The sequence below is a fragment of the Streptomyces sp. NPDC020807 genome (assembly GCF_040641575.1).
Taxonomy (GTDB): domain Bacteria; phylum Actinomycetota; class Actinomycetes; order Streptomycetales; family Streptomycetaceae; genus Streptomyces.
Genome location: NZ_JBFADU010000018.1, coordinates 57,672 through 114,279, shown reverse-complemented (window position 1 = coordinate 114,279; position 56,608 = coordinate 57,672). Strand labels below are relative to the sequence as shown.

The following is a 56,608-nucleotide window of genomic DNA, read 5'->3' as shown; positions in this document are numbered from 1 at the left end:
GGCCGCCACCAGAACGTCAAGGGCTCGGGCCTCGGCCTCTCCATCACGCGCGTGCTGCTCACGGCGGGCGGCGGCGGCATCTCCTTCGCCCCGAACGAGCCGCACGGGCTGCGGGTGACGGTGACGGTCCCCCGTCAGGCGCCGAAGCGGTGGAACGGCCAGGGGTACGCCTGAGGGTCGCGGAGGCGGCCGGGGAAGTCGCCGCCGGACGCGTCGCGGGAGCCCGTACGGCTCAGGGCTTCACCGAGCGGTAGTACCGCCGCGCGCCCTCGTGGAGCGGCAGGGGGTCGGTGTAGACGGCGGTCCGCAGGTCCACGAGCTGGGCGGGGTGGACCTTGGCGCCGATGACGTCACGGCTCCCGATCACCGTACGGGTGAAGCCCTCCACGAGGTCGGGATCGGCCTCGACGGTCGTGACGAGGAGGTTGGCGACGGCGAGCGTCTCGACCTGGTCGCCGTTCCGCACCTCCGTGTACGCGTCCCGGGGAATCGTCGCCGACCGGTAGTGGCGGGTCGAGTCGCCGACGTCGTGCAGCCGGCCGACCAGGGCCTTGTCCAGCGGGATCAGCCGGATCTCGAAGCGCGCGGAGAGCTTCTGCACCGCCTCGGTGGGCAGGCCGCCCGACCAGAAGAAGGCGTCGAGATCACCGTTCTCCATCCGCGTCGGCATCGTGTCGATGCCCGCCGAGACCGGTTCCACGTCCCGTACGGGAGTGAGGCCCGCCGCCGCGAGGACCCGGTCCGCGATGAGCCGCACACCGGAACCCGGCTGTCCGACGCCGACCCGCAGTCCCCGCAGGTCCTGCGGCTTCCGCACCGGCGAGCCCGTGGGCACCACGAGCTGCACGTAGTCGTCGTACAGCCGCACGCAGCCCCGCAGCCGCTCGAAGCCGGGCCGGCGCTCGCGCACGTACTGGGCGACCGCGTCGGCCGTCGCGACGGTGAAGTCCGCCTGGCCCGTGGCCACCCGCGCCAGGTTCTCCTGGGAGCCCTCGCTGGTCTTGAGCGTTATCGAGACCTCGGGCAGATCCTCGGCGAGCGCGCCCTTCAGCAGCTCCCCGTACTTCTGGTAGACGCCGCTGTTGACGCCCGTGCTGAAGGTGACCGGGCCGCTCGGGACGGGGGAGCCGAAGGGCGCGATCCACCACACGACCACCCCGCACAGCGCGAGCAGCGCGGCCGACAGCGCCAGGAGGCGGCGGCGGGCGGCACGGGAGAGCGAGGCGAGCATGGGGCGATCCTGCCAGCTCACCTCGGCGGCTGGCCAGGGACGACGGGGGAGGACCGGTGTGACGTGAGACGGCGCCCTCCGCCCCTCCGGAGTCCGGGACGACGCCGAGCCCGGCCCCCTCCGGAGTCCGGGACGACGCCGAGCCCGGCCCCCTCCGGCTCCGCCGAAGCGGTGAGCGGCCCCGGAAGCGCGTACCGCGGCGTGTGTCCTGCGGGAGCGTCCCGGCCCCTCCGGCTAGCGTCGGAGCGCGCTCGGCGATCTTGAGGACCGTCCCCGGTCCGCCCCTGGCACCGCGACCGGGCGCACCCACGCCCCCGTCCGCTCCGCCCGACCCCGCCCCGGCACTCCCGGGACCGCCTGTCCTGGTCACCATGACCAGCAGCAGCGACCGGAGTCCCGCAGTGAGCGTTGAAGGATCCAAGCTGCCCCTGTGAACGTCAGGCGTCGCCGGCGGTGTGGGCGACGAGGTTGCTTCCCCGCGGCATGGACCGGCTGCCCCGTCCTTCGGGGGGCCGGAGGACGATCTTGCCGGTGGTGCGGCGTTCCCGCAGGTCGATGTGGGCCTGGCGGGCGTCGGCGAGCGCGTACTCGGTTCCTGTCACGGGGCGCAGCCGTCCTTGGCGTGTGAGGTCGAGTAGCTGCTTCAGCGGGCCGCTCAGTGCCTCGGGGCGTGCGAGCGTCGGACGCAGCCAGAAGCCGACGACGGAGGCGTTGAGGCGGCTGAGACGGGCGGGATCGAGCGGGGGGTGGGGGATGCGGGAGGCGTTGCCGTAGGTGACGAGTCGACCGAAGTCGGCGAGGGACTCCAGGGCCTGTTGGAACAGGGTGCCGCCGGCCGCGTCGAGGATGATGTCGGCCCGCTGGGGCAAGGGATAGCGCGCTGTGCCGTCGGCGCCCAGGTCGAGGGCGAGCCGCTCCTTGTCGGGGTTCGAGGCCTGCGCGAGGACGAGGCCTGCCCCGAACTCCTTGGCCAACTGGACCGCGAGGCTTCCCACGCCGCCCGCGGCCGAGTGGACGACCACGCTCTCCCCGGGCTGCAGGCGCGCGGCGGACCGCAGCAGGTGCCAGGCGGTGAGGCCCTGTGTCAGCAGGGCGAGCGCCTGTGGGGCCGTAATGTCGTCAGGGATCGGGATGAGGGCGGACTCCGTGCAGAGGACCTGCTCGGCGTATCCGTGGGTGACTTTGGCGAGAACCCGACGGCCGTCCTCGGTGCGGCCGACGACCTCGCCGCCGGGGATGTGGGGCAGTTGGGAGGCGTCCAGGTACGAGCCGTCGGTCTGGAAGGTGTCGGCGAGGTTGACGCCGGCGGCTTCCACGGTGATGACGGTCTCGCCGGGCCCCGGTACGGGGGCGGGGACATCGACGGGTGTGAGGACTTCGGGGCCGCCGAAGCGGTCGAACCGTATGGCGAGCATCAGCAGGCACGCTATCTGTCGGCCCGGTCTCCGGGGCGCGGTCGTTCGGATCACGGCGGTGAGCTGCCGGAGGGGACGGGCGGGGCGTCGGGGCCCGCGGCGCGGCGTCGCCCGTGCGGGCGACGGCGCTCTACGCGAGGTCATGCCGAGCGAGGCGTCGTGGTGACGGCCGTGGTGACCGTCGGTATGCCGTCCTGGGAGGCGTGCACCAGCACCTGCCTCCGTCCTGTGCCGTCCGCGACGCCGGGCTCGGCGGTCACCAGGCAGGGGCGGTCGAACTCCACGTACCGGAAGAACTCCGTGTCGCACGCGGTCGCGTCGACGGGCTCGGGCAGCGCGGCCTGCGCGGCCTGGACCGCGGCTTCGAGCAGCACCATGCCCGGTACGTGATCGTGCGGGTGGTCGAAGAGCACCGGGTGGCCGGTGTCGGTTCTCAGTTGCCAGGTCAGCGGCGTGCCGGTGGGCGACAGGACCACGTCCTGTCCGTCGCCGCGGCCGACCAGGTGCGCGGCCACCGGGGGAGCCGGCGGCAGGGCCTTCGAGAAGGCCTCGGCCGCGTTGGCGTAGGGGCCGCGCAGCCGGTCGTACAGGAGGGGCGGGTGGGCCGAGTACTGCACCTCGGCGTGGCCGATCCGTTCACCGAGTCGGAAGGCCTCGATGTGCGAGGTGAGATGGAACGAGCCCATCCGGCGGCGTCTGACGGAAGGGTGGCTCACCAGGAGCGTCACCGACTCGGATCCGGGGCCGCGGTCGATGGTCAGGGCGGCCGGGTCGACGCGGAAACGTAACTGCTCCCAGCCGAGCCGGTGGCCCAGGGGCACCTCGTGCACCTCGTGGGTGAGCAGGGCGAGGGCCTGCCGAAGGCTCTCGGTGAGGAGGAGCGGGCTGTACCGGTGGCCCTCGGCGTAGAAGGCGTGGTCCCGGGGCCAGTGGACGGTGATCTGCTGCGTGGTCTCGCAGAGCCTCGTCCACGCGGTGATCAGGACTTCCTGCGCGCTGGCCTTGCGCACGAGAGTGCCGATGTCGATCGCGGTAGCCGGCAAGGTCGTGACAGCTGTGTTGCTCGACGTCATGGTTCGTCTCCTCGCTTGCGGGCAGGGGGAGTTGAGGCATGGAAGCGTGTGGTTCGCTGATGCCTCGCATAAAATAAAGAAGATTCTTCTTTTGGAGAAGGATCGAGATCGCGGATTGAGACAGGAGCGTGGACACGTGGCGGGTCGGGTCATGAAGCAGGAGAGGGCCGAGCGGACGAGGGCGGCAGTCGTCCGGGCCGCGGCGGAGGTCTTCGCGGAGAGCGGATTCGCGGGCGCAAGCGTCACGAAGATCGCCGACCGTGCCGACGTGACGCTGGGCGCGATCTACTTCCACTTCCGCAACAAGGAGGACCTGGCCAGGGACATCGTCACCGCACAGCCTGAGTTCGTCGTTCCGCCCAACCCCTCGCAGGGGTTGCAGCACGCCGTCGACGTGACGCTGACCTGGGCGTACCGGCTTCTGGAGAGTCCCATTCTGCAGGCCGGTGCCCGACTGGTCTGGGAGCAGGAGCACTTCACCGCGCCGGAGGAGAACTCGCACCAGCAGTGGACCGAGCTCATCGAGCGGGACCTGCGCGCGGCGCAGGCCAGGCGCGAACTGAAGGCGGGGACCGACGTCGGAGCCCTGGCCCGCCTGATCGTCAACGCCTGTACCGGCGCGCAGATGCACTCGCACATCGAGACCGGTCACGCGGACCTGCCCCAGCGCGTGGAGGACGTCTGGCGATGTCTCCTGCAGGCGGTCGCGGTGCCCAGCGCCGCGAAGCGGATCGAGCTGGGGCGGGCGCGGGGGATGGGCGACGAGGCCGCGGACGCGCCCCGGTCCGCCTCCTGACGATTGGCCGGATCGGAACGGTTCGACGGAACCCGGCGCGTGGGAGCGTGCCGTTCACCAGAATGAAGGGGGAGTGGCATGGCACAGGGCAGAGGCTTACTCGACGGCAGGAGCGTCATGATCACGGGCGCGTCCAGCGGTATCGGCGCCGCCGCGGCGAGGCACTTCGCGGCGGAGGGGGCGGCCGTGATGCTGATGGCCCGCCGCAAGGACCTGCTGGAGGAGCTCGCCGCGGAGATACGGGACGCGGGCGGGCGGGCCGAGACCGCGCCGGGCGACGTGACGGACAGCCGGGCGGTGGAGGATGCCGTCGCCAGGACGGTGGAGGCCTTCGGGGGGCTGGACGGCGCGTTCAACAACGCGGGCTGGGGCGCCATGGGACCGCTCCTGCACGAGACCGACGACGCGGTGTTCGATCGCGTCATGGACGTCAACGTGCGCGGCGTGTGGAACTGCCTCAAGCACCAGCTGCCCGCGATGGCCGCCCGGCCCTCCGGAGGTTCGGTGGTCAACACCTCAAGTACGGCCGGCCGGTTCGCCACCGGTGCGATCGCTCCGTACGTGGCGGCCAAGCACGCTGTCGTGGGCCTGTCCAGGGCCGCTGCCGCGGAGTACGGAAGCCACGGCATCAGGGTCAACGCCCTGCTCGTCGGGGCCACACGCACCGAACTCATGGAATCCGCCATCCGTGACGTCCCCGGCCTCGCGGAGGCCGCTGTGGCCCGCGCCGTCCAGCGCCGCCTCGCCGAACCGGTGGAGGTGGCACGGGCCGCGGCATGGCTGCTGAGCGATCAGGCCTCGTTCGTCACCGGCGGAGCGGTGCCGGTGGACGGAGGTGTCGGCGCCGTGTGACCTGTCTCGTCCGTGAGGCAGTGCATGACTAAATCCCAGATGCGCGCCACCCGCTGAGCGGGTCGTCCTGCCGGTATGTCCGGACAGGAGGCCCGCCGGCGGATGTCGTGCTCCGCCCCCACCACCAGGTACGTGGCCAGGCACTCCAGCGCGGCGCCCTCTGCGGGCGTTCGGGCCCCCGCGGGCGAGCCCAGCCGGTCGTGGATCACCGGCATCCAGACCGACGTCCACTCCGAACAGTATTCGGTGGACTCGCGGCTGAGGCGGGCCGCTGCCCGTACCGTCACGTCCTCTTCGAGGAGCGCCGTCAGCGCCACGCTGAGGGAAGCGACCGCCCGTACGGGAGGCTCCCGCCGCGCCGCCACCCGTCGCACCGCCGTCTCGGTGGCCTCGCGTCCCTCCGCGCGCACCGCGGCCGCCAGTTCCTCCTTGTTGGGGAAGTGGAAGGTGAGGGCTCCGACGGAGATGCCGGCGGCTCTCGCGATGCGGGACAACGAAGAGCCCTTGTAGCCCCCGGTGTCGAATTCGCTTGCGGCAGCACGCATCACGACCTGTCGTGTCCGGGCGGCTCGGTCCTGCATCGCACCATCCTTCACTGACGTCTCGACCTCACAGCCGATGGTGGCTGTCGGGTCACATTAGACGGCGTACTCGCCACAGCAAAAAAAAGAGAACTATTATTTGTTCTGACCTGACGGGCGTGCGCCAGGGTTGTACGCCCTTACGTTGACGGGCACTTGAGGGGGAGCGGTGACGCAGACGGCGATCCACGTGCTGGTTGTCGAGGACGATGCCATCGAGGCCGAGGCGAGGATGAACGACCTGCGCAGGCAGGGGTACTCCGTGAGCAGCGTGGACACCGGTGCCAAGGCGCTGAGGATGCACCAGAACTCCGACCTGGTCCTGCTGGACCTCGATCTGCCCGACATCGACGGCATCGAGGTGTGCCGGACCATCCGGGCGTCCGGTGACAAGCCGATCATCTCCGTGTCGCCGGGCGACGCCGAGATGGACCGGGTCCTGGCGCTCAAGGCCGGTGCCGACGACTGCGTCGACCTCTCGTGCGGTTCCCGCGAGATGGCCGCGCGCATCGAGGCGGTGATGCGCCGGAGTTCGCCGCGTCAGACCCCGGCCCGCACGATCGTGCTGGACACGCTGCGCATCGACGTGCCGGCCCGTGAGGTGCGGCTCAGAGGGGAGTTAATCGGCCTGACGGGCAAGGAGTTCGACCTGCTCCACGTGCTGGCCGCCAACGCCGACGAGGCGGTCTCCCGCAAACAGCTGATGGCCAGGGTCTGGGAGACCAGCTGGGCCGACTCCAGTCGAACCATCGACACCCACGTCCGCAGTCTGCGCGTCAAGCTCCGCGCGAGTTCCTGGATCGTCACCGTGCGCGGCGTGGGATACCGCATGGGGCGGGGGTGAGCGGGGCGCGTGGCGGTCCCCCGCGATCTGCCGCGCGCCCTTCCCGAAAGCCCGGGGGCAAGACGGCGCGGCCCCCGGGCGACGGGGTGCGCGAGGCACCGGGTCGCTCAGAGGCCGCATCCGTACGTGTCCCGCGGTGGCTCAGGTCGCGCTCGGGCGCTTGGCGGGGAAGCCGTGCCGCCGGGAGGCGACGACGACCAGGAGCACGGGCACCAGGAGGAGCAGTACGCTCCACGGGAAGGACGTGGGGCCCATGGAGTCGAGCAGGATGCCGCCGACCGCGCCACCGCCGGCCATGAACGAGTTCCAGGTGGTCACCAGCAGGGCCTGGCCCCGGTCGCCGCCCGCGTCCGTGACGGCGGTCTGCAGCAGGGTGGCCACCCCGCCCCAGCCGAGACCCCACAGGACCATCGCCGTGTACACCACGTAGTCGCTCTCCGCGAGCAGTGCCAGCATCACCGAGGCGACGATGAACAGCGCCGTGGAGGCCACCGTCAGCTGCCGCAGCTTGCGGTCGACCATGGCACCGGTGACGAAGATGCTCACCATGGACGCGATGCCGAACACCAGCAGCACGATGTCGCGCCGTCCGCCCATCTCGTACTCGTCGAGGAACGTGGCGATGTAGGTGTAGAGGATGTTGTGGGCCAGGACGTAGGCGGCCACCACGAACAGCACGGCCACGACGCCGGGCAGCTTGAGGGCCTTCAGGATCGGCTCCCGCTGCCCCGCCTTCTGTCCCGGGGCGTCGGGCACCGATACGCTGATCCAGGCGAGCAGCAGGGCGGAGATCAGGGCCACCAGGCCGAAGGTCAGGCGCCAGCCGAACAGGCCGCCGAGGAAGGTGCCGACCGGGATGCCCAGGGAAAGGGCCAGCGGGATGCCGGCCATGGTGATCGCGATCGCCCGTCCCTGCAGGTGAGGCGGTGCGAGCCGGCGCGCGTACCCGACCAGCTCGGCCCAGACGGCCGCGGCCGCCACACCGGCGAGCAGGCGGAACGCCATGGTCAGCGGGTAGCTGGAGGACACGGCGGTGACGACGTTGGCGACGGCGAAGACCACCACGGCCAGCAGCAGCAGCCGCTTGCGCCGCCATGCCGACGTGGCCACGGACAGGGGGATCGCCGCGACGCCGGTCGCGATGGCGTAGATGGTCAGCGACTGACCCGCCGCCGACTCGCTGACGGACAGGTCCCGGGCCATCTCGGGCAGGACGCCGGCGGGGAGGGCCTCGGTGAGGATGCCCATGAAGGCGGCCGTGCCCAGGGCCAGGAGGGGGGACCAGGGAAGTCCCTGGCCCGTGTCTTCGTTGGAGGTTGCGGAGGCCGGTGACTCGGTCTGGGAAGTGGTCATGACTGTATGCTCAAACCCTTACATTGATGTGAAGGTCAAGGTGATGGAAGGTGATGTGGGTCACATGTTGATCGGAGAGCTCGCAGAACGCACCGGAACCTCTCGCCGCTTGCTGCGCTACTACGAGGAGCAGGGACTGCTCCGCTCCGGTCGGTCTCCCAACGGGTACCGGGACTACGCCGAGTCCTGCGTCGACCGGGTGCTCCAGGTGCGCGGTCTGCTCGACGCGGGGCTGCCGACCCGGATCATCAAGCAGATCCTGCCGTGCATGGACACTCCGCGCGCCACCCGCATCTCGAGCGCCACCGACGAGACCATCGCGACCCTGGAGCGGGAACGCGACCGGATGACCGACCGCATCCGCTGCCTGGAGCGCAACCGTGACGCCATCGCCGACTACGTGGAAGCGGTCCGCAAGGCTCAGGACGAGGCCCGGTCCCAGGCGGTGAAGCCCGCGGAGGCCGCCGTACTCGTCTGAGGGGCGTAGGCGACCTCGTTCGACAGCACCACGCCGTGGCTCGCGATGTCGAAGGTGACCCGGTCGCCGTCCGCGATGCGGAACCCGGCGTGGAAGCTGGCCTTGTCCGAGCCCAGCAGCAGGTAGTTCACCAGCTCCGGCCGGCGCATGCCGGGGTAGGAGAACAGGTTGTCCACCATGTCCGGCACCCGCTGGAAGATCGCGTCCGCACCGCAGGTGAAGTCGCCCTTCCACGCGACGGCGCCCTCGCGCTCGATGATGATCTGCCCCGTCACCGACTCCGGCGGCGCACCCAGGAACAGCCACGGGGTCATGGACGTGTCGCAGAGCTTGGCGTACGGGGTCCATCCCCACGGGTTCTTCAGGTGCAGGCCGATGTCGTTGAGGTCGTTGGCGAAGGTGTACCCGGCGTAGTGCGGATCACCCTGCTCGTCGTTGACGAAGACGAGACCGACCTCCGGCTCCTCCAGGAGCGCCACCGCGGACGCCGGCACCGTGAGCGGCGCGCTGTTCGTCTCCAGCCACGCACCGAACCCCTTGATCAGCCAGTTCGGGGCGATGAACTCCTCGTCGGGCGCCGGCGGCTGGGGGAACTTCGAGCGGTGGGTCCCCATGAACCCGGTGATCAGGGAGTTCCCGGAGTCCTTGGGAAGCAGCGGCGGGAGGTAGCGCACCTCCGGGTCGCCGTAGGCGACCGTGACCGGGGCGCCACCCGAGACCACCGAGGCCAGCAGCGCCTCGGTGCCACCGCCGGCCAGGACGGCTCGGCGTAGTTGCCCGTCGGACACCGGGTACAGGGTGAGCGGCTCGGCGGGCACCGGAAGCCCCAGGCCCGCGTAACGCTGTCCGCGGTACTCGCATTCGAAGAGAACGGACATCACAGAGCGACCTCCTCAAGGTCGTCGGAAGGGAATCCGCCGCCCGGCCGGAGCGCTGGCGCGGCGATGATGGCAATCCGGCTCAGGGCCGGTCGTCGAAGGCCGCGGTCAGATCCGTCAGGACCTCCGAGACCCGGTCGAGTGACGCCCTGATCCAGGGCAGTGACAAGGGGTCGGGCGCGGACAGTGCCGCCCACCGCTCGGCGTCGGTGTCTCCGTACAGTCGGCTGGTCGCGACCCGGATCCGCAGGGATCGGTCGGCTTCACCGAACGCGGTGCCCGACAACACGCCGACCCCGTAACGGTCGGTGAGCAGGGCGGCGAGATCGTCGCCCCCGGCGACCCCGTGGACCCGGCCGAGCGCCTCCCGCAAGGGCTCGAAGTCGGGATACAGATAGCAGGTGGCCCGCACGGGGGCGAGCCGCGCGCCCGTGGCCGTGAACGAAGCCGCCACCTTCCGGACCACCCGTTCGTGCAGACGCCGGGCGGCGGCGACGTGCGCGACCACCTCCGGCGGCTCGCCGAGGGCGTAGGCGGCGGCCGCTTGCATGGGCGCCGCCGTACTCGACCAGACCTGGCTGGCGACACCCACGAGCCGCCCGCGCAGGCCGTCGCCCAGGGGGCCGGACGGCAGGCGGGCGATGCCGATCCGCCAGCCTCCCAGCGCCAGGTTCTTCGTCAGCCCGGTCGTCACCACGGTGCGCTCCGGTGCGAACACGGCGGGGGAGACCGCCGGACGCTCGGGATCGAACACCAGGTCGCAGTAGATTTCGTCGGAGACCACGACCAGGTCCAGCTCCCTCGCCACCGTCGCCAGCCGGCGCACCGTCTCCGGTGACGCGATCGTGCCCGTCGGGTTGTCGGGCACGGTCACGACCACGCACCGCGGATCACGGCCGGCGGCGCGGGCCGACAGAACGGCCTCGCGCAGCGCGTCGGGATCGGGCACACCGCCCTCACCGGGCCGGACGGGAACCGGCAGCGGGCGGGCTCCAGCCAGCCGGGCCTGGGCGCCGTAACTGACCCAGCTCGGTACCGGAACGACCACGTCCGTGCCGCCCACCGCGAGCAGCAGTGCGAACAGCAGGGGTTTGCTGCCCGGTCCGCAGACCACATCGGCCGGACCGGTCTCCAGTCCGCGCCGGGTCCAGTACCCGGCCGCCGCGGCCCGCAACTCCGCCGACCCGGTCACCGGCCCGTAGGCATTGCGGTCCGCCGCCTCCGTCAGCCGCTCCCGAAGCGCCGGAAGCACGGGGAGGCCGATCTCGCCACTGGCGAGGAACAGCACCCGTTCACCCGCCTGCCGACGGTGCTCCAGCTCCTGGTCGGCGGCCAGGGTCGCCGACATGGTCACCGGCACGGACGAGGACATGGCGCAGGCCTCCTGAGAGGGGGAGAAGAGTCTGGGAGAGAAGGAAGTGAGGGGAGAGGGAAGTGGGGGAGGAGGAGCGGGGGAAGTGGGGAAGTGGAGGGGGGAAGTGGGGGAGGAGGAGTGGGGGAAGTGGGGAAGTGGAGTGGGGGAAAGCCGGGGGGTGGCTGGGGGAAGGACACCCCCCGGCAGCTTTCGGCTGAGGGCGCGTCACCCTCCCGCGTACCGCGCCCGGAGCTCGACCTTGCGGACCTTGCCGGTCAGCGTCTTGGGCAGCGCGTCGACGACCTCCAGCCGCTCCGGGTAGAACCGGGGGTCCTGCCCGTTCCGGCGCAGGTGCTCCCGGATGTCCCGCAGGGTGGGACGGGCACCGCCCCGGGGCACGGCGACCACCAGGATCGGATCGTCCACCTGGCCGTTCGGCCCCAGCAGCGTCACCTCCGCCACCTTCGGGTGCCGGGAGAGGATCGCCTCCAGCTCCGCCATCGGCACGACGATCCCGTCACGCAGGATCGTGTCCTTCGCGCGCCCCAGGATCCGGATGCCGCCGCGCCCGTCCTCCCGCGCCACGTCCCCGGTGTCGAACCAGCCGTCGGCGGTCAACTCCGCGTCGAAGGCCTCCTGCTGCTTGAAGTAGCCGAGCGCCTGCGACGCGCCACGCGCCCGCAGCCGGCCAACGACGGCCCGCTTCGACGGGTCGTGGCACAGGTCGATCCGGATCTCCATGGAGTCGATCGGCCGACCGTGACTGTGCGCGGCCCAGTCCTGGTTGTAGTCCAGCCGGCTGATGGTGACCGGGCCGAACTCCGACATGCCCCACACCGAGTACGTGCGGGCCCCGAACGTCTCCCGCAACTCGTCCACCAGCGGCTGGAGAACAGGCGCCGCACCCGTGACCGTGTGCCGCAGGCTCGACACGTCGTGCGGGTCGATCTGCTGTGCCTGTGCCACGCCGGACAGCGTCGGCGGCGGCCCGTACAGCAGCGTCGCACCGTAGCGTTCCACCAGATCCAGCAGACCCGCGTGGTCCGGGCCGTCCTGGAACGCGATCGTCCCGCCCAGCATCACCCCGGCGAGCACGCCCTGGCCGAAGCCCGAGTAGTGGACCAGCGGGGTGGTGACCGCGGCCACCAGGTCGTCACGGAGCAGGAAGGTGTCGACGTAGCCGCGCACACCGGAGTGGACGGTGTTCTGGCTGTGCACGACACCCTTGGAGAAACCGGTCGTGCCCGAGGTGAACAGGACCACGAACGGCTCGTCGGGCCGGAGCTGCCGCCCCTCCAGATCAGCCGCGCGCTCGTGCTCCCAGTGCACCTGGACGAAGTGGTCGTGGAAGTCGACCGCGTCGTCGGGCGCGTGCCCCCCGACCACCACCACGTGCTCCAGCGGAAGCTCCTGCCGCAGCGCGTTGACGGTGTCCGCCAGCGGATAGCCCTCCCACTCGGGAACCGTCACGATCACCCGGGCCTCCGTGAGGGCCAGCCGGTGGCGCAGCTCCTCCTCCTGGCACACCGGCGCAATGGGGCATATCACGGCACCGACCGCCATGCAGGCGAACATCAGCGGCACCATCTCCCACCGGTTCGGCAGCTGTACGGCCACCACGTCACCGCGCTGAACGCCCAGTTCCAGCAGCGCCCCGGCGAAGCGGTCGGTCAGCCGGGACAGCTCCGCGTAGTCCAGGGTGTCCGTACGTGCCTCGTCCAGGCGGCGTCCCGCGACGGCCAGCTTGCGCGGCCGCTCCCGGGCCTGCCGGCGCAGGTCGTCGAGGAAGGTCTCGTCCCGCCACCAGCCCCGGCGCCGGTACTCCGCCATCCGGTCCGCGGCCTCCGCGCCGTGACGGGAGGGGGCGGCCACGACCGTGGCCGTCATCGGCGTTCCGCTCGCCGCGTCGCGAGGAGCTCGGGCAGAGGGTCGCCCGCCGTTGCCGCGGCGATCTCCAGAAGCGCACGGGTGTTGAGCTGGACCCGGTCGCCCACCCAGTCGAACACCCACGCCTTGCGGGCCTCGGCCCCCAGGTCGAAGGGGACCACCCGGGTGACGGCCAGTGCCGCCGACGCGGCCCCGCCGATGTTGGCGATGACGCCCGGCACCAGAGTGCCACCGGAGGCCCGGACCTTCTCCTTGGCCTCGTCGCTGGAGCTGAGGTTGCCGCCCTCGACGACCAGCGGTGCCCGCAGCCGGTGCGCGTTCTCGGCGTTGATCGCGTACTTCTGCGCGGCGAGGATCAGCAGGTCGGCGTCGACCTCGAGCCAGGCGTCGGCACCGTCCGACACGTTGACCCCGGCAGGGAGCCTGGAGCGGTCGATCCGTCCGAACTCGTCGGTGACGGCGATCAGGTCGTCCACCGGAAGCCGGTCCGCGCTGATCGTGCCGTCGATGTCGGCGACACCGACGATCACGTGTCCGCGTTCCTCCAGGAACCGGGCCACCGCGCGACCCACCGCGCCGAACCCCTGTACGACGACGCGCGCCGCCTCCGACCGCCCGGAGGCCTCCAGGGCGGTCACCGCGGCCACCCCGACTCCGTGCCCGGTGCAGTCGATCAGGGGCTCGTAGTACGTACGCCAGTCGATCGGCATGTCCGGGGCGCCCAGCCGGAACCGCGGGTCGTAGCCGGCCTCGTCGAAGAAGACCGCCCGGTCGGCCGGGGTCACCCCCATGTCGATGCCCAGGTGAATGCCGCCGTGCAGCAGCGGCTTGATCGTCCGGCCGAAGGTCCGGAACGTCTGCTCACGGTCCGCGCCGTTCGCGACGATGCCGGCCTTCGCGCCTCCGATCGGCAGTCCGGCCAGGGTGAACTTGTGGGTCATGTCGCGTGCCAGGCCCGCGACTTCCGCCTCGGTCACCCCGGGGGTCATCCGGGTGCCGCCCATGGCCAGGCCGTCGTAGAGGGAGTCGACGACGACCCAGCCCTTGATGTCGCCGCCGCTACCGTTCAGATGGACCGTGAAGGCCGGGTCCTGCGTCTCTTCCAGATCACTCATTGCCAAGTCCTTAAGAGGGGAAGTGGTGGGGGAGTCGGGTGCGCGGTCACTGGTAGAGCTCGGCGAAGCCCCGCAGGATCTCCCGCCCGTCGCTGCGGAACTCCAGGTGCGCCTGGGCGCCGTGGATCCGGCCGTCGTCCGAGCGCAGGAACTCCACGGGAGCGTGCTCGGAGCGGCCGATGGAGCGGAAGCCCGCGGGAGCCTCCTGCAGATAGAGGGTGTGCCGGTGGAAGACCGTCACCGTGGGCTTCACATGGGTGAACAACGGCTCCTCCTTGTCCACCTCCACGTCGTAACCGCCGACGCGCTGCGGGCCCTCGGCCAGCCGCCCGCCCTGCGAGACGGCGATGATCTGCATGCCGCCACAGATCCCGAACACCGGGACCTCCGAGGTCATGACCAGATCGATCAGCGGCTTGTAGAACTCCGTGTCGTACGCCCGTACCTTCGTGCCGCTCAGCACGATGGCCTGATGGCGGCCGTCCAGCCGGGCCGGCACCGAGGCGGCGTCGACCACGTCGGTGGCCGATCCCAGCTCCTCGAACCGGTGGCGCAGCTGCTTCAGGGACAGCGTTCCGTTGTTGACCACTAGCACGCGGGATTGAGCCACGTTCAGCGCTCCTCAGGTTCGTGTGATGACGGTGCCGGTGCGGCCGGCCAGCAGAGCGGTGACGGGCGCGCTGCCGATGACGACCCGCTCCACCCCCCGCTCCAGGCCCTCGCCCGCAGCCCGCAGCTTCTTGCGCATGCCGCCGGTGGCGCCCTTGTCGCGGAAGGCCGCGGCGGCTTCGGCACTGATACGGGAGACCGGCTCGCCGTCGATCAGCAGATGCGTCACGTCGGTGACCAGCACCAGGTCACTCGCGCCGATCTCGCCGGCGACGGCCGCGGCCGCCCGGTCGGCATCGGTGTTGACCTCCTTGCCGGCCTCGTTCCGCGCCAGTGGCGTGACCAGGTAGGCGTGGCCCGACTGCAGGTTCTTCAGCGCCTCGGGATCGACCCCGGTGATCGGACCCACCAGGTTCTCCAGTTCCACCAGCTGCTTGCCCTGCCACCACCAGCGCTCGCCCTCGCCGGCCCGTACGAGGCCGTCGCTGCCCAGCACTCGCTCGGCGACGATTCCGCGCGACTCCAGTCGGCCCAGCACGTCCTCGGCCATCACGGCACTGACCGTCTTGATGTCCGCGATCACCTCGGGCGTGGTCCACCGGCTCTGGTTGCCGTACCGGTCGCGCAGGATCGCCGAGGGCTCGCTGTAGCGAGGGCTGAATCGCTTCAGCGGTTTGGACCAGCCGTGCACCAGAACGAGCGGATGGCTTCGCCCGAGCTCGGCCAGGTCGTCCCACCACGGTTCGGCCAGATCGTCCAGGCAACTTCCGCCCAGCTTGACCACGACGGGGGCCGCGCCGGCGTTCCCCGCCACACTCTGAGTCACGTTTCCGTCTCCGCTCATGCCGGCATCACCGGTTGCATCGTCAGCCCCGTCTCCTCGGGGAGCGCGAACCGCAGGTTCGCGGCCTGGACGGCCTGACCCGCGGCGCCCTTGACCAGGTTGTCCAGGGCGGCGAGCGCGACGACGCGGCCGCCCTCCTCGTCGTGCAGCACCGTCACGTCGCAGAAGTTGGAGCCGAGCACCGCCTGCGGGTCGGGCACCGGGATCAGCGTCTCGTTGTGCCGGCGCACCCGGACGAACTGCTTGCCCTTGTAGAAGCGCGTGTAGGCGCGCTGCAGCTCCCGCAGGTCGACCTTCTCGTCCGTGAACACGTAGCTGCTCGTCATCAGTCCGCGCACGTGGGAGACGCCGTACGCCGACATCGACAGCGACGCGACCGAGCCCGGCCTGCCGCGTTCGAGGAAGTCACTCACCTCACCGGCGTGCCGGTGACCTGTCGGCGAGTACGGGGCGATCGCACCGTTGCGCAGCGGATGCAGGTCCGTGGTGCGCAGTGACAGGCCGCCGCCGCTGGAGCCGCTCTTGCCGTCCACCACCACGGTCTTCAGCGCCAGCCCGAGCCCCAGCGTCAGCGGGGCCAGGGACAGCGTCATCGCCGTGGCGTAGCAGCCCGGCAGCGATATCAGCGCGGCGTCCGCGAGCTGCTCGCCGACCAGCTCGGGCACGCCGTAGACGAACCGGTCCACGAGGTCGGTGCGCCGTTTCACCTTCGGGTACCAGCGGTCGTGGAGCTCCGGGGTGCGGATCCGGAACGCGCCGCTGAGGTCGATGACCGCCGGTATGCGGTCGGCCAGCAACGCGGCCAGCTCCGCGGAGACCGGCGCCGGCGTCGCCAGGAACAGCACGTCGACGAGATCGGCCACGTCCTCGGTGACCGGCTGCACCGTCAGGCCCATGTCGAAGCGCAGCCCGGGGTGCAGCTCTGCCGGTCGCCGACCGATGTTCGAGGAGCCGCCCAGGAAGGTCAGCTCCATCTCGGGGTGCTGGGAGATCAGTCTGATGAGGTCGCCGCCTGCCAGCCCGGAGGCGCCGACCACTCCTGCGCGGATCATGCGAGCAGCTCCTGAAGGTGTCCGCCGATGGCGGCGGGGACATCAGCCCCGGTCGTCTGGGCGACGGCCCTGAAACCGGGTGCGTGGTTGACCTCGTTGACGACGAAGCCCTCGGCCGTGCGGAACAGGTCGACCCCGTAGATCCCGGAGCCGAGGACGTCCAGCACACCGTTGACGATCTTCACCACGTCGGGGTCGCGGGCGATGGCGCGGCTGCTGTTGCCGAGCGCGGCGTTGTTCCGCCAGTCGGTGCCTCCGCTGGCGAACTCCGCGGCCCCGACGAGCTCGTCGCCCACCACCAGGCAGCGCACCGAAGTGCCTCCGGCGAGGAAGGGCTCGACCAGGCAGGCTTGCTCGAACGCGTGCCCGAGATCCTCGACGTAGTCGTACACCGACTGCGCGACATCGGCGTCGCGGATCAGGGTGACCCGCTTGCCCATGCCGCCGTACACCGGCTTCAGCACCAGCGGCAGCTCGAACTCCTCCAGCGCCGCGGCGAAGTCGGACCGCGAGAGCACCAGCCGGAACTCCGGGACCGGTACTCCTGCCGAGCGGAGCATGGTCCGCAGCACGGCCTTGTTCTCGCAGGCGTTGATCGCCCGCGCGGAGTTGATCACCGGAAGCCCGGCCTCCTCGGCCAGGGTGGCGATCAGGCCGCCGCGCGTGTAGCTGCGACTGCGCAGCAGCAGGGCGTCGTAGCCGTCCAGGCGCGAGGAGTCGGGACGGCCCAGGCACAGGGACTCGTCGTTCACCCACTCGATCGCCAAGCCCAGCGCCGGCGCCGCCTGGATCAGCTGCCTTTCCTCCCAGGCGATGCGGTCCGCGATGATCGCGACGGACTTGGTCATCTCACTGACCCCAGTCGCGCAGCTGCACCTCGACCATCGACAGCTTCAGCGTGCCGTCCTCGATGCCCTCGACGCGGAGCGTGAGCATGCACTCCGGGCACGAGAACGTCTCACCCTCGACGACCGGCGGCACGGTGAGGTCGGTCTCGCACTCGGGGCAGACGCCGAGCATGGTGGCGGTGGACATCAGATGACTCTCCTCAATCACATGTGACAGAACAGAAAGGGAAGGGAGCAGAAGGGACGGAATGTGACGCGGGTGACGCGGGTGACGCGGGTGAAGCGGGGGGCGACCGGTCAGGCGGCCTGGAAGTCGACGGCGGCCTTGCGGATCGCGTCGCGGTCGAGCAGCTGTCGACCCGTGGCCTCCTGCCGGTCGACCAGCCACGCGGTGAACGGCTCCACGTCCACGGACACCCCGCTGTCCGTCAGCGCCCACCGCACGAGGGCGGGGGTCAGCCGGGTACGGACGAGCAGCTCCCGGGTGTTGCCGACCAGTTCCGCGGGCAACGTCTCGTATGCCTCCGGGTGGGTCAGCTGACCCGGCAGTTCGTAGGCGAACGCGTGCGGCGACGTCGGGCCCGACTGGAACGCCTCCCCCAGGCCGGCGCCGCGCAGCGCGACCCGCGACAGCTCGGTCAGATGCGTCAGGTCGAACCGGGTGTCTCCGTGCACCACGCGCAGGGCGGTCAGCAGCTCGGCCAGGGGCGCGTTGCCGCCTCGTTCTCCGATGCCGCCCACCGTGGCCGAGATCCACTGCGCGCCCGCGCGGACCGCGGCCAGGGAGTTGGCCACCGCCATTCCCAGCATGTTGTGCGAGTGGATCTCGATCTCGGAACCGTCGATCGCGGTCAGATCGCCGATGACTTCTTCCATCTGCCAGGGCGACAGATAGGCGACCGTCTCCGCGAGCCGGAACCGGTCGGCCCCGGCCGCGAAACCCGAGGTCACATAGGGAACCAGTCGTTCCTTGGGCGTACGGGCGCCGTCCTCGCCACTGAAGGTGACATGGAAGCCGCGTTCCTTGGCCTGGGTGATCGCCGAGCGGGCCAACGCCTCCAGGAACTTGGCGCTGGGTGATCCGAGCTTGAGTGCGGCGTGCTGCTCGGACGTGGGGATCGAGTACATGATGTGTCGCACGCCGAGCCGTTCCGCCTCGTCGAGGGCCGTGGCGACCTGCTGTCGGTCGCGGACCACCACGAGCGTCATGCTGCGCTCGGGTCCGATGGCCTCGTGCGTGGCGAGGATCAGATCGGCGTCCTTGGAGCCGGAGCCCGAGACCATGCCCACCTCGACGAGGTCGACACCGGTCTTCACCAGCAGGTCCGCGATGATCGCCGCGTCCTGGGGGCCGAATTCCACGCCGGCCATGTGCGCTGAGTCTCGCAGGGTCGCGTCGGACAGTGACGGCAGAATTTTCGGAATTCCGGTCTCGAGGTCTTCGCTTTCCATTGCACTACCTCCGTGTGAGGGTCCCGAATTACGTTTCCGGGCCAGCGCTATCCGCTGAGTTCGAATCGAAAGCCGGGCGGTTGGCGAGCCGATGAACATCCTGGGGGAGGCGGCACGGCCGGGGCAACAGCTCCCAAGTGAGGTTCTTGTCAAGGGATGTGTGGTCATGTCATGGCGCGTGACGTCCGCTGAAATCTCGCGCCGCACTGTCAGGAAATCAAGGGGCGTTCGGTTCTCCGGATATGTTTTCGAAGTCCGCTTCTTGTGCGGGTTGTCGCCCCTGGCTTCGACCCTCTTCGGAAAAGGGGAAAAGGAATCCATGGTGTCTCCGCAAGACCATGCCGCCCTAGACGACGCCTCATCAACGGCCGATCGGGCCCGAGAGCTGGCCGATCGGACCCGTGAGCTCGTCGACCGCCTCGTCCGCCCCAGCACCGCGGACCGCGACCGCCGTCGGCACTGGGACAAGACCCTCTTCACGGCACTCTCCGCCTCCACCGGCCCCGCACTCGCCGGCCTCCTCGTCCCCGAGGCCTACGGCGGTCCCGGGCTGACGGCCACCCAGACCTGCGCCGTCCTCGACGCACTGGGCGAAGGCTCCCGCGACCCCGGACTCTCCCTCGCCGTCACTGTCCACGCCGTCCTGGCGACGGTGCCCCTGCGGGCTTTCGGCAGCCCCGCCCAGCGCGAGCGCTACCTGCCCCGCATGGCCACGGGAGAGTGGCTCGGCGCCGTGTCCCTGCGGCAGACGCAGAGCACCGCGTTCGCCCCCACGATCACCGCCCGGCCCGCCACGGACGGGCCGGGCGGTTGGATTCTCGGCGGCGAGGTCGACATGGTCGCCCTCGGCCCCCAGGCGCACCACTTCCTCGTCATCGCCGAACACGAGGACGGATCGCGCACCGCCTTCGTCCTCGACCGCGACACCCCTCGACTGCGTGTCGACAGCACCGACTCCGTCGCGATGCACACCTGCCCCTGGGGGCGTCTCGTTCTCGATGGCTGCTCCGTGCCCTCCGAGACCGTCCTCGGCACCGTCGGTTCCGCGGCCACCGAGATCGAGCCCCTGCTCGCCACCCTCGACTGGGTCTTCTCCGGCGCGTCCTGGCTCGGCATCATGCGGTCCCTCACCAGCGACGCCCTGGCCGCCGCCGTCACCCGCAAACTGTTCGGCGCACCCCTCGCCCACGCCCAGTCCGCCCGCTTCGTGCTGGCCGACATCGCCACCCGTGGGGAGCTGGCCGCGGGCCTGCTGCATCGAGCCGCCGCCCAGTTCGACGCAGGTGGCCGGCCCTCCCGGCAGGACGCGGCAGCCGCCCGCCTGTTCGTCGCCGCCTCGGCCCGTACCGTGACCGAAGGCGCCGCCCGACTCGCCGGTCCCCTCGCGGCCACCGGCGACCAGTTCGTCGAACGCGCCTACCGCGACGCCTTGTTCTTCGCCTCGGCCGGCGGCGGCGACGACGTGCTGCGTCCCGTCATCGCGGCTTCCCTGCTCGGACTCGGCTGACCATGAGGACCATCACAGACATGAGCACTCACCCCGACGCCTTTCCCGGCATCGCCGCCCGCGCTGCCCAGACCGATGCCACCGGCTCCATCCCGCCCGAGAACTGGCGGGAACTCGTCGACAGCGGCTACCTGCGCCTCTTCCACCCCGAACACCTCGGGGGCACCGGCGCCGACGCCACCACCCAGGTCCTGGCCATGGAGGCCCTTGCCCGGGCCTGCTCCGGCACCTACTGGACCGCCACCGTCTCCGCCCTGCTGTGCGGCAAGCTCATCGCCACGTACGGCGACGAGCGCCACCACCCGCTGATCCGCCGGCTGATCAGCGGGGAGAGCCTCGCCGCCTTCGCGATCGTCGAGCCGGCCGCGGGCAGCGACGCCGGAACCTACCGCACCACCGTCCGCCGCGTCGGCGACGGCTACACGATCAACGGTGAGAAGTCCCGCATCACCAACGCTCCCAACGCCGACCTTGCCGTCACCCTCGCCCGTCGGGACAAGCCCGCCGACGACGACGGCCCCGACTGGTGCCTTGCTTTCGTCGACCTCAACCAGCCTGGCGTCCGCCGCTACGACATCCCGCACATGGGTCTGCGCGGTATGCCGTGGGGGGGCATCGTCTACACCGACGCCCACATCGACGAGGCCGACGTCATCCCCGTTCCCTTCACCGAACTCGCCGAAGGGATGACCTGGGGCTGGCTGCTCGTCTCCGTTGCCGCCGTCGCCACTGCCGAATCCGCTCTCACCGCCTCCATCCACCACGCTCAGCAACGCGTCTCCTTCGGGCGCCCACTCGCTCACATGGAGGGCGTTCACGCTCAGCTCGCGGACTCACGGTCCCAGATCGACGCGGCCCGCCTGCTCGCGCACCGTGGCGCCGCCGAACGCGTCGCAGGCAACTCCGCCCGCCATTTGATCGGCATGCTCAAGATCTACGCCACCGAGATGTCGGTCGAGGTCGCCGCCCGCGCGGTCCAGATACACGGCGCGGCGGGCGTCACCCAGGGCCATGAGGTGGAACGTCACTACCGGGACGCTCAGATGAACGTCATCGGAGCGTTCGCCACCAACCGCCTGCGCGAGCAGATCGCCGAAGGCCTCGGCCTCGGCCCCGCCGTGTACCGCCCCTTCGACTGGCTCACCTCCACGGGCCTCACCCATGACCCGGTCAGCCTCGATGGCCTTGCGACCTGTGCCCCGACTCCTTGAGATCCCGGGCGGCGGCCGCCGGCCGCCGCCCGGCTCGGCCCTCCCGGGGAAGGCCGGAAGTCGTCGCTCGGGTACCTCGCCGTACGCGTGAGGAACCCTCTCCACCCACCCGAGGACCTGCTTCTCGGAAGTGTTCACCGTCCGGGGCGAGGACCAGCCAGGCGCTCGCCCCGGGGTCCGTACGCCGAACCTGACATCTTCGGGGAGCGCCTACTCTTGAATCATGACCAACAGCAGCGACCGGAGCCCGGCAGTGGACGTTCAGAGAACCAAGAGCTACGAGATCCGCACCTACGGGTGCCAGATGAACGTGCACGACTCCGAGCGGCTCTCCGGTCTGCTGGAAGAGGCGGGCTACGTCCGGGCCCCCAAGGGCGCCGACGGCGACGCCGACGTCGTGGTCTTCAACACCTGCGCGGTCCGCGAGAACGCGGACAACAAGCTGTACGGCAACCTCGGCCGACTCGCGCCCATGAAGACCGCCCGCCCGGGCATGCAGATCGCCGTGGGCGGCTGCCTCGCCCAGAAGGACCGCGACACCATCGTCAAGAAGGCCCCCTGGGTCGACGTGGTCTTCGGCACGCACAACATCGGCAAGCTGCCGGTCCTCCTGGAGCGCGCCCGCATCCAGGAGGAGGCGCAGATCGAGATCGCCGAGTCCCTCGAGGCCTTCCCGTCGACGCTGCCGACCCGCCGCGAGTCCGCGTACGCCGCCTGGGTCTCGATCTCCGTCGGCTGCAACAACACCTGCACCTTCTGCATCGTCCCGGCGCTGCGCGGCAAGGAGGAGGACCGCCGTCCCGGCGACATCCTCGCCGAGATCGAGGCGCTGGTCGCCGAGGGCGTCTCCGAGATCACCCTCCTCGGCCAGAACGTCAACGCGTACGGCTCCGACCTGGGCGACCGCGAGGCCTTCTCGAAGCTGCTGCGCGCCTGCGGCCAGATCGAGGGCCTGGAGCGGGTCCGCTTCACCTCCCCGCACCCGCGCGACTTCACCGACGACGTGATCGCGGCGATGGCCGAGACGCCGAACGTCATGCCGCAGCTGCACATGCCGCTCCAGTCCGGCTCGGACTCGATCCTGCGCGCGATGCGCCGCTCGTACCGGCAGGAGCGTTTCCTCGGGATCATCGAGAAGGTCCGCGCGGCCATCCCGCACGCCGCCATCTCCACCGACATCATCGTGGGCTTCCCCGGCGAGACCGAGGAGGACTTCGAGCAGACCATGCACACCGTCCGCGAGGCCCGCTTCGCGAACGCGTTCACCTTCCAGTACTCCAAGCGCCCCGGGACCCCGGCCGCCGACATGGAGGACCAGATCCCCAAGGAGGTCGTGCAGGAGCGCTACATGCGCCTGGTCGCCCTCCAGGAGGAGATCTCCTGGGAGGAGAACAAGAAGCAGGTCGGCCGCGTCCTGGAGGTCATGGTCGCCGAGGGCGAGGGCCGCAAGGACGGCGCCACGCTCCGCCTCTCGGGCCGCGCCCCCGACAACCGACTCGTCCACTTCACCAAGCCGGAGCAGGACGTCCGCCCCGGCGACGTCGTGACCGTCGAGATCACGTACGCCGCTCCGCACCACCTGCTCGCCGAGGGTCCGACGACGTCGGTACGCCGCACGCGTGCGGGTGACGCCTGGGAGAAGCGCACGGCCGCCGCGGCCGCGAAGCCCGCGGGCGTGCTCCTCGGGCTGCCGGGGATCGGCGTCCCGGAGCCGCTCCCGGCGATGGACGCACCGGCCTGCGGCAGCCACTGACACAGGCGACTGACACAGGCGACTGACAAGGGCCACCGCCACAGGCCACTGACAGGGGCCACCGCCACAGGCCGCCGACAGCCACCGACCAGAACCGTCACACCCAGGGGGGACCCGATGGGGAAGTGGGCCGTCTTCGCGCAGTACGGCTCCGGTGAGTCGTACCGGACCGAGTTCGTCGCGCGGGTGACCGGCACCAGGGAGGACGCCCGCGCGGCCATGCGGGACGCCACCCTGACGTGCCGGGCGCCCATGCGGGAGAAGTGGCGCGAGGTGTACCGCCTCCCCGGGGGCGACAGCTACCTCGTGATCGTCAAGGGGGCCGCGAGCCTGAACGAGGTCACCCTCACCATCGCCGAGATGGTGTACGACTCCGCCGACCCGGCCGTCGCGGCGGCCGCGGATCCGGACTTCCCGGCGCACGCGGACGCCGAGGACACCGGCTCCGTCTGAGACCCCGGAGGACCGGCCCCGGGGGCAGTAGGGTGCGGATCATGCTTGTCGCCGCAGCCGTCTGCCCCTGCCCGCCGCTCCTCGTGCCCGAGGTCGCGACCGGCGCCGCCCCCGAACTGGACGCCGCGCGGGCCGCCTGCGCCGACGCCCTCGGACTGCTCGCCGCCGCGCGCCCCGACCGGCTGTACGTGGTCGGGGCGGGCGGCGGTGGCGTCTTCCCGGCCGGTTCGACCGGCTCCTTCGACGGCTTCGGCGTCGACCTCTCCGTACGCCTCGGCGAGGCCCCCGCGGAGGGGGCCCCGGAAGGGGAGGCCGCCGCGGAACGTCCGCTGCCCGCCGGCCTCGCCGTCGGCGCCTGGCTCCTCGGCCGCGCCGACTGGGCCGACGCGCCCGTCGAGGGGCTCGCCGTGGACGAGCGGGCGGCGGTCGGCGAGCTCGCCGCGGCCGGCCGCGGACTGGCCGCATCCGCCGAGCGCGTCGCGCTCCTGGTCATGGGGGACGGCAGCGCCTGCCGGACCGTGAAGGCACCCGGCTACCTGGACGAGCGGGCGGCCGGTTTCGACGCCGAGGCGGCGCGTGCGCTCGGCACCGCCGACGTGCCCGCGCTGCTCGCGCTCGACGCGGAGCTCGCGTACGAGCTGAAGGCGGCCGGCCGCGCGCCCTGGCAGGTCCTCGCGGGCGCCGCCGAGGACGCGGGCCTCGAAGGCCGGCTCCTGCACGAGGACGCCCCGTACGGGGTGGAGTACATCGTGGCGGCCTGGTCCTGAACCGGCCGTGAAAACGGCGGACGGCCGCGGAGCGCGATGCTCCGCGGCCGTCCGCCGTGCGGAGGGACGGTCGGGGCGGGTACGAGCGGCCGATGCCGTCGGGCGGTGTCAGGCGGCAGGCGGCGGAGTCGTGCCGCCGGGGTTCCCGGGCGTGCCGTTCCCCGGCGTGCCGTCGTGCCCCGGTGCGCCGCTCCCCGGCGTGCCGTCGTCCTTGTGGCCGATCCGGTCCAGCGCTTCCTTGGCCTTGCCGGTACCGGACTGGATCTTGTCGCTGTACTTGCCCTTGGTCTTCTCGTCGACAAGTTTCGCGGCCTTGTCGAGGCCGTGGTCGATCTTGTCCCCGTGCTGCTGCGCGAGGTCGGCCACCTTGCCCTTGGCCGGGGCGATCTTGGCCTTCAGCGAATCCAGGAGACCCATGGGGCACCTTCCCTCCGCCGGACCCCCGGGGGAGTCCGTGTTCCGTTGTCCTGCCTACCTACGGGCGCCTTCGTCCGCTTCGTTGTCCGCCGCGGCCTCGACCGACTGCTGCTTCGGGATCTCGACCACGTCGACGGGTGCCGACGCCGCCTCGGCGACGTCCTCACCCTCCGTGGCCTCGGTGCCCTCGGCGACCGCCGCCCCCGCCGCGACGTCCGTCCCGGCCTCCGCCGCGACCTCGGCCTCGGCCCCCGCGGAGGCGTCCGCCTCCGTCGCGGCCCCTGCCTCGACCGCGGCCTCGGTGGTCACCTCGGCGTCCGGCGCGGCCGGCGCCGCGTCCGGCGAGACCTCGGCCACATCCTTCTTCTTACGGCGAAAGACTGCAAAAACGCCCATATTCACTCCATAGCGTACTCGGATGAGAGGGCCTCGGCGGTGATCGACGGCCGGAACCTCGCAACAGGCAACGAAGGCGACAAGGGGTCGTCACGTAGCTCGTTCGGGGACGGGCCCCGAGGTTTGCGAGACTGGTGCGGTGAGAAGTGCAGCTCCCGCCCCGCGGGTCATCGCCGTCGTCGGTCCCACCGCGGCCGGAAAGTCCGATCTGGGCGTATTCCTGGCCCAGCAGCTGGGTGGCGAGGTCGTCAACGCCGACTCGATGCAGCTCTACCGCGGGATGGACATCGGAACCGCGAAACTGACGCTGGACGAGCGAGGCGGTGTCCCGCACCACCTTCTCGACATCTGGGACGTGACCGAGGCCGCGAGCGTCGCCGAGTACCAGCGCCTGGCCCGCGCCGAGATCGACCGTCTGCTCGCCGCCGGCCGCACCCCGGTCCTCGTCGGAGGCTCCGGCCTGTACGTCCGCGGGGCCGTCGACGCCCTGGAGTTCCCCGGGACCGACCCGGCCGTCAGGGCCCGGCTCGAAGCGGAGCTGGAGGAGCGCGGCTCCGGCGTCCTGCACGCCCGGCTCGCCGAGGCCGACCCCGAGGCGGCCCGCGCGATCCTGCCGAGCAACGGACGCCGGATCGTCCGGGCCCTCGAGGTCATCGAGATCACCGGCAAGCCCTTCACCGCCAACCTCCCCGGCCCCGACTCCGTCTACGACACCGTCCAGATCGGCGTCGACGTGGCCCGGCCCGAGCTGGACGAGCGGATCAGCACGCGCGTGGACCGCATGTGGGAGGCCGGACTCGTCGACGAGGTCCGCGCCCTGGAGGCCCAGGGGCTGCGCGAGGGCCGCACGGCCGCCCGCGCCCTGGGGTACCAGCAGGTACTCGCGGCGCTCGCGGGGGAGTGCACCGAGGAGGAGGCGCGGGCGGAGACCGTGCGCGCCACGAAGCGCTTCGCCCGCCGCCAGGACTCGTGGTTCCGCCGCGACCCGCGCGTGCACTGGCTCAGCGGAGCCGCCGACCACCGCGGGGAACTCCCGCGGGAGGCGCTGTCGTTGGTCGAACGAGCGGTTACAGCCTGATCACGTGATGGCATCGGGACGCCCCGGTCGTCATTCCGGCGGCCGGGAGCGTGCCATCATCGAGCATCGATCGACCAAGTGGAGTCCGAGTGGGGAGGGCGCGTGGCGATGGAGGCCGGCCCTCGCGACACGGAACAGCAGGACGACGTCCTCGGCGGCACGCCCGGTGATGCCCGCATCGGGGCCCCGGGCGCCCCGGGCCTGACCCCGGACGGTCCTGACGACGCGGAAGGCACCGCCGTCCAGGTGGACGCGGGCCAGGTCGAGGTCGAGCTCAGGCCGCAGCGGCGCCTGCGGATCTGGCAGATCGCTCCGATCGTCGCCCTCGCCGCCATCGGCTCCCTGATGTTCGCGTTCCCGCTCGCCTTCGGATCGGGCGACGGCGGAGCCGTCCTCGCCATGCTCGGACTGCTCATCAGCTCCTGCGCGGCAGGCTGGGGCGTGATGGCCGCCCGCCGGGTCGGCTACACGTGGCCGGGCCTTCCGCAGCGCGGCTCGGGCGAGCGCCCCGACTGGCGCGTCCTCGGGCTGTACGTGGCGACGATCGGCGCTCTGGTCGCGCTGGCCGTCTGGCGCGTCGCCCGCCTCCGCTGAGCGGCGCCCTTCCTCGTACAGTCCTCGCGCTCCCCGTACAGCCCTCGCGCTCCCCGTGCGGCCCCTGCCTTCCCCTGTGCAGCCCTCGCGTTCCCCGCGCAGCCCCCGCACCGCCGCCACGGGACACCGGCCGACGGCCCGCCCTGTGGACAACCCGGCCCGCCGTCGGCCCGGCCCCGTACAGTTGATCGCGTGACCAGCACGCAGACCTCGCCCTCGTCCCCGCCGTCGTCCTCGTCCGCGCCGCTCCGGTTCCTCAAGGGCCACGGCACCGAGAACGACTTCGTGATCGTCCCCGACGCCGACAACGCCGTCGAGCTGAGCCCGGCCGTCGTCGCCCGGCTCTGCGACCGCCGGGCCGGGATCGGCGGCGACGGCGTGCTGCACGTCGTGCGCACCGCCGCCCACCCCGAGGTGCGGCACCTCGCCGACGAGGCGGAGTGGTTCATGGACTACCGGAACGCCGACGGCTCGGTCGCCGAGATGTGCGGCAACGGCGTCCGGGTCTTCGCCCGCTACCTGGAGCACGCCGGGCACGTCACCGCCGGCGAGGTCGCCGTCGCCACCCGCGGCGGCGTCAAGCGCGTCCACCTCGACAAGGACGGCTCCGTCACCGTCGCCATGGGCCGCGCGGCCCTGCCCGAGGCCGGTGTCACCGTCACCGTCGACGGCCGCAGCTGGCCCGCCCGGAACGTGAACATGGGCAACCCGCACGCGGTCGCCTTCGTCGAGGACCTCGGCCACGCCGGCAACCTCTACGACGAGCCGCCCTACGAGCCCGCCGCCGTCTACCCGGACGGGGTGAACATCGAGTTCGTCGCCGACCGCGGCCCCCGCCACGTCGCCATGCGGGTCCACGAGCGCGGCGCCTCCGAGACCCGCTCCTGCGGCACGGGCGCGTGCGCCGTCGCCGTCGCCACCGCCCGCCGGGACGGCGCCGACCCCGCCGTGAGCGGCACCCCCGTCACGTACACCGTGGACGTCCTCGGCGGGACCCTCGTCATCACCGAGCATCCCGACGGCGAGATCGACATGACCGGCCCCGCCGTCATCGTCGCCGAGGGCACCATCGACCCCGCATGGCTGGCGACCCCTGCCGGGAACCGGTGAATCGAAACAGTCAACGACTGATTTGTCGCTCGAATGGGTGATCCGTTTCACGCTGAGCGAGAGCGTGACTGCGCCACGTGGTGGGGTCGGTAGCATCAAGCACCGGCCCCCCGGGCACGCCTGGCCCGCCCACCGCCGGTCGACGTTGCCGGAGGTGCCCCATGAGCGCAGAGGCCACCAACCCTGTGAGCGCGGCGGAAGCCGCCGTCACCGACCCGACCGCCCGCAGACGCGGGCGCTCCCGTATCGACCTGCGCCGCCTCGGCCGCGCCGCCCTCCTCGGCGCCACCGCCGGACCGGCCCCCCGTGACCGGCTGCCCGACGCCATCAGCCACGTCGCCGAGGCGCACCGGGCCCACCACCCCGAGGCCGACCTCGCGGTGCTCCGCCGGGCGTACGTCCTCGCCGAGTCCTCGCACCGCGGCCAGTTCCGCAAGAGCGGCGAGCCGTACATCACGCACCCGCTCGCCGTCACCCTGATCCTCGCCGAACTCGGCGCGGAGACCACCACGCTGACGGCCTCTCTGCTCCACGACACGGTCGAGGACACCGAGGTGACGCTCGATCAGGTGCGCCGGGAGTTCGGCGACGAGGTCGCGTTCATCGTCGACGGGGTCACCAAGGTCGAGAAGATCGACTACGGCGCCGCCGCCGAGCCCGAGACCTTCCGCAAGATGCTCGTCGCCACCGGAAACGACGTCCGGGTGATGTCGATCAAGCTCGCCGACCGGCTCCACAACATGCGCACCCTCGGCGTGATGCGCCCCGAGAAACAGGCGCGGATCGCCAAGGTCACCCGCGACTTCCTCATCCCGCTCGCCGAACGGCTCGGCGTCCAGGCCCTCAAGACCGAGCTGGAGGACCTCGTCTTCGCGATCCTCCACCCCGAGGAGTACGAGGCCACGCGCGCGCTCGTCGCCGCCCACGCGCACGCGGGGGACGCCCTCGGCGCCGTCGCCGACCAGGTCGCCGCCGTCCTGCGCGAGGCCGGCATCGGCGCCGAGGTCCTCGTCAGGCCCCGGCACTTCGTCTCCGTCCACCGCGTCCGCCTCAAGCGCGGCGAGCTGCGCGGCTGCGACTTCGGCCGGCTCCTCGTCCTCGTCGCCGAGGACGCCGACTGCTACGCGGTCCTCGGCGAGCTCCACACCTGTTTCACCCCGGTGATCTCCGAGTTCAAGGACTTCATCGCGGCCCCCAAGTTCAACCTGTACCAGTCCCTGCACACGGCCGTCGCCGCCCCCGACGGGGCCGTGGCCGAGATCCTCATCAGGACCCACCGGATGCACACGGTCGCCGAGGCCGGCGTCGTCGCCCTCGGCAACCCGTACGAGGGCGGGGCGCCGGACACCGCCCGCACGGCCCCCGGCGGCCCCGGGCCGTCCCTCCCCGCCCCGCAGCCGGAGGACGGCGAGCGGGTCGACCCGACCCGGCCGGGCTGGCTCTCCCGGCTCCTCGACTGGCAGCAGTCCGCCCCCGACCCCGACACCTTCTGGACCTCGCTCCGCGCCCACCTCGCCGAGGACGACGAGATCACCGTCTTCCACGCCGACCCGGGCGCCCCGGGGGCGATCAGCCTCCCCGTCGGGGCCAGCTGCGTCGACGCCGCCTACGCCCAGCACGGCGAGGACGCCCACCGCTGCCTGGGCGCCCGCGTCAACGGACGCCTGACGCCCCTGAGCACCGTGCTCGCCGACGGGGACGCCGTACAGCTCCTGCTCGCCCAGGACACCGTCTCCGGGCCCTCGCCCGAGTGGCTCGACCACGCCCGTACCCCCGCCGCCCGGATCGCGATCACCGGGTGGCTCCAGGCCCATCCCGAGGCCGCGGCAGCCCCCGCCGACGCGGGCCCCCGGCCCCAGGTGAACGTCCCCGCGGACCGGCGCTCCGGCGCCGAGCTCCACGCCGACCTCGACGGCGAGGCTCCCGTCGCGGTCCGCCCGGCCGGCTGCTGCACCCCCGTACCGCCCGACGAGATCACCGGCTTCCGCGTCCGCGGCGGGTCCGTCACGGTCCACCGGGCCGGCTGCGCCGCCGTCGCGACCATGCGTGAGGTGGGCCGCGCGCCCGTCACCGTTCGCTGGGGCGACGCCGCGCAGTGCCGGGTCACCCTCGTCGCGGAGTCCTTCGGCCGGCCGCGGCTCCTCGCCGACCTCACCGAGGCCATCGCCACCGCCGGGGCCGCCGTCGTCTCCGCGACCGTCGAGCCGCCGAGCGAGCAGCGGGTCCGCCACACCTACACCCTCCACCTCCCCGACGCGGCCGGGCTGCCCGCCCTGATGCGGGCCATGAAGGACGTGCCGGGCGTGTACGACGTGCACCGCGCCCGCCGCCGCGGACCCGCCGAGCCGCGCGACTCCTGACCGGGAGCACCCGGCGTGACCCCCTTCGGGTGGCGGGTGAGCGCGCCGCCCGGGGGAGCACGGGAACCCCTGGTAGCCGTAGGGCCAGTCGTCCGGAAAGGCCTGGCCCATGCCGCTCCTCCAGAACCCGCCGTCCCGCGCGCGGTGGCTGCGCGCCGCCGTCCTCGTCGCCGCCTCGACGGGACTCGTCGCCGCCGCCCTGCCCGCCCCCACGCCCCTCGGCATCGGCGACCCGCTCTTCCCGCACCTCGGCAACCCCGGCTACGACGTCCTCGCGTACGAGCTCGACCTCACCTATCCGGGCGAGAACGACCGGCCGCTAGCGGCCGTGACCCGCATCGAGGCCCTCGCGACGGAGGACCTGGGCCGGATCAACCTCGACTTCACCCGCGGGAAGGTCTCCGCCGTCACGGTCGACGACCTGCCGGCCACGTACGCGAGCAGCGGCGAGGACCTGGTCGTCACCCCCGCCGTCCCCGTCGAGACGGGCGAGCGGGTGGAGATCACCGTCGTCCACACCAGCGACCCCACGGGACCCGCCGACACCGGCGGCTGGGTCCGCACCGGCGACGGCCTCGCCATGGCCAACCAGGCCGACGCGGCCCACCGGGTCTTCCCCTCGAACGACCACCCGTCCGACAAGGCGGACTTCACCTTCCACATCACCGTCCCCAACGGCCTCACCGCCGTCGCGAACGGCCTGCCCACCGGCCGCGAGAACCACGGCGCCACCACCACCTGGAGCTACCGCTCCCGCCACCCCATGGCCACCGAGCTCGCCCAGATCTCCATCGGCGCCTCCTCGGTCGTCCACCGCACGGGACCCGGGGGACTGCCCGTGCGGGACGTCGTGCGCACCGCCGACCGGGACCTCCTCGAACCGTGGCTCCGCAAGACCCCCGGCCAGCTGGAATGGATGGAGCGGCAGGTCGGCCCGTACCCCTTCGAGACGTACGGCGTGGTGATCGCCGACGCCGACACGGGCTTCGAGCTGGAGACGCAGACCCTCTCCCTCTTCGAGCGCCGCCTCTTCACCGAGCCCGCCTACCCCGAGTGGTACGTCGACTCGATCATGGTCCACGAGCTCGCCCACCAGTGGTTCGGCGACAGCGTCACGCCCCGCACCTGGTCCGACCTCTGGCTCAACGAGGGGCACGCGAGCTGGTACGAGGCGCTGTACGCCGAGGAGAAGGCCGGCAAGTCCCTGGAGCGCCGCATGAGGGCCGCGTACACCGCCTCCGACGCCTGGCGCGCCGACGGCGGCCCGCCGGCCGCCCCCGAACCGCCCTCGTCCGGCCACAAGATCAGCATCTTCCGGCCCGTCGTCTACGACGGCAGCGCCCTCGTCCTCTACGCGCTCCGCCAGGAGATCGGCACCGACGCCTTCCGGCGCCTGGAGCGCCGCTGGGTCGCCGACCACCGGGACGCCACCGCCACCACCGCGGACTTCACGGCCCTGGCGTCCGAGATCGCGGGCAAGGACCTCACCGCCTTCTTCCGGGCGTGGCTGTACGCCGAGAAGACCCCGCCCATGCCCGGCCACCCCGACTGGCGCTCCGGCCCGGTCGACACCGTGCGGTCCGCCCCGAAACCCGCGTGACGGGCGGGGCGGCACCGTGCCACCATCGTCGGGTCGGCGACGTGGCCGAAACCGGGAATCTTCCGGAGGCGTCACGCGTTGCGACGAACAGAGTGGGAAGACTCACCTCTCCCGCCACATGCTTCATCGCACCGACTGACGTATCGCATCATCTGACGTAAGGACCCAATGACCTCCTCTTCTTCCCCTTCCCAGGACGAGCAGCGCTTCGCGGAGACGAGCCGTACCGAGAGCCTTCGGGCCGATGCCCTGATGGAAGAGGACGTCGCCTGGAGCCACGAGATCGACGGAGAGCGCGACGGCGACCAGTTCGACCGCTCCGAGCGCGCGGCCCTGCGCCGTGTCGCCGGACTCTCCACCGAGCTCGAGGACGTCACCGAGGTCGAGTACCGACAGCTGCGCCTGGAGCGCGTCGTGCTGGTCGGTGTCTGGACCTCGGGGACGGTGCAGGACGCGGAGAACTCCCTCGCGGAGCTCGCGGCCCTCGCCGAGACGGCGGGCGCCCTCGTACTCGACGGCGTGATCCAGCGCCGTGACAAGCCGGACCCGGCCACCTTCATCGGCTCCGGCAAGGCGCGCGAGCTGCGCGACATCGTCATCGAGACCGGCGCCGACACCGTCGTCTGCGACGGCGAGCTCAGCCCCGGCCAGCTCATCGCCCTCGAAGACGTCGTCAAGGTGAAGGTGGTCGACCGGACCGCCCTCATCCTCGACATCTTCGCCCAGCACGCCAAGTCCCGAGAGGGCAAGGCGCAGGTCGCGCTCGCGCAGATGCAGTACATGCTGCCGCGGCTGCGAGGCTGGGGTCAGTCGCTCTCCCGTCAGATGGGTGGCGGCGGCGGTGGCGGCATGGCCACGCGTGGTCCCGGTGAGACCAAGATCGAGACCGACCGGCGCCGCATCCGCGAGAAGATGGCGAAGATGCGCCGGGAGATCGCGGAGATGAAGACCGGCCGCGACATCAAGCGGCAGGAGCGCCGTCGCAACAAGGTGCCCTCGGTCGCCATCGCCGGATACACCAACGCCGGCAAGTCCTCCCTGCTCAACCGCCTCACCGGCGCGGGCGTGCTCGTGGAGAACGCCCTGTTCGCCACCCTCGACCCGACCGTGCGCCGGGCCGAGACGCCCACCGGCCGGATCTACACCCTGGCCGACACCGTCGGATTCGTCCGGCACCTGCCCCACCACCTGGTCGAGGCGTTCCGCTCCACGATGGAGGAGGTCGCCGACTCCGACCTCATCCTGCACGTCGTGGACGGCTCGCACCCGGCCCCGGAGGAGCAGCTGGCCGCCGTGCGCGAGGTCTTCCGGGACGTCGGCGCGGTGAACGTCAAGGAGATCGTCGTCGTCAACAAGGCGGACGCGGCGGACCCGCTGGTGCTCCAGCGCCTCCTGCGGACGGAGAAGCACTCCATCGCGGTCTCCGCCCGTTCGGGCCAGGGCATCGCCGAGCTGCTCGCGCTCGTCGACGCCGAGCTGCCGCGCCCCGAGGTCGAGCTCGAAGCCCTCGTGCCCTACACGCACGGCGGACTCGTCTCGCGGGTGCACGCCGAGGGCGAGGTGGAGTCCGAGGAGCACACCCCGGAGGGCACCCTGCTCAAGGCCCGGGTGCACGAGGAGCTGGCGGCGCTGCTCGCGCCGTACGTCCCCGCCGCGCACTGATTCACGGCACGCCTGACAGCCGAGGGCGCTGTCCCCCTTCCGTTCGGGGGAGGAGGACAGCGCCCTCTCGCGTACCGTGCGCCACCCGGTGGGTCAGCGCGCGAACTTCTTGCTGATCATGTCGTGGGCGTCCTTGGCGCCCCGGCCCAGCTGCGGTCCCGCGAGCCAGCCGTTGCCGCCGGCCGGGCCGATCGAGGTGTTCGACACCAGCGCCGTCTTCCCGTTCGGCAGGACGCGGAACCAGCCGCCGCCCGACGAACCGGCGGTCATCGTGCAGCCGATCCGGTACATCGTCGGCGTCGCCGGGGCCGTGGTGAGCCGCGTCGGCCGGTCGATGCAGCGGTGCATGATCAGGCCGTTGTACGGCGGCGCCGACGGGTAGCCCCAGGCGCCCATCGTCCCGGACCGCGCGGCCGTCGGCGCGGAGAAGTCGACCGGGAGCGCGGCGCCCACGGTCTCCTCCAGCGACTTGCCGCCCCGCTCGGGCTGGACGTGCAGCACGGCGTAGTCGTACGGCCAGGCCTGGTTCGACCCGCCGCTCCGGATCCACTCGCCCGAGGTCACGGCCCAGTCCGCCCAGTACTGCCCGTAGGGCGCGACCTCGTGCGCCTGGGCGTTCCGCAGCGCCGAGGCCGACTTGCCGAGGTCGTTGTACGCCGGCACGAAGGTGAGGTTGCGGTACCAGCCGCCGCTCCCGCCCGCGTGGACGCAGTGCCCGGCCGTCCAGACCAGGTTCGACTTCCCGGGCCGGCGCAGGTCCTTCACGATCGTGCCCGAGCAGACCATGTGCCCCTCGGGGGAGTCGAAGAAGAGCTTCCCGACCGGGGCCGCGTTGGCGTGGTACGGGGTCTTCTCCCGCTGCGCCTTGACCGGCCGGGGCGTCGGGTCGGTCCCGCCCGTTCCGGCCTGCGCGGTGATCTTCTGGTCCGGGCTCTTCGCCGACTGCATCCGGCTCGGGTCCCAGAGGCCCTCGATCACCGGGTTGACGAAGTCCTCGGCCTCACGGAGCCAGGTCTCCCGGTCCCAGTCCTTCCACGCGCCGCCCTTCCACTTCTCCAGGTCGACGCCGTGCTCCTTGAGCTTCCCGGCCAGGTCCTTCGCCAGGTCGCCGCCGGCGCCGTCGGCGGCCGGAGCCGAACTGCTCGCCCCGGCGGCCGGCTTGTCGGCCTCCGGAGTCTCGCTCGGCCCGCAGGCCGTGGCGGTCAGTGCGAGCGCCGCGGCCACGCAGACGGCGGCGGGTATGAGTCGTACAGAACGCATGTCGTGCGATCCCCCTGTGAGACATGAGAGGAGGCGGGACCCCGGGTGGGTCCCGCCTCCGTGCCGCGCCCTACCGCCCGGCGTACTTCTTGCTGACCTCGTCGTAGATGGCCTTGGCCTCGGGGCCGAGTCGCGGACCCGCGAGCCAGCCGGCCGTCGACGGGCCGATCGAGGTGTTCGACACCAGCGCCGGCTTGCCGTCGCGGCCCTGAGCCACCCAGCCGCCGCCCGACGAACCGCCGGTCATGGTGCAGCCGATCCGGTACATCGTCGGCTGCTCCGCCTTCAGCGACAGGCGGCCCGGCTTGTCCTGGCACTGGTACATCTTCTGACCGTCGAACGGCGGGGCCGCCGGGTAACCGGTGGCCGTCAGGCTCGCGATCTTCGGCACGGCCGGGGCGTTGAACTCCACCGGAAGCGCCGAACCGACGGTCTCCTCCAGAGACTTGCCGTTGCCGCCCTTCTCCGGGGTCACCTGGATGACCGCGAAGTCGTACGGGGCACCCGCGCCGCCCGTGGCAGCGCCCTGGGCGATCCACTGGTCCGAGGTCTTGACCCAGTCCGCCCACCACACGCCGTACGGAGCGATCTGCTCGCGCGTCGCCTTCTCCAGGTCGGAGGTCGGCAGCGCGGCGTCGTTGTACGACGGGACGAAGGCGATGTTGCGGTACCAGCCGCCCAGCTTGCCCTTGTGGACGCAGTGCCCGGCCGTCCAGACCATGTTGGACTTGCCCGGGTGGGCGGGGTCCTGCACCACGGTCGCCGAGCAGACCATCGAGCCCTCGGGGCCGTCGAAGAAGACCTTGCCGGACTCCGGGGCGTTGGCGTGGTACTTCGGCGCGACGGACTTCGCCTTCACGGCGTCCGGCGTCGGGTCGGTGACACCCTCGTCACCGGAGATGTCCTCCTCCTCGACCGGCTTGTCGGGGCGCTCGGCGTCCCGCATGCGGTCCGGGTCCCAGAGGTCCTCGATGATCGGGTTGACGAAGTCCTTGGCCTCACGGAGCCACTTGTCACGGTCCCAGTTCCGCCACTCGCCGCCGCGCCACTTGTCGACGTCGATCCCGTGCTCCTTCAGGCGGTCCTTGAGGTCCTCCGGAATCTGGATCTTGTCGGCCGGGTTCTGGCTCGTGGGCGCGCTGGGCTTGTCTCCCGCGTTCTCCTCGGTCGGGCCGCAGGCCGTCGCGGTGAGCGTCAGCGCCGCGACGGCGGAAGCCGCCATCAGCAGCGGACGAATCGATCGCATCTCGTGATCCCCCTGGGACTACATCAACGTGTGCATGGGTGAACGGCGGCCGCGTCCTCGCGCACGACGAGCGACGGCCCTCCACTATGCCGGTGCCGGAGGGGACGGTACCCGCCCCGGCAGCGGTTCCGAATCCGTACGGCCGTTGCCGTGCCGTGATCCGGGACACGCCAACTTCCTGCCGCCGGGCCCGTGATCCCCGGCAGTTCTCGTCGTTGGTACGTACGGGGGACACAACGGAGGCGTTCAGGACGGCCCTTGCGGCGGCTCCGCACCGTCCCGATGTGCAACGCAACTGTTACAGCGGGAGGACACCGAGCCGTGGCCGTGACCGAACCAGCTCCGGCCGTCGCGCCGGCCGCGCGGACGCAGAACCCGGACGACGGGGCGGACGACGCGACCGACCGGCGGCGCGCCTACGAGGGCATCCTGCGCCGCCAGTCGCAGCGCGAGTCCGCCGCCCGCACCTACGCCCGCTCGCTGCCGATCGTCCCCGTCCGGGCCAGGGGACTGACCATCGAGGGCGCCGACGGCCGCCGCTATCTGGACTGCCTCTCCGGCGCGGGGACGCTCGCCCTCGGCCACAACCACCCGGTGGTCCTGGAGGCGATCAGGAAGGTCCTCGATTCGGGCGCCCCGCTCCACGTCCTCGACCTGGCCACCCCCGTCAAGGACGCCTTCACCTCGGAGCTGTTCTCCACGCTCCCGCGCGAACTCGCCGACGACGCCCGCATCCAGTTCTGCGGCCCCGCCGGCACCGACGCCGTCGAAGCGGCCCTCAAACTCGTCCGCACCGCCACCGGACGCGACGGCCTCCTCGCCTTCTCCGGCGCCTACCACGGCATGACGGAGGGCGCCCTCGCCGCCTCCGGCGGCGCGACCGACGTCCGCGTGACCCGGCTGCCGTACCCGCAGCAGTACCGCTGCCCCTTCGGCGTCGGCGGCGAACGCGGCGCCGAACTCGCCGCCCGCTGGACGGAGAACGTCCTCACCGACCCCAAGAGCGGGGTCCCCACACCCGCCGGAATGATCGTCGAGGCCGTCCAGGGCGAAGGCGGGGTCATCCCCGCCCCCGACGACTGGATGCGCCGGATGCGCCGCATCACCGCCGACCACTCCGTCCCGCTCGTCGTCGACGAGGTCCAGACGGGCGTCGGCCGCACCGGCGCCTTCTGGGCCGTCGAACACAGCGGCGTCGTCCCGGACGTCATGGTCCTCTCCAAGGCCATCGGCGGCTCCCTTCCCCTCGCCGTCGTCGTCTACCGCTCCGCCCTGGACGCCTGGGAACCCGGCGCCCACGCCGGCACCTTCCGCGGCAACCAGCTCGCCATGGCCGCAGGCACGGCCACCCTCGCCTACGTCCGTGAGAACAACCTCGCCGAACGGGCCGGCCTCCTCGGCGCCCGCGTCATCGGCCAACTCCAGGGCCTCGCCGCCGCCCACCCCTGCATCGGCGACGTCCGCGGCCGAGGCCTGATGATCGGCGTCGAACTCGTCGACCCCGAAGCCGCGGGCCCCGACGACCCGGTCCCGCCCGCCGCCCCCGCCCTGGCCCTCGCCGTCCAGCAGGAGTGCCTCGCCCGCGGGCTCATCGTCGAACTGGGCGGCCGTCACTCCGCCGTCGTCCGGCTCCTGCCCCCGCTCACCCTCACCGACGAGCAGGCCACCGCCGTCCTCGACCGCTTCGCCGACGCCCTGGCCGCCGCCGAGCGGGCCCACACCCCCGAGACGAGCGCCCCCGGGAACACCCCCGGACCGTCCCCCCGCCCCCGGACCGTCCTCTGACCCGGACCGCCCCCGGCCCCACCCCAAGGAAGCCCCCGTGAACGCCACCCCGATCTCCCAGGCGACCGACACCGCGGCGCCCCACGCCGCCGAGGAACACCTCGTCCCACGCCAGCACATCGGCCCGTACGACCCCAGGCCCGCCCGCCCGGCCCCCGCCGCCGGCGCCCCCGACCCCCTCGACGACCCCGACCCGCAGCGCGCCGCCGACGTCGCAGCCGTCGAGAACCTCCTCCGCTGCTGGATCCGCGAACGCAACCTCCCGGCCCCCGACTCCACCACCCTGCGCGTCCCCCTCGACGCCAGCGGCACCGCCCTCCTCGTCCCCGTCCACTACTGGTCCGCCACCGGCTGGCACCGCTTCGGCGCCCCGGCACTCGAAGGCCTCCCGGCCTCCGCCCCGCCCGTCGACGCCGTCACCGTCGCCGCCCTGCTGAGCCGCGAGACCGGCCGCCCCGAAGGCACCGAACTCGTCGGCCGGGTCGCCGACTCCGCCCGCCGCACCGCCGACTTCCTCGCCGAACGCCGCCGCAGCCCCCAGCCCCACCCGGACGCCGACCTCTTTCTCGCCGCCGAACAGGCCCTGCTCCTCGGCCACCCCCTCCACCCCACCCCCAAGAGCCGCGAAGGACTCTCCGAGGCCGAGGCCCGGCTCTACTCACCCGAACTCCACGGCTCCTTCCCCCTCCACTGGATCGCCGTCGACCCCTCCGTCCTCGCCGCCGACTCGGCCTGGACCGAACAGGGCCGCCACGTCACCGCCGAGCAGCTCACCACCGGACTCGCCGAAGGACTCGCCCTCCCCGCCGGCACCGCGCCCCTGCCCCTCCACCCCTGGCAGGCCCGCGAACTCCTCCACCGCCCCGACGTCCGCGCCCTCCAGGAAGCCGGCCTCCTCCACGACCTCGGCCTCCACGGCAGCCCCTGGCACCCCACCTCCTCCGTCCGTACCGTCCACCGCCCCGGCGCCCGGGCGATGCTCAAGCTCTCCCTCGGCCTGCGGATCACCAACTCCCGCCGGGAGAACCTCCGCAAGGAGCTGCACCGCGGCGTCGAGGTGCACCGGCTGCTGCGCACCGGCCTCGTCGACGAGTGGCAGGCGGCCCACCCCGGCTTCGACATCGTCCGCGACCCCGCCTGGATCGCCGTGGACAATCCCGACGGCACCCCCGTGCCCGGACTCGACGTCATGATCCGCCACAACCCCTTCGGCCCCGGCGACGACGCCGTCTGCGTCGCCTCCCTCACCACCCCTCGTCCCTGGCCCGGCAGCGCCACCCTGCGCTCCCGGCTCGCCGACGTCATCGGCCGGCTCTGCGCCCGCACCGGCCGCCCCACCACGGCCGTCGCCGCCGAGTGGTTCCTGCGCTACCTCGACCAGGTCGTCCGCCCGGTCCTCTGGCTCGACGGCCACGCCGGCATCGCCCTGGAGGCCCACCAGCAGAACACCCTGGTCCTCCTGGACGCGGAAGGCTGGCCCGTCGGCGGCCGCTACCGCGACAACCAGGGCTACTACTTCCGCGAGTCCCACCGCGCCGAGCTGGAGAACCGTCTCCCCGGCATCGGAGCCCGGAGCGACACCTTCGTCTCCGACCAGGTCACCGACGAGCGCTTCGCCTACTACCTGGGCATCAACAACGTCCTCGGCCTGATCGGCGCCTTCGGCTCCCAGCGCCTCGCCGACGAGCGCGTCCTCCTCGCGGCCTTCCGCAGCTTCCTCACCTCCGCCACCAGCCTCGGTTCCCCCCTCCCGCACCGCCTCCTGGAGGCCGCGACCCTGCGCACCAAGGCCAACCTCCTCACCCGCCTCCACGGCCTCGACGAGCTCGTCGGCCCCGTCGACACCCAGTCCGTCTACGTCACCGTCACCAACCCCCTCCGTACCTGACCCGGTCGCAGGGCGAGCCGGCGAAAGGTCCGCCCGCCCACCGGTCCAGCGGTCCGTCCGTCCACCGGTCCGTCCGTCCACCGGTCCGCCTGTCCACCGAGCCACCCCGTCGAGGAGAGCGACACCGTGCCACCACCCCACCAGACCCCGACCGACCCGGCCGGGGACGACACCGTCGACCTACGGGTCGACGAGCTCGTCGCCCTCCTCGCCGCCGGGACGCCGCCCCACGCACCGGGCGGCAGCCAGGCCGACGGAGACCTCCTCGACTCCGTCGCCGACTGGGGCCGGACCCCGACCCCCTTCGGCGACTTCCAGCTGCTCCCCGTACGCCTGGACAAGGACCTGCGGCTCCTCACCGCCTGGATGAACGACCCGGCCGTCGCCGCCTACTGGGAGCTCGCCGGCCCCGATAGCGTGACCGCCGAGCACCTCCGCGCCCAACTGGAGGGCGACGGCCGCAGCGTGCCCTGCCTCGGCGTCCTCGACTCCGTACCGATGAGCTACTTCGAGATCTACCGGGCCGACCTCGACCCCCTCGCCCGGTACTACCCGGCCCGGCCGCACGACACCGGTATCCATCTGCTGATCGGAGGCGCCACCGACCGCGGCCGAGGCGTCGGCACCGCTCTCCTGCGCGCCGTCACCGACCTCGTCCTCGCCCGCCGCCCCCACTGCACCCGGGTCGTCGCCGAACCGGACATCCGCAACACCCCCTCCGTCTCCGCCTTCCTCGGAGCCGGCTTCCACCGCTCCGCGGAAGTCGACCTCCCCGACAAACGCGCCGCACTCATGGTCCGCGAGCGGACCCTTCGTCACTCTCCGTGAGCAATCTATGCCCTGTATACGTCGCTCGAACCGTCATGGTTCCCACTTCGAGGAGTCCTTCGTGTCGATGTCCCCTGCACCCCACGACTCCGCACCACTGCTCGCGCCCTCCGAGCTGACGCCCGCCGCCTGGGAGAAGGCCTCCGCCCGCCTTCTCGCCAAGGCCCTCGCCGAGTTCGCGTACGAGGAGATCGTCGTCCCGGTCCCGGTCGGCGGCGACGGGACCGACCGGTACGAACTCCGGCTCGACGACGGCACCACGCTCACGTTCCGTGCCCGACGCGGCGCCTACGACAGCTGGCGGGTCGAAGCCGACTCGATCGCCCACGAGGGCCGGTCCATGACCGACCCCCTCGACTTCCTGCTCCGCGCCCGGAGCCTCCTCCGCCTCGACGGTGCCACCCTCGGCCACCTCATCCGCGAGCTCTCCGCCACCCTCGCCGCCGACACCCGCCTCGACGCGACGGCCGTCACCGCGGACCGCCTCGCCGACCTGCCCTACGCCGAACTCGAAGGGCACCAGACCGGCCACCCCTGGATCGTCGTCAACAAGGGCCGCATCGGTTTCTCCGCCTCCGACGCCGCCCGCTGGGCCCCCGAGGCCCGCCGCGCCACCCGCCTCCCCTGGATCGCCGTCAGCAAGGACATCGCCGCCTACCGCGGTGCGACCGGCCTCGAAACCCCCGACCGGCTCTACGCCAGGGAACTCGACCCCGAGGTCCACACCTCCTTCCGCGCTGCCCTCGCCGACCGCGGCCACGATCCCGACGGCTACCTCCTGCTGCCCGTCCACCCCTGGCAGTGGGACGAGGTCCTGCTCCCGCTCTACGCCCCCGCCGTCGCCGCCGGCACCGTCGTGCCGCTCTCCGCCGACGGTGACCTCCGCCTGCCGCAGCAGTCCGTCCGCACCTTCCTCAACACCAGCCGCCCCGAACGGCACACCGTCAAACTTCCGCTGTCGGTCCTCAACACCCTCGTCTGGCGCGGTCTGCCCACCGAGCGGACCCTCGCGGCCCCCGCCGTCACCGCCTGGGTCCACGGCCTGCGCGACGCCGACCCCTTCCTGCGGGACGAGTGCGGCGTGATCCTCCTCGGCGAGGTCGCCTCCGTCACCGTCGAGCACCCCCTCTACGACCGGCTGCCCGAAGTCCCGTACCAATACAAGGAACTCCTCGGAGCGATCTGGCGCGAACCGCTCCGCCTGCCCCCGGGCGAGCGCGCCCGCACCCTCGCCGCGCTGCTCCACACCGACCCGGAAGGACGGGCGTTCGTCGCCGAGCTCGTCGAGCGCTCCGGTCTCGCCCCCGCCGTGTGGATCCAGCACCTCTTCGCCGCGCTGCTGCCCCCGCTCCTGCACTTCCTCTACCGGTACGGGACGGTCTTCTCCCCGCACGGCGAGAACGCGATCGTCGTCTACGACGGCGAGGACGTCCCCGTGCGGCTCGCGATCAAGGACTTCGTCGACGACGTCAACATCAGCCGCCGACCGCTTCCCGAACACGACACGATGCCCGACGACGTCCGCGACGTACTCCTCACCGAGGAACCCGGCTTCCTCACCCAGTTCATCCATTCGGGGCTCTTCGTCGGCGTCTTCCGGTACCTGGCACCGCTCTGCGAGGACCAACTCGGCGTACCCGAGACGGAATTCTGGGACCTCGTACGTGCGGAGATCCTCCGCTACCAAGGACGCTTCCCCGAGCTGAAGGAACGGTTCGAGCTGTTCGATCTCCTCACCCCGAGGATCGAGCGGCTCTGCCTCAACCGGAACCGTCTGCACCTGGACGGCTACCGCGACCGGCCGGAGCGCCCCCACGCGGCCGTCCACGAGACCGTCCCCAACCCGCTCGCGTGAGGCGCGAGGGGGACCGGGCTGTCGGTGCCGCCCCGTAGGCTGGAAGCGCTATGACGAAGCCATCCCTCCCCGAGCTCCTCCACGCCGCCGTCACCGCCGTCGGCGGCACGGAGCGCCCCGGCCAGGTCGCCATGGCCGAGGCCGTGGCCGAGGCCATCGACGACAACTCCCACCTCCTCGTCCAGGCCGGCACCGGCACGGGCAAGTCGCTCGGCTACCTCGTGCCGGCCCTCGCCCAGGGGGAGCGGGTCGTGGTGGCCACGGCCACCCTGGCGCTCCAGCGCCAGCTCGTCGAGCGCGATCTTCCCCGGACGGTCGACGCCCTCCACCCGCAGCTGCGGCGGCGGCCGCAGTTCGCCATGCTCAAGGGCCGGTCGAACTACCTGTGCCTGCACCGGCTCTACGAAGGGGTCCCGCAGGACGAGGAGGACGGCCTGTTCGACCCCTTCGAGGCGGCCGCGCCCACTAGCAAGCTGGGCCAGGACCTCCTGCGGCTGCGGGACTGGTCGGACGAGACGGAGACCGGCGACCGGGACGACCTCACCCCGGGCGTCTCCGACAAGGCCTGGGCCCAGGTCTCCGTCTCCTCCCGCGAGTGCCTCGGCGCGAGCAAGTGCGCGTACGGGGCCGAGTGCTTCGCCGAGGCCGCCCGGGAGCGCGCCAAGCTCGCCGACGTCGTCGTCACCAACCACGCGCTGCTCGCCATCGACGCCATCGAGGGTGCTCCGGTGCTCCCGCAGCACGAGGTGCTGATCGTCGACGAGGCGCACGAGCTCGTCTCCCGGGTCACCGGCGTCGCCACCGGCGAGCTCACGCCGGGCCAGGTCAACCGTGCCGTGCGCCGGGCCTCGAAGCTCGTGGACGAGAAGGTCGCCGATCAGCTCCAGACCGCCGCCGAGGGATTCGAGCGGGTCATGGAGCTCGCTCTTCCGGGCCGGCTGGAGAAGATCCCGGAGGATCTGGCGTACGCGCTGATGGCGCTGCGTGACGCCGCCCGCGCGGTGATCACGGCTCTGGGGAACACGCGGGACCGCTCCGTGCAGGACGAGGACGCCGTCCGCAAGCAGGCGATGGCCTCGGTGGAGACCGTCCACGGCGTCGCGGAGCGGATCACCCAGGGCTCCGAGTACGACGTCGTCTGGTACGAGCGCCACGACCGTTTCGGCGCGTCGCTGCGGGTGGCGCCGCTCACCGTCTCGGGCTTGCTCCGGGAGAAGCTCTTCACCGAGCGGTCCGTGGTGCTGGCGTCGGCGACGCTCAAGCTCGGTGGCGACTTCAACGGGGTGGGGGCCTCGCTCGGCCTCGCCCCCGAGGGCACGAAGGGCGACGACCTGCCGGTCTGGAAGGGCCTCGACGTCGGCTCCCCGTTCGACTATCCGAAGCAGGGCATCCTGTACGTCGCCAAGCACCTGTCCCGTCCCGCGCGGGACGGTGAGCGGGGCGACATGCTGGACGAGCTCGCCGAGCTGATGGAGGCGGCCGGCGGGCGCACGCTCGGCCTGTTCTCCTCGATGCGGGCGGCGCAGCAGGCGGCCGAGGAGCTGCGGAGCCGTCATCCGGAGCTGCCGATCCTGCTCCAGGGCGAGGACACCCTGGGCGAGCTGATCAAGAACTTCGCGGCGGACCCGAAGACCTGCCTCTTCGGCACGCTGTCGCTCTGGCAGGGCGTGGACGTCCCCGGGCCCAGCTGTCAGCTGGTCGTCATGGACAAGATCCCGTTCCCGCGCCCGGACGACCCGCTGATGAGCGCGCGGCAGAAGGCGGTCGAGGAGGCGGGCGGCAACGGCTTCATGGCGGTCGCGGCCACCCACGCGGCCCTGCTGATGGCCCAGGGTGCCGGACGGCTGGTGCGGGCGACGGGTGACCGCGGTGTCGTCGCGGTGCTCGATCCCCGGTTGGCGACCGCCCGGTACGGCAGTTACCTGAAGGCCTCGCTGCCGGACTTCTGGTACACCACGGACCGCAATCAGGTCCGGAAGTCGCTCGCCGCGATCGACGCGGCGTCGAAGGCGGAGAGCAACTGACCCCTTGCCGTGCGTGCGAGCGCACGGCAAGGCCCCGGGACCGGCGCAGAGGGTCCCGGGGCCCGATCAGGGGCCGGCGAGGGCGTCACACCCGCCGGAGCACCGCCACGACCTTGCCGAGGATGGTGGCCTCGTCGCCGGGGATGGGCTGGTACGCGGCGTTGTGCGGGAGCAGCCAGACGTGCCCGTCCTCGCGCTTGAAGCGCTTGACCGTGGCCTCGCCGTCGAGCATGGCGGCGACGATGTCGCCGTTCTCCGCGACGGGCTGGCGGCGGACGGTGACCCAGTCGCCGTCGCAGATGGCGGCCTCGATCATGGAGTCGCCGACGACCTTGAGGACGAACAGCTCGCCGTCGCCGACCAGCTGCCGGGGGAGCGGGAAGACGTCCTCGACGGACTCCTCGGCCAGGATGGGGCCACCGGCCGCGATCCGGCCGACCAGGGGGACGTACGACGCGGCAGGCTTGCCCGTGGTGTCCGTGGGCTGCGTGCTGGGCTGGTCCGAGCCGCGGACCTCGTACGCCCGGGGGCGGTGGGGGTCGCGACGCAGGAAGCCCTTGCGCTCCAGTGCCATGAGCTGGTGAGCCACCGAGGACGTGCTCGAGAGTCCTACCGCCTGGCCGATCTCGCGCATCGACGGCGGGTAGCCGCGGCGCTGGACGGAGTCGCGGATGACCTCGATGACCCGGCGCTGCCGGTCCGTGAGGCCGGAGCTGTCCGCCCGGATGCCTGGAGGTCGCCCGGGGAGGGCGCGGGCGGGTCGCCCGGGCTCCTCGCCGTTCATGGCTGCGTCATTCATGGCGTGCACCGGCTCGAGTCGGCCCTGGGAGCGGTCCTGGGCGGTGATGGTGGCACTGTCTGCGGTGGTGGTCACGTCGTCGGCCCCTCTCGAAAGTGTCTCCCTGGCTGGCACAACGGTAGTGGCTTTCGAAAGGTTGCGCCAAACACACGTTCGAGTGAAAAATCGCAGATCGCCTTACGTGTGTACGGGTGGGGGTGTATGAGTACCGTCACTCCGACGGCCCGCGCCCTCTCAATTCGGGCATTACGCTAGCCTTCGCGGCTGGACGGCCGAGCGCCGGGGTGCCTCGCCGCACCCCTCCAGTCTCGCATCCGAGGCCCGGAATCCCGGGGCTGGACGGCCCGCGACACGCGCAGGCGACGAAATCGTCCCTAACCCAAGATCTAGTGGTTGGATGACACCGACCGCCCAGGGGTAGTGGTCCGGGTCTGCCGGAACCGCTGCCATCGCCTATGCTGGAGGTCGCTTCACAGGGGCCCCAGAGGCCCCGCGAGGCTCATCAGTCGTGCCGTGAGGGAGGGTCGGAAGCCATGCACTGCCCCTTCTGCAGGCATCCCGACAGCCGTGTCGTCGACAGTCGCACCACGGACGACGGGACGTCGATCCGGCGCCGTCGCCAGTGCCCCGACTGCTCCCGCCGTTTCACCACGGTGGAGACGTGTTCGCTCATGGTCGTGAAGCGGTCCGGTGTCACCGAGCCCTTCAGTCGCACGAAGGTCATCTCCGGCGTCCGCAAGGCGTGCCAGGGGCGACCGGTCACCGAGGACGCCCTCGCCAAGCTCGGCCAGCGGGTCGAGGAGGCGGTGCGCGCCACCGGCAGCGCCGAGCTGACCACCCACGACGTGGGTCTGGCGATCCTGGGCCCCCTGCGGGAACTCGACCTCGTCGCGTACCTGCGCTTCGCGTCCGTGTACAAGGCTTTCGACAGCCTCGAAGACTTCGAGACCGCCATCGTGGAACTCCGCGAGCGGTCTCCCGCTGAGAACAGCGGGACCGGTGCGGCCTCCGAGCCCCCCGTTCCCGTCACCACCGCCGACTGATCGGCGGTCCGTGCCCCTGGCGGGCCCGGTGACCGGCCGCCGCCGAGCGGCCCTGTGAACGTGCCCCGGGTGACCCCTGTGCGGTCCCCGTGGCAGCAGTACAGAACGACGTACCAGAAGACGGTGCCCTGGGACTTTCTGGGTGCCAAAGTGTGTTTTGCCCGTATATGGGAGGCGGCATGACAGAGACGGCGAGCGGCCCGGCACGTGGTTCCCGCACCAAGGGAGCCAAGTCGGCGAGCAAGGGCCTGCGCATCGAGCGCATCCACACCACCCCCGGCGTGCACCCGTACGACGAGGTGACGTGGGAGCATCGCGACGTCGTCATGACCAACTGGCGCGACGGCTCGATCAACTTCGAGCAGCGTGGCGTCGAGTTCCCCGACTTCTGGTCGGTGAACGCGGTCAACATCGTCACCAGCAAGTACTTCCGCGGGGCCGTCGGCACCCCGCAGCGCGAGACCGGTCTCAAGCAGCTCATCGACCGCATCGTGAAGACCTACACGAAGGCCGGCGAGGACTACGGTTACTTCGCCTCCCCGGCCGACGCCGAGATCTTCGAGCACGAGCTGGCCTACGCCCTCCTGCACCAGATCTTCAGCTTCAACTCGCCGGTCTGGTTCAACGTCGGCACCCCGCAGCCCCAGCAGGTCTCCGCCTGCTTCATCCTGTCCGTCGACGACTCCATGGAGTCCATCCTCGACTGGTACAAGGAAGAGGGCATGATCTTCAAGGGCGGCTCCGGCGCCGGCCTGAACCTCTCCCGCATCCGCTCCTCCAAGGAGCTCCTCTCCTCCGGCGGCAACGCCTCCGGCCCGGTCTCCTTCATGCGCGGCGCCGACGCCTCCGCAGGAACGATCAAGTCGGGCGGCGCCACCCGTCGCGCGGCCAAGATGGTCATCCTCGACGTCGACCACCCCGACATCGAGGACTTCATCGAGACCAAGGTCAAGGAGGAGGAGAAGATCCGCGCCCTCCGCGACGCGGGCTTCGACATGGACCTGGGCGGCGACGACATCACGTCCGTCCAGTACCAGAACGCCAACAACTCCGTCCGCGTGAACGACACGTTCATGAAGGCCGTCGAGTCCGGCGGGAAGTTCGGCCTCACCTCGCGCATGACCGGCGAGGTCATCGAGGAGGTCGACGCCAAGGCGCTCTTCCGCAAGATGGCCGAGGCCGCGTGGGCCTGTGCCGACCCGGGCATCCAGTACGACGACACGATCAACCACTGGCACACCTGCCCCGAGTCCGGCCGCATCAACGGCTCGAACCCGTGCAGCGAGTACATGCACCTGGACAACACGTCCTGCAACCTCGCCTCGCTCAACCTCATGAAGTTCCTCAAGGACGACGGCAAGGGCAACCAGTCCTTCGACGTCGAGCGCTTCGCCAAGGTCGTCGAGCTCGTCATCACCGCGATGGACATCTCCATCTGCTTCGCCGACTTCCCCACCGAGAAGATCGGCGAGAACACCCGCGCCTACCGCCAGCTCGGCATCGGCTACGCCAACCTCGGCGCCCTGCTGATGGCGACCGGCCACGCGTACGACTCCGACGGCGGCCGCGCCCTCGCCGGTGCCATCACCTCCCTGATGACCGGCACCTCGTACAAGCGCTCCGCCGAGCTCGCCGGTGTCGTCGGCGCCTACGACGGCTACGCCCGCAACGCCGAGCCGCACCAGCGCGTCATGCAGCAGCACGCCGACGAGAACACCAAGGCCGTCCGCGTCGACGACCTGGACTCGCCGATCTGGGCCGCCGCCACGGAGGCCTGGCAGGACGTGATCCGCCTCGGCGCCAAGAACGGCTTCCGCAACGCCCAGGCCTCGGTCATCGCCCCGACCGGCACCATCGGTCTCGCGATGTCCTGCGACACCACCGGCCTCGAGCCCGACCTCGCCCTGGTCAAGTTCAAGAAGCTCGTCGGCGGCGGCTCGATGCAGATCGTCAACGGCACCGTCCCGCAGGCCCTGCGCCGCCTGGGTTACCAGGAGGAGCAGATCGAGGCGATCGTCGCCCACATCGCCGAGCACGGCAACGTGGTCGACGCCCCCGGCCTGAAGACCGAGCACTACGAGGTCTTCGACTGCGCCATGGGCGAGCGCTCCATCTCCGCGATGGGCCACGTCCGCATGATGGCCGCCATCCAGCCGTGGATCTCCGGTGCCCTCTCCAAGACCGTCAACCTGCCGGAGACGGCGACGGTCGAGGACGTCGAGGAGGTCTACTTCGAGGCCTGGAAGATGGGCGTCAAGGCGCTCGCGATCTACCGCGACAACTGCAAGGTCGGCCAGCCGCTCTCCGCCAAGAAGAAGGAGGACGAGAAGGCCGAGGTCACCGCGAAGTCCGAGGCGACGATCCGCGAGGCCGTCGAGAAGGTCGTCGAGTACCGCCCGGTCCGCAAGCGCCTCCCGAAGGGCCGCCCGGGGATCACCACCTCCTTCACCGTCGGTGGCGCCGAGGGCTACATGACCGCCAACTCCTACCCGGATGACGGTCTCGGTGAGGTCTTCCTGAAGATGTCGAAGCAGGGCTCGACCCTCGCCGGCATGATGGACGCCTTCTCCATCGCCGTCTCCGTCGGCCTCCAGTACGGCGTTCCGCTGGAGACGTACGTCTCGAAGTTCACCAACATGCGCTTCGAGCCGGCCGGCATGACGGACGACCCGGACGTGCGGATGGCGCAGTCGATCGTCGACTACATCTTCCGTCGCCTGGCGCTGGACTTCCTGCCCTTCGAGACCCGCTCCGCCCTCGGCATCCACTCCGCCGAGGAGCGTCAGCGCCACCTCGACACCGGCTCGTACGAGCAGGCCGAGGACGAGGAGCTCGACGTCGAGACCCTCGCCCAGTCCGCCCCGCGCGCCCAGGAGCTGAAGGTCGTCGCGACCCCGGCCCCGAAGGCCGAGGTCCCGGCCCCCAAGCAGGCGCACACCTCGGCGGAGCTCGTCGAGATGCAGCTCGGCATCAGCGCCGACGCCCCGCTCTGCTTCTCCTGCGGGACGAAGATGCAGCGCGCCGGCTCCTGCTACATCTGCGAGGGCTGCGGCTCGACCAGCGGCTGCAGCTGAGCACTGAGCAGTAGGTGAGAGAGGGTGTCGGCCGGTGGCCGGCACCCTCTTCGCGTCAGGCCGGGCGGGCGCCCAGGAGGGTGCCGAAGGAGCGCGGGTCGGCGTCGAAGCCGCGGCTGAGGGCGCCGTACGACCACCCGCCGGCGGCGTCGCGCGTGAACTCCACGACCGTCGCCGACAAGGCCTCCGGGACGTCCGAGAAGTCGTGGGACAGCAGGTCCGTGTAGCCCTCGCGGACGCGTATGCCCGTGCCCGCTATGTCGCCGAACGCCAGCCTCCCCGCGCCCTGCTGCACGGTCACGCCGACCACCACGCGCGCGTACGCCGGAGCCAGGCGGTCCAGTTCCAGGGTCATCGCCTCGTCGTACCCGAAGCCCTGGCCCGTACGGCTGTCGCGGTGCAGGGTGATCGTCCCGTCGGGGGAGCGGCTGCCGAAGTGCACCAGGTAGGCCGGGGCTCCGTACGGGTCGCCGGTCGTGAAGACCCCGGCGACGAGGTCCAGGTCGTGGGCCGGCGCACCGCTCGGGGCGGGGTCCCACTTGAGGGTGACCTCGACCTTCGCCACGCCCTTGTTGAGTCCGCTCACGGCGCTTCCCCTCTCCGCGTGCGCCCCCGCGCACGCCTCGCCTCGACCGTCACCCTCCCCCAAGAGCCCTTGGCCGAGGGGAGATTGCCCATGGTGTCACGGGGGTCTGACAGTGGACCCGGTGGACGGCCGCCGGATGCGGGTACGGCGGCCTGACGAGCTGGATCTCGCCCCTCCCGTGGCTCGAATCGATCAGAAAGCCGGGAATGCGGGGGAACTCTCCGAGCGGTCAGGGGCGTTGGGCTTGGTGATGCGTACTGCCGGGGCGTCGTCCCGGCCCGTACGATGGCGCGGTGCTGGTCAAGTGGATTCGCTGCACCGTGGTGGACCGTCGAGGGTTCGAGCGGGGGCAGCGGAAATGGGCGGGGCTGCTCGGTGAGCCGGGATTCCGGGGACAGGGCGGAGGGTGGAGCCGGAGTCGGCCGGATGTCGCCCACGTCTTCGGGTTCTGGGAGAGCCGGGCCTTCTACGACTCCTTCATGGCCCGGTCGCACGATCGCCTGGCGGCCTCGCAGGTGGGCACGTACCGGGACGCCCAGGTCAAGCTGTTCGACCACCGCTTCGACGTGAAGACGGGGTTCGAGCCGCGGTTCTCCGACGCCGACGTGGCACGGGTCGCGCACTGCCGGGTCCACGAGGACCGCGCCGAGCACTTCGCGCTCATGCAGGAGAAGGTGTGGAACCCCGCGATGGCCGGTTCGCCGGGCATGCTGCGGGGCCTGTTCGGCGAGGCGCCGGGCAGCGAGTTCCTGGTGCTGTCGATGTGGCGGTCCGACGCGGAGCACGGCAAGTACCGGGTGGAGCGCGTGGAGCGGCTCGGGCTGCGGGCGCGTACCGACGCGGACGTGGCGGCGCTGACCGGTGACGTCGTACGGCTCGAAGCGGCCTGGACCGTCTGAGGGCCGGAGTCCGGTCCCCCGCGTACGGCGGATGGGCGCCCGTGACCCCCTTGGCCGAGCCTGTCCGGAGCGGTCGAACTAGGGTCGGGGTATGTCACGACCGCGGCGCATCGTTCTCGTACGGCACGGAGAGTCCGAAGGCAATGCCGACGACACGGTGTACGAGCGGGAGCCCGACCACGCACTCCGGCTCACCGAGACCGGTTGGCGGCAGGCGGAGGCCACGGGGGAGCGGCTGCGGGAGACGTTCGGCGACGAGCAGGTCAGCGTCTACGTCTCGCCGTACCGCCGCACCCATGAGACTCTCCGTGCCTTCCGGCTGCCCGCGGAGCAGGTGCGGGTGCGGGAGGAGCCGCGCCTGCGCGAGCAGGACTGGGGGAACTGGCAGGAGCGAGAGGACGTGCGCCTGCAGAAGGCGTACCGGGACGCGTACGGGCACTTCTTCTACCGCTTCGCCCAGGGCGAGTCGGGAGCGGACGTCTACGACCGCGTCGGCGCCTTCCTGGAGAGCCTCTACCGCAGCTTCGAGGCCCCCGACCACCCGCCGAACGTCCTGCTGGTGACCCACGGCCTGACCATGCGCCTGTTCTGCATGCGCTGGTTCCACTGGACGGTCGCCGACTTCGAGTCCCTGTCGAACCCCGGCAACGCCGAGACGCGCACACTGCTGCTCGGCGACGACGGCCGGTACCGACTCGACCGGCCCTTCGCGCGTTGGCGTACCCCGGAGCCGTACGGGCACACCGGATAGAGTGGGGGAGCGATGACCGCTGACTTCTCACTCGAACGGCGCTTCGACCGCGCCCTGGCCAGCCTGCGTGGGCTGTCCGTGGGAGACGCCCTGGGCTCCCAGTTCTTCGTACCCGCTCACTACCCCCTGCTGAAGCGGCGCGAGCTGCCGCCCGGCCCCTGGCAGTGGACCGACGACACCGAGATGGCCTGCTCCGTCCTGGCTGTCCTCGCCCGCCACGACCGCATCGACCAGGACGCCCTCGCCCGGTCCTTCGCGGAGCACCACGACTTCGACCGGGGCTACGGGCCAGCGGTCAACCGGATGCTGCGGCTCATCCGTGAGGGTGGCGACTGGCGGGAACTCGCCGCCGCGCTCTTCAAGGGGCAGGGCTCCTGGGGCAATGGCGCCGCCATGCGGATCGCCCCGCTCGGCGCCTGGTACGCGGACGACCCGGAGCAGGCGACGCACCAGGCCGAGATCTCGGCGTACACGACCCACCAGCACCGCGAGGCCGTCGTCGGCGCGATGGCCGTGGCCGCCGCCGCCGCCCTCGCCGCCGACCCGGCCGGCCCGCCCAAGCCCGAGGCGCTCCTCGACGGCGTCATCGCGCTCGTGCCGCGCAGCGCCGTCGGCGCAGGACTGCGCCGGGCGCGCGACATGCTCGACTACGGGGACGCGGGCACCGTCGCCGCGGTCCTCGGCAGCGGTCGGCGGACCAGCGCGCACGACACCGTCCCCTTCGCACTCTGGTCCGCGGCGCGGGCGCTCGGTGATTTCGAGCAGATGTTCTGGACGACGGCGCAGGTCGGCGGCGATGTCGACACGACCTGCGCCATCGCCGGGGGAGTCGTGGCCTCCTCGGTGCACGGCGCGCCGCCGGACGAGTGGCTGCGGCAGACCGAGGAGCTGCCGGAGTGGCTGCCGGGCGGGGTCGGGAAGGTCTGAGAGCGAAGCCTCTCAGGTGTCGTGAGGGGCGTGAGCGAGGGGCGTGAGGGACGCGGGCGACGCCCCCTGGGCCCGTTGTCGGGCGCAGGGGGCGACTCGCTGAGGGGTACGAGGGGTACGAGGCCGGGTCGGCCGGCGGGTCAGGCCACCGGACCGGCCGCCTCCGCCCGGCCGCTGAGCGCCTCCAGGTCGCTCTTGCGGACCCTGATCACCAGGACCGCCGTGGCCAGGGCGATCAGCACCATCCCCACGGCCGCGGTGAAGGCCGAGGCGATGCCCGAGGTGAGAACGGTGTCACCCCAGGGCGAGGGCAGCTCGTGCGTCTGGGCGAACGCGGCCTGCTCCTCGGGCGTGGCGGAGGCGAGGAAGGCCGGGACCTGCTTCGTGGCCTCCTCGCGGCTCGCCGTACCGAAGACGGTGACGAGGATGGACAGGCCGAGGGAACCGCCGACCTGCTGGGTCGCGTTGAGCAGGCCGGAGGCGGCGCCAGCCTCGTGCGGGGCGACGCCGGAGACCGCGGTCAGCGTGAGCGTCACGAAGTTGAGACCCATGCCGAAGCCGAAGACGGCCATCGGGCCCAGGACCGCCCCCACGTAACTGCTGTCCGGCTCGATGAACGACATCCAGAACAGGCCGATCCCGGTGAGGGCCGACCCGGTCACCATGAACGGCTTGGGGCCGAGGTTCGGCAGCAGCCGCTGGGCGAGGCCCGCGCTCGTGACGATCGCGAGGGTGACCGGCAGGAAGGCGAGACCCGACTGGATCGGGCTGTAGCCGAGCACGTCCTGCACCCACAGGACGATGAAGAAGAACATGCCGAACATGGCGGCCGAGAGGCTGAGCATGATCACGTACGTCCCCGAGCGGTTGCGCTCGGCGAACATGCGGAGCGGGGTGATGGGCTCCTTGGCCCGCGACTCGACCAGGGCGAAGGACGCGAGCAGGATCACCGCCGCGACGAAGGAGCCGATGGTCAGCGAGTCCTTCCAGCCCTTCTCGGACGCGCGGATGAACCCGTACACCAGCGCCGCCATGCCGAGCGTCGAGGTGAGCGCGCCGGCGATGTCGAAGCGGCCGGGGTGGCGCTCCGACTCCGCGATGTAGCGGGGGGCGAGGTAGGCGATGAGCAGGCCGATCGGCACGTTGACGAAGAAGACCCAGCGCCAGTCGAGCCACTCGGTGAGCATGCCGCCGGCGAGGAGTCCGATCGCGCCGCCACCGGCCGAGACGGCGGCGAACACGCCGAACGCCCGGTTCCGCTCCGGGCCTTCGGGAAACGTCGTGGTGATCAGCGCGAGCGACGTGGGTGAGGCGATGGCCCCGCCGACGCCCTGGAGGGCGCGCGCGGCGAGCAGCTGCCAGGGCTCCTGGGCGAAGCCGCCGAGCAGGGAGGCGAGGGTGAAGAGGAGGATGCCGGCCATGAACACCCGGCGGCGGCCCAGGATGTCGCCGGCGCGACCGCCGAGGAGCAGCAGCCCGCCGAAGGTGAGCGTGTAGGCGCTGAGGACCCACGAGAGGTCCGTGGTCGAGAAGGAGAGCGCGTCCTGGATGTGCGGCAGCGCGATGTTCACGATCGTGGCGTCGAGAACGACCATCAACTGGCAGGCGGCGATGACGGTCAGGGCGATTCCCGGCCGGTTTCCGGCGCGTGCGCGGCCGTTCTCGGTCTGTGTGTCCACCGGAGAAGTTGTCACGATGAGTCCCCCACGGAAGAATTAGGGAACGCAACCGTTCCCTGTTTCCACGGTAGTGAGTCGCCGTCAGTGAACGCAAGCGTTCACTCGTCGCTCGATCCCGCCCAACGGAGAGACCCAGATGGCTACTTCGCGTCCCGCGGCCGCCGCCACCAGGCCGGAAGGGGCGGCGCCCCGGCGCCGTGGACCCGTACTGGAACGGGCGATTCTGGAGGCGACGCTCGAACAGCTCGGCAGCGTCGGCTGGAACGGACTGACGATGGAGGGTGTCGCGGTCGGCGCGCAGACGGGCAAGGCGGCGGTGTACCGGCGCTGGCCGTCGAAGGAGGACCTCGTCGCCGACGCGCTCCGGGCCGGTCTGCCGGACTTCGACGAGGCGCCGGACCGGGGGAGCGTCCGCGAGGACCTGTACGCGCTGTGCGTCCGCCTCCGGGACGTGATGTTCTCCCCGCCCGGCCATGCTCTGCGCGCCGTCCTTCACGAGTGCGACGCGGAGGCGGCGGAACGGTTCCACGAGCTGATCGTCACCGGGGTGACCGAGCCGTCGGCCCGGCTCTTCCGGGAGGTACTGGGCCGGGGCGTCGCGCGGGGAGAGGTGCGGGCCGGCGCGGTCGACGCCCTCGTCCTCGACGTGATCCCCGCGCTGATGATGTACCGCTCCAAGGTGTGCGGGAGCGAATGGCCAGACCGCGAGGTCTCGGACATGATCGACCGGGTCATGATGCCGCTGATCCGGGCGTGACGGCGGGCCCGGCGGACCCCGAGGGGAATCCGGGTATCGCGTGCGGCACCGGGCGGCGTAACCTGACTGCGCCATGCCGTACGAACCTCCCACCCACAGCGTCGAGCGCTCACTCCGAGCGACCACCGGCGCCAAGATCGTCGCCGGGGTCGACGAGGTCGGGCGCGGGGCGTGGGCCGGACCCGTCACGGTCTGCGCGGCCGTCACCGGTCTGCGCCGAGCCCCCGCCGGACTCACCGACTCCAAGCTGCTGACACCCAAGCGCCGCAACGAGCTCGCGGCTGAGCTGGAGGGGTGGGTCACGGCGTACGCGCTCGGCGACGCCTCCCCGGAGGAGATCGACGAGCTCGGAATGACCGCGGCCCTCAGGCTCGCGGCGGTCCGGGCCCTCGAAGGGCTCCCCGTGCGACCCGACGCCGTGATCCTCGACGGCAAGCACGACTACCTCGGCAGCCCCTGGCAGGTCCGCACGGTGATCAAGGGCGACCAGTCCTGCATCGCCGTGGCAGCAGCCTCCGTCATCGCCAAGGTCCGCCGCGACGCGGTCATGGCGGAGCTCGAATCCGACGCCGGGGGATGCTCCGCGTTCGGCTTCGCGGCCAACGCGGGCTACCCTTCGCCGGTCCACAAGGCCGCTCTGGAGGAGCTGGGGCCCACCCCGCACCATCGTCTCTCCTGGTCGTACCTGGACGCGCTGCCCCAGTGGCGCCACCTCAAAAAGGTCCGCCTCTCCGCGGAGGCGGCCGCGCTGGAGAGCGGGGGCCAACTCGGCTTCGACTTCTGAACTTCCGGCTGCCGGGCCCTCCTTCCCGAGACCGCCCGTGCCGGCCGGGCGCACCTGTGCACCACCCGCCGATGCCCCGCGCAGCGGCGTTTGATAGACATCAATCCATGCCTCTCACCCCCGAGGAGCCTCAGATTCACGAGAGCGCTCAGGGTCCCCGCGCCACCGCGGCCGCCGGCCGCCCCGCGTCGACCCCCCGTCCCGTACCCGGCCCGCGTTCCGCGGCCTCTCCGCGTCCCGGGCGTCCGGTGCCCGGTCCGAGGCCCGCTCCGCCGGCCCCCCGTCCGCACCCCGACGCCGCGCAGTCCCCGGCCGTCGGCCAGGAGAATCGTTCCGGCGAGCGGTCCGTCCCGCAGCTCCAGGTGATCCCGGCCCCCGTCGACGGCGCGCTCGACGCCGCGGAGGAGGCCCTCGACCTGCTCCTGGACAGCGGGCGCGCGCCCGGCGACGTCCTGGTCCTCACCACCGGCGGACAGCACCCGTGGGCCGCGCACGAGCTGTCCTTCGGCGAGGCCGCCTACTGGGCCCAGCAGGAGACCGGCGACGACGTGTTCTTCGCGGACGCCGCCGCTGCGGAGCGGGCCGTCGGCAGGCCCGTCGTCATCGTCGCCCTCAACGGCGGCAGTGACGAGACCGCCGCCCGCGCGCTGCCGGTCGCGATGGCACGCGCCGGTGCGCTGCTCGTCGTCTGCGGCGACCCGGAGCGCGTCGCCGCGCTCGTCGGCGCCGGGGTCTGACCGCTCCGTTCCCGCGGCCGTGCTCCCCGCGGCCGAGCTCCGCGGTGGCGTTCTCAGCGGTTCCGTTTCCCGCGGTTCCCTCCCGCCGGCCCGTGACGCGGGCCGGCGGGGGCGCG

The 56,608-nt window shown here is 71.7% G+C and carries 51 protein-coding genes (1 of these 51 running past the window's edge); 29 read left to right on the top strand and 22 right to left on the bottom strand.

The annotated features are described in order from the left end of the window. A protein-coding gene (locus tag AB0G79_RS24160) for a HAMP domain-containing sensor histidine kinase (RefSeq protein WP_360809740.1) crosses the window boundary here: on the top strand, positions 1–174 show its 3' end. It extends 1,248 nt beyond the left edge of the window; 174 of the gene's 1,422 nt are visible here — the last part of the coding sequence; its start codon lies off the left edge, out of view; its stop codon occupies positions 172–174. A 58-nt stretch (positions 175–232) separates the two neighbouring features. On the opposite strand, the gene AB0G79_RS24155 is transcribed toward AB0G79_RS24160, so the two are convergent. From AB0G79_RS24155 to AB0G79_RS24145, 3 genes are all read right to left on the bottom strand, one after another. Next, the gene (locus AB0G79_RS24155; protein WP_360809738.1) at positions 233–1,231 is read right to left on the bottom strand and encodes a TAXI family TRAP transporter solute-binding subunit; all 999 of its coding nucleotides are present in this window, start codon (positions 1,229–1,231) and stop codon (positions 233–235) included. A gap of 437 nt (positions 1,232–1,668) precedes the next feature. Continuing rightward, positions 1,669–2,646 carry a zinc-binding dehydrogenase gene (locus AB0G79_RS24150; protein WP_360809736.1) on the bottom strand — a complete coding sequence of 326 codons (978 nt, stop codon included), beginning with the start codon at positions 2,644–2,646 and terminating at the stop codon, positions 1,669–1,671. A gap of 140 nt (positions 2,647–2,786) precedes the next feature. Next, positions 2,787–3,719 carry a ScbA/BarX family gamma-butyrolactone biosynthesis protein gene (locus AB0G79_RS24145; RefSeq protein WP_360809734.1) on the bottom strand — a complete coding sequence of 311 codons (933 nt, stop codon included), beginning with the start codon at positions 3,717–3,719 and terminating at the stop codon, positions 2,787–2,789. Positions 3,720–3,870: 151 nt separating this feature from the next. Here AB0G79_RS24145 and AB0G79_RS24140 point away from each other — a divergent pair, with 151 nt between their 5' ends. Together AB0G79_RS24140 and AB0G79_RS24135 are read left to right on the top strand one after the other, a co-directional pair. After that, entirely contained in the window at positions 3,871–4,515 is a 645-nt protein-coding gene (locus AB0G79_RS24140; RefSeq protein ID WP_360809732.1) for a ScbR family autoregulator-binding transcription factor, read from the top strand. A 117-nt stretch (positions 4,516–4,632) separates the two neighbouring features. Continuing rightward, positions 4,633–5,367 (top strand): SDR family oxidoreductase, encoded by a 735-nt coding sequence (locus AB0G79_RS24135; RefSeq protein ID WP_360809800.1) that lies wholly within the window; start codon positions 4,633–4,635, stop codon positions 5,365–5,367. Here the strand turns inward: AB0G79_RS24135 and AB0G79_RS24130 are convergent. After that, positions 5,307–5,912, bottom strand: coding sequence for a helix-turn-helix domain-containing protein (locus AB0G79_RS24130; RefSeq protein ID WP_360809798.1), 606 nt, complete (start codon positions 5,910–5,912; stop codon positions 5,307–5,309). The genes AB0G79_RS24135 and AB0G79_RS24130 overlap by 61 nt on opposite strands. A gap of 205 nt (positions 5,913–6,117) precedes the next feature. On the opposite strand from AB0G79_RS24130, the gene AB0G79_RS24125 reads away from it, so the two are divergent. Then, positions 6,118–6,792 (top strand): response regulator transcription factor, encoded by a 675-nt coding sequence (locus AB0G79_RS24125; RefSeq protein WP_360809730.1) that lies wholly within the window; start codon positions 6,118–6,120, stop codon positions 6,790–6,792. A gap of 141 nt (positions 6,793–6,933) precedes the next feature. Here the strand turns inward: AB0G79_RS24125 and AB0G79_RS24120 are convergent, their stop codons facing one another. Continuing rightward, positions 6,934–8,145 carry an MFS transporter gene (locus AB0G79_RS24120; RefSeq protein ID WP_360809728.1) on the bottom strand — a complete coding sequence of 404 codons (1,212 nt, stop codon included), beginning with the start codon at positions 8,143–8,145 and terminating at the stop codon, positions 6,934–6,936. A gap of 64 nt (positions 8,146–8,209) precedes the next feature. Between AB0G79_RS24120 and AB0G79_RS24115 the strand changes: the two genes are divergently transcribed. Next, positions 8,210–8,623 (top strand): MerR family transcriptional regulator, encoded by a 414-nt coding sequence (locus AB0G79_RS24115; RefSeq protein WP_360809726.1) that lies wholly within the window; start codon positions 8,210–8,212, stop codon positions 8,621–8,623. On the opposite strand, the gene AB0G79_RS24110 is transcribed toward AB0G79_RS24115, so the two are convergent. From AB0G79_RS24110 to AB0G79_RS24065, 10 genes are all read right to left on the bottom strand, one after another. Then, a complete protein-coding gene (locus AB0G79_RS24110; RefSeq protein WP_360809724.1) occupies positions 8,566–9,501 on the bottom strand; it encodes a fumarylacetoacetate (FAA) hydrolase in 936 nt (311 codons plus the stop codon). The genes AB0G79_RS24115 and AB0G79_RS24110 overlap by 58 nt on opposite strands. Positions 9,502–9,583: 82 nt before the next feature. Continuing rightward, on the bottom strand, positions 9,584–10,873 hold the full coding sequence (locus AB0G79_RS24105; RefSeq protein ID WP_360809722.1) for a pyridoxal phosphate-dependent aminotransferase: 1,290 nt from the start codon (positions 10,871–10,873) through the stop codon (positions 9,584–9,586). A gap of 207 nt (positions 10,874–11,080) precedes the next feature. Then, positions 11,081–12,742, bottom strand: a complete 1,662-nt coding sequence (locus tag AB0G79_RS24100; RefSeq protein WP_360809720.1) for an AMP-binding protein — start codon at positions 12,740–12,742, stop codon at positions 11,081–11,083. Continuing rightward, a complete protein-coding gene (locus AB0G79_RS24095) occupies positions 12,739–13,857 on the bottom strand; it encodes a Glu/Leu/Phe/Val dehydrogenase dimerization domain-containing protein (RefSeq protein WP_360809718.1) in 1,119 nt (372 codons plus the stop codon). The genes AB0G79_RS24100 and AB0G79_RS24095 overlap by 4 nt, the downstream gene beginning before the upstream one ends. A gap of 46 nt (positions 13,858–13,903) precedes the next feature. Further along, positions 13,904–14,467: a gamma-glutamyl-gamma-aminobutyrate hydrolase family protein gene (locus tag AB0G79_RS24090; RefSeq protein WP_360809716.1), complete on the bottom strand. Its 564-nt coding sequence runs from the start codon at positions 14,465–14,467 to the stop codon at positions 13,904–13,906. A gap of 12 nt (positions 14,468–14,479) precedes the next feature. Next, positions 14,480–15,310 (bottom strand): acetylglutamate kinase, encoded by an 831-nt coding sequence (locus AB0G79_RS24085; protein ID WP_360809714.1) that lies wholly within the window; start codon positions 15,308–15,310, stop codon positions 14,480–14,482. Next, positions 15,307–16,362, bottom strand: coding sequence for an N-acetyl-gamma-glutamyl-phosphate reductase (argC, locus tag AB0G79_RS24080; protein ID WP_360809712.1), 1,056 nt, complete (start codon positions 16,360–16,362; stop codon positions 15,307–15,309). Before argC ends, AB0G79_RS24085 begins: the two co-directional genes overlap by 4 nt. Then, entirely contained in the window at positions 16,359–17,210 is an 852-nt protein-coding gene (locus AB0G79_RS24075; protein ID WP_360809710.1) for a RimK family alpha-L-glutamate ligase, read from the bottom strand. Before AB0G79_RS24075 ends, argC begins: the two co-directional genes overlap by 4 nt. A gap of 1 nt (position 17,211) precedes the next feature. Then, positions 17,212–17,397, bottom strand: a complete 186-nt coding sequence (locus AB0G79_RS24070) for a lysine biosynthesis protein LysW (RefSeq protein ID WP_360809708.1) — start codon at positions 17,395–17,397, stop codon at positions 17,212–17,214. Positions 17,398–17,507: 110 nt separating this feature from the next. Continuing rightward, a complete protein-coding gene (locus tag AB0G79_RS24065) occupies positions 17,508–18,662 on the bottom strand; it encodes an isopropylmalate synthase (RefSeq protein ID WP_360809706.1) in 1,155 nt (384 codons plus the stop codon). A 319-nt stretch (positions 18,663–18,981) separates the two neighbouring features. Here AB0G79_RS24065 and AB0G79_RS24060 point away from each other — a divergent pair, with 319 nt between their 5' ends. The 5 genes from AB0G79_RS24060 to AB0G79_RS24040 all read left to right on the top strand — a co-directional run bounded on the left by AB0G79_RS24060 (position 18,982) and on the right by AB0G79_RS24040 (position 24,353). Continuing rightward, positions 18,982–20,169, top strand: a complete 1,188-nt coding sequence (locus tag AB0G79_RS24060) for an acyl-CoA dehydrogenase family protein (protein ID WP_360809704.1) — start codon at positions 18,982–18,984, stop codon at positions 20,167–20,169. A 20-nt stretch (positions 20,170–20,189) separates the two neighbouring features. After that, a complete protein-coding gene (locus AB0G79_RS24055) occupies positions 20,190–21,380 on the top strand; it encodes an acyl-CoA dehydrogenase family protein (RefSeq protein WP_360809702.1) in 1,191 nt (396 codons plus the stop codon). Between the two features lie 223 nt (positions 21,381–21,603). Beyond that, positions 21,604–23,133: a tRNA (N6-isopentenyl adenosine(37)-C2)-methylthiotransferase MiaB gene (gene miaB / locus AB0G79_RS24050; RefSeq protein ID WP_360809700.1), complete on the top strand. Its 1,530-nt coding sequence runs from the start codon at positions 21,604–21,606 to the stop codon at positions 23,131–23,133. Positions 23,134–23,250: 117 nt separating this feature from the next. Continuing rightward, positions 23,251–23,586 (top strand): hypothetical protein, encoded by a 336-nt coding sequence (locus tag AB0G79_RS24045; RefSeq protein WP_360809699.1) that lies wholly within the window; start codon positions 23,251–23,253, stop codon positions 23,584–23,586. Positions 23,587–23,627: 41 nt separating this feature from the next. Next, entirely contained in the window at positions 23,628–24,353 is a 726-nt protein-coding gene (locus tag AB0G79_RS24040) for a hypothetical protein (RefSeq protein ID WP_360809697.1), read from the top strand. A 108-nt stretch (positions 24,354–24,461) separates the two neighbouring features. On the opposite strand, the gene AB0G79_RS24035 is transcribed toward AB0G79_RS24040, so the two are convergent. Beyond that, on the bottom strand, positions 24,462–24,770 hold the full coding sequence (locus tag AB0G79_RS24035; protein ID WP_360809695.1) for an antitoxin: 309 nt from the start codon (positions 24,768–24,770) through the stop codon (positions 24,462–24,464). 54 nt (positions 24,771–24,824) lie between these two features. Next, positions 24,825–25,127 (bottom strand): hypothetical protein, encoded by a 303-nt coding sequence (locus AB0G79_RS24030; RefSeq protein WP_360809694.1) that lies wholly within the window; start codon positions 25,125–25,127, stop codon positions 24,825–24,827. Between the two features lie 178 nt (positions 25,128–25,305). Between AB0G79_RS24030 and miaA the strand changes: the two genes are divergently transcribed. The 6 genes from miaA (at position 25,306) to hflX (ending at position 33,570) form a co-directional block, all read left to right on the top strand. After that, positions 25,306–26,244 carry a tRNA (adenosine(37)-N6)-dimethylallyltransferase MiaA gene (miaA, locus tag AB0G79_RS24025; RefSeq protein WP_360809692.1) on the top strand — a complete coding sequence of 313 codons (939 nt, stop codon included), beginning with the start codon at positions 25,306–25,308 and terminating at the stop codon, positions 26,242–26,244. Between the two features lie 108 nt (positions 26,245–26,352). Beyond that, entirely contained in the window at positions 26,353–26,838 is a 486-nt protein-coding gene (locus AB0G79_RS24020) for a hypothetical protein (RefSeq protein WP_360809796.1), read from the top strand. 192 nt (positions 26,839–27,030) lie between these two features. Then, a complete protein-coding gene (dapF, locus tag AB0G79_RS24015) occupies positions 27,031–27,948 on the top strand; it encodes a diaminopimelate epimerase (RefSeq protein ID WP_360809691.1) in 918 nt (305 codons plus the stop codon). A 161-nt stretch (positions 27,949–28,109) separates the two neighbouring features. Then, positions 28,110–30,308: an HD domain-containing protein gene (locus AB0G79_RS24010; RefSeq protein ID WP_360809689.1), complete on the top strand. Its 2,199-nt coding sequence runs from the start codon at positions 28,110–28,112 to the stop codon at positions 30,306–30,308. A gap of 109 nt (positions 30,309–30,417) precedes the next feature. Then, positions 30,418–31,908, top strand: coding sequence for a M1 family metallopeptidase (locus tag AB0G79_RS24005; protein WP_360809687.1), 1,491 nt, complete (start codon positions 30,418–30,420; stop codon positions 31,906–31,908). Between the two features lie 168 nt (positions 31,909–32,076). Continuing rightward, positions 32,077–33,570: a GTPase HflX gene (gene hflX, locus AB0G79_RS24000; protein WP_360809685.1), complete on the top strand. Its 1,494-nt coding sequence runs from the start codon at positions 32,077–32,079 to the stop codon at positions 33,568–33,570. A gap of 93 nt (positions 33,571–33,663) precedes the next feature. On the opposite strand, the gene AB0G79_RS23995 is transcribed toward hflX, so the two are convergent. Then, entirely contained in the window at positions 33,664–34,830 is a 1,167-nt protein-coding gene (locus AB0G79_RS23995; RefSeq protein WP_360809683.1) for a hypothetical protein, read from the bottom strand. Positions 34,831–34,900: 70 nt separating this feature from the next. After that, positions 34,901–36,076: a hypothetical protein gene (locus AB0G79_RS23990; RefSeq protein ID WP_360809681.1), complete on the bottom strand. Its 1,176-nt coding sequence runs from the start codon at positions 36,074–36,076 to the stop codon at positions 34,901–34,903. Positions 36,077–36,502: 426 nt separating this feature from the next. Between AB0G79_RS23990 and AB0G79_RS23985 the strand changes: the two genes are divergently transcribed. The 5 genes from AB0G79_RS23985 (at position 36,503) to AB0G79_RS23965 (ending at position 44,456) form a co-directional block, all read left to right on the top strand. Further along, positions 36,503–37,861: a diaminobutyrate--2-oxoglutarate transaminase family protein gene (locus tag AB0G79_RS23985; RefSeq protein ID WP_360809794.1), complete on the top strand. Its 1,359-nt coding sequence runs from the start codon at positions 36,503–36,505 to the stop codon at positions 37,859–37,861. Between the two features lie 37 nt (positions 37,862–37,898). Further along, positions 37,899–39,749: an IucA/IucC family protein gene (locus AB0G79_RS23980; RefSeq protein WP_360809679.1), complete on the top strand. Its 1,851-nt coding sequence runs from the start codon at positions 37,899–37,901 to the stop codon at positions 39,747–39,749. Between the two features lie 126 nt (positions 39,750–39,875). Next, positions 39,876–40,577 carry a GNAT family N-acetyltransferase gene (locus AB0G79_RS23975; protein WP_360809677.1) on the top strand — a complete coding sequence of 234 codons (702 nt, stop codon included), beginning with the start codon at positions 39,876–39,878 and terminating at the stop codon, positions 40,575–40,577. Between the two features lie 67 nt (positions 40,578–40,644). After that, a complete protein-coding gene (locus AB0G79_RS23970; RefSeq protein ID WP_360809675.1) occupies positions 40,645–42,432 on the top strand; it encodes an IucA/IucC family siderophore biosynthesis protein in 1,788 nt (595 codons plus the stop codon). 50 nt (positions 42,433–42,482) lie between these two features. Next, positions 42,483–44,456 carry an ATP-dependent DNA helicase gene (locus tag AB0G79_RS23965; RefSeq protein WP_360809673.1) on the top strand — a complete coding sequence of 658 codons (1,974 nt, stop codon included), beginning with the start codon at positions 42,483–42,485 and terminating at the stop codon, positions 44,454–44,456. 85 nt (positions 44,457–44,541) lie between these two features. Here AB0G79_RS23965 and lexA read toward each other — a convergent pair whose 3' ends face one another. Beyond that, positions 44,542–45,330 carry a transcriptional repressor LexA gene (gene lexA / locus AB0G79_RS23960; protein ID WP_024754934.1) on the bottom strand — a complete coding sequence of 263 codons (789 nt, stop codon included), beginning with the start codon at positions 45,328–45,330 and terminating at the stop codon, positions 44,542–44,544. Positions 45,331–45,788: 458 nt separating this feature from the next. Between lexA and nrdR the strand changes: the two genes are divergently transcribed. Beyond that, positions 45,789–46,298: a transcriptional regulator NrdR gene (nrdR, locus tag AB0G79_RS23955; protein WP_360809671.1), complete on the top strand. Its 510-nt coding sequence runs from the start codon at positions 45,789–45,791 to the stop codon at positions 46,296–46,298. A gap of 179 nt (positions 46,299–46,477) precedes the next feature. Continuing rightward, positions 46,478–49,372, top strand: a complete 2,895-nt coding sequence (locus AB0G79_RS23950; RefSeq protein WP_360809669.1) for a vitamin B12-dependent ribonucleotide reductase — start codon at positions 46,478–46,480, stop codon at positions 49,370–49,372. A gap of 55 nt (positions 49,373–49,427) precedes the next feature. Here AB0G79_RS23950 and AB0G79_RS23945 read toward each other — a convergent pair whose 3' ends face one another. Beyond that, positions 49,428–49,958 carry a TerD family protein gene (locus AB0G79_RS23945; protein ID WP_360809667.1) on the bottom strand — a complete coding sequence of 177 codons (531 nt, stop codon included), beginning with the start codon at positions 49,956–49,958 and terminating at the stop codon, positions 49,428–49,430. Positions 49,959–50,251: 293 nt separating this feature from the next. Here AB0G79_RS23945 and AB0G79_RS23940 point away from each other — a divergent pair, with 293 nt between their 5' ends. The 3 genes from AB0G79_RS23940 to AB0G79_RS23930 all read left to right on the top strand — a co-directional run bounded on the left by AB0G79_RS23940 (position 50,252) and on the right by AB0G79_RS23930 (position 52,535). After that, on the top strand, positions 50,252–50,857 hold the full coding sequence (locus tag AB0G79_RS23940) for a YdbC family protein (protein WP_360809665.1): 606 nt from the start codon (positions 50,252–50,254) through the stop codon (positions 50,855–50,857). A 91-nt stretch (positions 50,858–50,948) separates the two neighbouring features. Then, complete coding sequence (locus AB0G79_RS23935) at positions 50,949–51,608, top strand: histidine phosphatase family protein (RefSeq protein WP_360809663.1); 660 nt, start codon at positions 50,949–50,951, stop codon at positions 51,606–51,608. Positions 51,609–51,620: 12 nt separating this feature from the next. Beyond that, the gene (locus AB0G79_RS23930; protein ID WP_360809661.1) at positions 51,621–52,535 is read left to right on the top strand and encodes an ADP-ribosylglycohydrolase family protein; all 915 of its coding nucleotides are present in this window, start codon (positions 51,621–51,623) and stop codon (positions 52,533–52,535) included. Between the two features lie 140 nt (positions 52,536–52,675). Here the strand turns inward: AB0G79_RS23930 and AB0G79_RS23925 are convergent, their stop codons facing one another. Continuing rightward, positions 52,676–54,229, bottom strand: a complete 1,554-nt coding sequence (locus tag AB0G79_RS23925) for an MFS transporter (protein ID WP_360809659.1) — start codon at positions 54,227–54,229, stop codon at positions 52,676–52,678. Positions 54,230–54,350: 121 nt separating this feature from the next. On the opposite strand from AB0G79_RS23925, the gene AB0G79_RS23920 reads away from it, so the two are divergent. The 3 genes from AB0G79_RS23920 (at position 54,351) to AB0G79_RS23910 (ending at position 56,492) form a co-directional block, all read left to right on the top strand. After that, positions 54,351–54,971, top strand: a complete 621-nt coding sequence (locus AB0G79_RS23920; protein ID WP_360809657.1) for a TetR/AcrR family transcriptional regulator — start codon at positions 54,351–54,353, stop codon at positions 54,969–54,971. Positions 54,972–55,044: 73 nt separating this feature from the next. Next, positions 55,045–55,755: a ribonuclease HII gene (locus AB0G79_RS23915; RefSeq protein WP_360809655.1), complete on the top strand. Its 711-nt coding sequence runs from the start codon at positions 55,045–55,047 to the stop codon at positions 55,753–55,755. Between the two features lie 107 nt (positions 55,756–55,862). Continuing rightward, the gene (locus AB0G79_RS23910) at positions 55,863–56,492 is read left to right on the top strand and encodes a hypothetical protein (RefSeq protein WP_360809653.1); all 630 of its coding nucleotides are present in this window, start codon (positions 55,863–55,865) and stop codon (positions 56,490–56,492) included. Positions 56,493–56,608 lie beyond the last annotated feature (116 nt).

Excerpts from the sequence above, each read along its gene's own strand:
- AB0G79_RS24155 (WP_360809738.1), bottom strand. The coding sequence starts at position 1,231 with ATGCTCGCCTCGCTCTCCCGTGCCGCCCGCCGCCGCCTCCTGGCGCTG.
- AB0G79_RS24150 (WP_360809736.1), bottom strand. The coding sequence starts at position 2,646 with ATGCTCGCCATACGGTTCGACCGCTTCGGCGGCCCCGAAGTCCTCACA.
- AB0G79_RS24145 (WP_360809734.1), bottom strand. The coding sequence starts at position 3,719 with ATGACGTCGAGCAACACAGCTGTCACGACCTTGCCGGCTACCGCGATC.
- AB0G79_RS24140 (WP_360809732.1), top strand. The coding sequence starts at position 3,871 with ATGAAGCAGGAGAGGGCCGAGCGGACGAGGGCGGCAGTCGTCCGGGCC.
- AB0G79_RS24135 (WP_360809800.1), top strand. The coding sequence starts at position 4,633 with ATGATCACGGGCGCGTCCAGCGGTATCGGCGCCGCCGCGGCGAGGCAC.
- AB0G79_RS24130 (WP_360809798.1), bottom strand. The coding sequence starts at position 5,912 with ATGCGTGCTGCCGCAAGCGAATTCGACACCGGGGGCTACAAGGGCTCT.
- AB0G79_RS24120 (WP_360809728.1), bottom strand. The coding sequence starts at position 8,145 with ATGACCACTTCCCAGACCGAGTCACCGGCCTCCGCAACCTCCAACGAA.
- AB0G79_RS24115 (WP_360809726.1), top strand. The coding sequence starts at position 8,210 with ATGTTGATCGGAGAGCTCGCAGAACGCACCGGAACCTCTCGCCGCTTG.
- AB0G79_RS24110 (WP_360809724.1), bottom strand. The coding sequence starts at position 9,501 with ATGTCCGTTCTCTTCGAATGCGAGTACCGCGGACAGCGTTACGCGGGC.
- AB0G79_RS24105 (WP_360809722.1), bottom strand. The coding sequence starts at position 10,873 with ATGTCCTCGTCCGTGCCGGTGACCATGTCGGCGACCCTGGCCGCCGAC.
- AB0G79_RS24100 (WP_360809720.1), bottom strand. The coding sequence starts at position 12,742 with ATGACGGCCACGGTCGTGGCCGCCCCCTCCCGTCACGGCGCGGAGGCC.
- AB0G79_RS24095 (WP_360809718.1), bottom strand. The coding sequence starts at position 13,857 with ATGAGTGATCTGGAAGAGACGCAGGACCCGGCCTTCACGGTCCATCTG.
- AB0G79_RS24085 (WP_360809714.1), bottom strand. The coding sequence starts at position 15,310 with ATGAGCGGAGACGGAAACGTGACTCAGAGTGTGGCGGGGAACGCCGGC.
- argC (WP_360809712.1), bottom strand. The coding sequence starts at position 16,362 with ATGATCCGCGCAGGAGTGGTCGGCGCCTCCGGGCTGGCAGGCGGCGAC.
- AB0G79_RS24075 (WP_360809710.1), bottom strand. The coding sequence starts at position 17,210 with ATGACCAAGTCCGTCGCGATCATCGCGGACCGCATCGCCTGGGAGGAA.
- AB0G79_RS24070 (WP_360809708.1), bottom strand. The coding sequence starts at position 17,397 with ATGTCCACCGCCACCATGCTCGGCGTCTGCCCCGAGTGCGAGACCGAC.
- AB0G79_RS24065 (WP_360809706.1), bottom strand. The coding sequence starts at position 18,662 with ATGGAAAGCGAAGACCTCGAGACCGGAATTCCGAAAATTCTGCCGTCA.
- AB0G79_RS24060 (WP_360809704.1), top strand. The coding sequence starts at position 18,982 with ATGGTGTCTCCGCAAGACCATGCCGCCCTAGACGACGCCTCATCAACG.
- AB0G79_RS24055 (WP_360809702.1), top strand. The coding sequence starts at position 20,190 with ATGAGCACTCACCCCGACGCCTTTCCCGGCATCGCCGCCCGCGCTGCC.
- miaB (WP_360809700.1), top strand. The coding sequence starts at position 21,604 with ATGACCAACAGCAGCGACCGGAGCCCGGCAGTGGACGTTCAGAGAACC.
- AB0G79_RS24045 (WP_360809699.1), top strand. The coding sequence starts at position 23,251 with ATGGGGAAGTGGGCCGTCTTCGCGCAGTACGGCTCCGGTGAGTCGTAC.
- AB0G79_RS24040 (WP_360809697.1), top strand. The coding sequence starts at position 23,628 with ATGCTTGTCGCCGCAGCCGTCTGCCCCTGCCCGCCGCTCCTCGTGCCC.
- AB0G79_RS24035 (WP_360809695.1), bottom strand. The coding sequence starts at position 24,770 with ATGGGTCTCCTGGATTCGCTGAAGGCCAAGATCGCCCCGGCCAAGGGC.
- AB0G79_RS24020 (WP_360809796.1), top strand. The coding sequence starts at position 26,353 with ATGGAGGCCGGCCCTCGCGACACGGAACAGCAGGACGACGTCCTCGGC.
- AB0G79_RS24010 (WP_360809689.1), top strand. The coding sequence starts at position 28,110 with ATGAGCGCAGAGGCCACCAACCCTGTGAGCGCGGCGGAAGCCGCCGTC.
- AB0G79_RS24005 (WP_360809687.1), top strand. The coding sequence starts at position 30,418 with ATGCCGCTCCTCCAGAACCCGCCGTCCCGCGCGCGGTGGCTGCGCGCC.
- hflX (WP_360809685.1), top strand. The coding sequence starts at position 32,077 with ATGACCTCCTCTTCTTCCCCTTCCCAGGACGAGCAGCGCTTCGCGGAG.
- AB0G79_RS23995 (WP_360809683.1), bottom strand. The coding sequence starts at position 34,830 with ATGCGTTCTGTACGACTCATACCCGCCGCCGTCTGCGTGGCCGCGGCG.
- AB0G79_RS23990 (WP_360809681.1), bottom strand. The coding sequence starts at position 36,076 with ATGCGATCGATTCGTCCGCTGCTGATGGCGGCTTCCGCCGTCGCGGCG.
- AB0G79_RS23970 (WP_360809675.1), top strand. The coding sequence starts at position 40,645 with ATGTCCCCTGCACCCCACGACTCCGCACCACTGCTCGCGCCCTCCGAG.
- AB0G79_RS23965 (WP_360809673.1), top strand. The coding sequence starts at position 42,483 with ATGACGAAGCCATCCCTCCCCGAGCTCCTCCACGCCGCCGTCACCGCC.
- nrdR (WP_360809671.1), top strand. The coding sequence starts at position 45,789 with ATGCACTGCCCCTTCTGCAGGCATCCCGACAGCCGTGTCGTCGACAGT.
- AB0G79_RS23950 (WP_360809669.1), top strand. The coding sequence starts at position 46,478 with ATGACAGAGACGGCGAGCGGCCCGGCACGTGGTTCCCGCACCAAGGGA.
- AB0G79_RS23935 (WP_360809663.1), top strand. The coding sequence starts at position 50,949 with ATGTCACGACCGCGGCGCATCGTTCTCGTACGGCACGGAGAGTCCGAA.
- AB0G79_RS23930 (WP_360809661.1), top strand. The coding sequence starts at position 51,621 with ATGACCGCTGACTTCTCACTCGAACGGCGCTTCGACCGCGCCCTGGCC.
- AB0G79_RS23920 (WP_360809657.1), top strand. The coding sequence starts at position 54,351 with ATGGCTACTTCGCGTCCCGCGGCCGCCGCCACCAGGCCGGAAGGGGCG.
- AB0G79_RS23915 (WP_360809655.1), top strand. The coding sequence starts at position 55,045 with ATGCCGTACGAACCTCCCACCCACAGCGTCGAGCGCTCACTCCGAGCG.
- AB0G79_RS23910 (WP_360809653.1), top strand. The coding sequence starts at position 55,863 with ATGCCTCTCACCCCCGAGGAGCCTCAGATTCACGAGAGCGCTCAGGGT.